The following is a 45,466-nucleotide window of genomic DNA, read 5'->3' as shown; positions in this document are numbered from 1 at the left end:
AAGTCGACTGGCACTTCACCACCGACGACGCCCGCGTGAAACTGCGCCACCTCTACCCAACCACACAGCAAAAATAAGCAACGACAATCTACTAGTGCCGCGACAGGCAACGTTCGCCCCGTTGGGCGCTTCGCTGGGAGGTCCGTGCTGTGTCCGCGGGTGCGTCGGGGCTGGTCGCGCAGTTCTGCGCGCCCCTGAAAGACGGGGCTGCGCCCCGGTCTTTCGCTTTCAGGGGGCGCGACCAGCCCCCGCCGGCCCGCGGATTCAGAACGCGTCCGTGTGCTCCAGCGCCCACTCCAGGAACGTGCGCGGCGGCCGGCCGGTGACCTCCTCGACCGTCGGCAGGACCTGGGACTCGTCCAGGATCCCGTCGCCGAAGAAGCGCAGGAAGGCGTCGGCGTACGGAGCCGGGAAAGCGGCTCCCAGCGCCTCGCGGGTCTCCTCGTCCGTGAGCCCGACGGTACGCAGGTCCCGGCCCAGCGCCTCGGCGAGGACGGCGACACGGTCGGACGGCAGCAGGGACTGAGGCCCCGTCAGGGTGTAGGCATGACCCGCGTGTTCGGGCGACAGCAGGGCCCGGGCGGCCACCTGGGCGATGTCGTACGGGTCGATGTCCGCCGTACGGACACCGGGAAACGGCACCCGCACCTCGTCACCCTTGCTGATCTGGTCCGCGAGCGACAGCGCGTTGGACATGAAGCTCACCGGCCGCAGCAAGGTCCAGGCGAGCCCGGACGCGCGCACCTCGTCCTCCGCCGCCCGCAGATAGCGGGTGACCGCGTTGTCGTCCGCGACCTTCGCCGACTTGCCCGACAGCATCACCACCCGCTCCACACCCGCGGCCCGCGCGTCGGCGAGAACGGCGCGCTGCCCCTCGTACCCCGGCATGAGGAACAGGGCGCGCACACCGTCGAGCGCTTCCCGCACCGTCTCCGGGCGGTTCAGGTCACCCGCCACGGCCTCGGCGCCCCGCGGCAGTCCGGCGCCCTCGCCCGAGCGGCTCAGCGCGCGCACCGGCTCACCCTCGGCGGCCACCGCGCGCACGACCGAGGCCCCCACGTTCCCCGTGGCACCCGTCACCAAGATCACGTGTTCCCCCTCTCCCGCCCCGGGCCACGGCGGCCCGGGCCGCGTGTGTCCATCCTGCAGCGCGGGGCCGCTGAGGGCTACCACCCCAACTCTCTTTGTCCTCTGAGTGGAAGAAGTCGTAGGTAATTCGTGCGTAACTTCTTCCCAGGTTCGGCAACCACTGCTACGTTCCCCTCGAAAGACAACGACGGCGGTGCCGATGAGGCGGGGAGGGGCTCGTGAGACGTATGACAGCGCGACCCGGGAACGCCCACCAGGCCCGGCTGCTCAGACTGCTGCGCGACGACGGCCCCAACTCACGGGCTCAGCTGGGAGACCAGGTCGATCTCTCCCGGTCCAAGCTGGCCGTGGAGGTCGAACGGCTCCTGGAGACGGGCCTCGTGGTGGCCGACGGACTCGCCGCCTCCCGCGGTGGCCGCCGGTCCCACAACATCCGGCTCGCTCCCGCGCTGCGCTTCCTGGGCGTCGACATCGGGGCCACCTCGATCGACGTCGCCGTCACCAACGCGGAGCTGGAGGTGCTGGGGCACATCAACCAGCCCATGGACGTGCGCGAGGGCCCGGTCGCGGTCTTCGAGCAAGTCCTGTCCATGGCAGCCAAGTTGAAGGCATCAGGGCTCGCGGAGGGGTTCGACGGCGCCGGTATCGGCGTACCCGGTCCTGTCCGCTTCCCCGAGGGTGTCCCGGTCGCCCCGCCGATCATGCCGGGCTGGGACGGGTTCCCGGTGCGCGAGGCGCTGAGCCAGGACCTCGGCTGCCCCGTCATGGTCGACAACGACGTGAACCTGATGGCGATGGGGGAGCAGCACGCGGGCGTGGCCCGCTCCGTGGGCGACTTCCTCTGCGTCAAGATCGGTACCGGTATCGGCTGCGGGATCGTCGTCGGCGGTGAGGTCTACCGCGGTACGACGGGCAGCGCGGGCGACATCGGTCATATCCAGGCCGTGCCGGACGGCCGCCCGTGCGCGTGCGGCAACCGGGGCTGCCTGGAAGCCCACTTCAGCGGGGCCGCCCTGGCCCGCGACGCCACGGACGCAGCCCACCAGGGGCATTCCCAGGAACTCGCGGCACGACTGGAGGCGGCGGGCGTACTGAGCGCCGTCGACGTCGCCGCCGCCGCTGCCGCGGGTGACGCCACCGCGCTCGATCTGATCCGCGAGGGCGGCACCCGCACCGGCCAGGTCATCGCCGGACTCGTCAGCTTCTTCAATCCGGGCCTGGTGGTGATCGGCGGCGGGGTGACCGGCCTCGGCCACACCCTGCTCGCCGCGATCCGCACCCAGGTCTACCGTCAGTCGCTGCCTCTCGCCACCGGCAACCTGCCCATCGTGCTGGGGGAGTTGGGACCCACCGCCGGAGTCATCGGCGCGGCCCGGCTCATCAGCGACCACCTGTTCTCACCCGCGTAACACCTGCTTCCTGAGCCGCATCGACGCCACTCCTCCCAGAGCCGACACAGCAGACACCTCTTCCAGAGCCGCTACAGCGAACACCCTTTCCAGAGCCGCCACAGCACCACACCTCATACCTCACCTCACGCCACACCCAGCACCTCACGTCACACCCGGCTTCGCCCTGCCTCACTCCGCCCTGCCCTGAAACCGGCCTGCATGCCGAGGGGAACCGTCATGGCACCTGAACCACCCCTTCTCACGATGTCCGGCATCACCAAGTCGTTCCCCGGTGTCCGGGCCCTCGACGGCGTCGACCTCGACGTCCGGACCGGTGAAGTGCACTGCCTGCTCGGCCAGAACGGCGCCGGAAAGTCGACGCTCATCAAGGTCCTGGCCGGCGCCCACCAGCCCGACGACGGCACGATCGGCTGGCGCGGCCAGCAGGTCACGCTCCGCTCGCCCATCGCCGCCATGCGCCTCGGCATCGCCACCATCTACCAGGAACTCGACCTGGTGGAAGGCCTGTCGGTGGCCGAGAACGTCTACCTCGGCCATGAACCGACGTCCGCCGGATTCGTCGTACGCGGCAAGGAGGCGCGGGCGTCGACCGCCGCGCTGCTCAAGCGACTCGGGCACCCCGAGATCGACCCCGCCCGCCTGGTGGGCGAGCTGTCCGCCGCCCACCAGCAGATCGTCTCCATGGCACGGGCCCTCTCCCACGACGTACGCCTCATCGTCATGGACGAACCCTCCGCGGCCCTCGACCCGGACGAGGTCGCCAACCTCTTCCGCATCGTCACGGACCTCACCACCGAAGGCGTCGCCGTCGTCTACATCTCGCACCGCCTGGAGGAGATCCGCCGCATCGGCGACCGGGTCACGGTGCTGAAGGACGGCCGGGCGGTGGCCGGCGGGCTGCCCGCGAAGTCGACGCCGACCCGTGAGGTCGTCGCGCTGATGACGGGACGGAACGTCGAGTACGTCTTCCCGGACCGGCCCACGCACCAGTCGCTCCCCGAGCCGGTGCTCGAAGTGCGAGGCCTGACCCGCGAGGGTGAGTTCGAACCGCTCGACCTCACTCTGCGCCCCGGCGAGATCGTCGGACTCGCGGGACTCGTCGGCTCCGGCCGCTCCGAGATCCTGGAGACCATCTACGGCGCCCGCAAGCCGAGCGCGGGACAAGTACTCGTCGGCGGCCGGGAGTTGCGGCCGGGCAGTGTCCGGGCGGCCGTCGCCGCCGGACTCGGCCTCGCCCCCGAGGAGCGCAAGGCGCAGGCCCTGCTGATGCTGCAGTCCGTCACCCGGAACGTGTCCGTGTCCTCCATGTCCCGCTTCTCGTACGGAGGCTGGCTGGACAGGACCGCCGAACGGGAGGCGGCGCGCAAGGCGACGCGAGAACTGTCGCTGCGCCCCGACAACCCCGCCGCCCTCATCCGAACGCTGTCCGGCGGCAACCAGCAGAAGGCGGTCCTCGCCCGCTGGCTGCTGCGCGGCTGCCGGGTGCTGCTGCTCGACGAACCGACCCGCGGCGTCGACGTCGGCGCCCGTGCCGAGCTGTACGCCGTCGTCCGCCGCCTCGCCGACGAAGGCCTGGCCGTGCTGATGGTCTCCAGCGAAGTACCCGAGGTCCTCGGCCTCGCCGACCGCGTCCTGGTGCTCCGAGAAGGCCGGGTCGTGCATACGGCGCCCGCCCAGGAGCTCGACGAACACCGCGTACTCGACCTCGTCATGGAAGGAAGTCCGGCGTCATGACGCAGCCCGTGTCCCCGCCGAGGGACAACACCCCGAAGCTGTCACCGCAGGTGGAACCCGGCCCGTGGTGGGCGGTCGTGGCCCGCGCCGACGTCCGCACCCTGTCACTGCTCGGTGTGCTCGCCGTCCTGATCCTCATCGGAGGCATCACCAAGCCCGACGCGTTCCTCGACACCCGCAACCTCCAACTCGTCCTCACCCAGGCCTCGGTGATCGGAGTCGTCACCGTCGGGATGACCTTCGTCATCACCTCCGGCGGCATCGACCTGTCCGTCGGCGCGATCGTGGCGCTCGCCTCTGTGTGGGCGACCACCGTCGCCACCCAGGAGTACGGCTTCGCGGGCATCCTCTTCACGGCGGTGCTCGTCGGCGTCGGCTGCGGCCTGGTGAACGGGCTGCTGATCGCGTACGGCGCCATGGTGCCGTTCATCGCGACCCTCGCCATGCTCGCCTCGGCCCGAGGTCTCGCCCTCCAGATCACCGACGGCAACACCCAGGTCGTCAGCGTCGAGGGCGTCCTCGACCTCGGTGAGCGGGACTCCTACGTCCTGGGCATCCCGCCACTCGTCATGATGTTCGCGGTCGTGACGATCATCGGCTGGCTCGTACTCAACCGCACCACCTTCGGACGGCGCACGGTGGCCGTCGGCGGTAACGCGGAGGCGACCCGGCTCGCCGGCATCGACGTACGCCGCCAGCGTCTCTACCTCTACCTGCTCTCCGGACTGTGCTGCGGCATCGCGGCCTTCATGCTGATCATCCTGTCCGGCTCGGGCCAGAACACCAACGGCAACCTGTACGAACTCGACGCGATCGCCGCCGCGATCATCGGCGGCACCCTGCTCAGCGGGGGGCGCGGCACCATCACCGGTTCGGTGCTCGGGGTTCTGATCTTCATCACGATCCAGAACCTCTTCGCCCTGAACAACCTGCAGAGCGACGTCCAGCAGATAGCCAAGGGCGCGATCATCGTCGCCGCCGTACTCGTCCAGCGCCGCACCGCGAACACCACGTAGCGCGCCACGTAACGCACTGCGTGAAGCACCACGTAGAGCAGCACGTGGAGCAGTGCGCGCGGCACTGGGTGAAGCAGTAGGCGCAGGACCACGCGCAGCACCGTCTTGCACCACCCGAGGGATACGCCTTGAGGAAAGGGACCACCGCCATGCCAGAGCTCACGAGCCGCAGAGGACTTCTCTTCGGTACCGCCGCCGTCTCGGCCGGTGTCCTCCTCACCGGTTGCACCAGCAACGACTCCGGCGACGAGCCGGCCTCCAACGACCAGCCCGCCGCCGACGACAAGAAGGGCAAGCAGGTCACCATCGGCTTCGCCGGCCCGCAGGCCGACCACGGCTGGCTCAACGCGATCAACGACAACGCCAAGAACCGCGCCAAGAAGTACGAGGACGTGACGCTGGAGATCACCGAGGGCTCCAACGACACCGCGGCCCAGATCGGCCAGATAGAGACGCTGATCAACAAGAAGGTCGACGTCCTGGTGATCCTGCCCGCGGACGGCAAGGCCCTCACCCAGGTCGGCCTCAAGGCCATGCGGGCCGGCATCCCGGTGGTGAACCTCGACCGGATCTTCAACTCCCCGCAGGCGTACCGCTGCTGGATCGGCGGCGACAACTTCGGCATGGGCCTCAACGCCGGCAACTACATCGGCGAGAAGCTCAAGGGCAAGAAGAACGCCAAGGTCATCGAACTGGCCGGACTCGACAACCTGGAACTCACCAAGCAGCGCTCCGCGGGCTTCGACGCCGCCCTCAAGAACTACCCGAACATCAAGAAGGTGGCCCGCCAGGCCGCCGACTTCACCGTCGAGTCGGGACAGGCCAAGATGTCCCAGCTCCTGCAGGCCCAGTCGAAGTTCGACGCGCTGTGGAACCACGACGACGACCAGGGAGTCGGCGCGCTGCGCGCCATCGAGCAGGCCGGGCGCGACGACTTCCTGATGGTCGGCGGCGCGGGCGCGCTGTCCGCCATGCAGGCCATCCAGTCGGACAACAGCGTCCTCAAGGCCACCGTTCTCTACCCGCCCACGATGGCCGCGTCCGCGATCGACCTCGCCCGCGCGCTCGGCCAGAGCAAGGGAGTCGGCGGCCTCGCCGAGTTCGAGATCCCCTCGTCCCTGACGCTCTACTCGGCCGTCGTCGACAAGGAGAACGTCAAGACGTACCTGCCGACGGGCTTCAAGTAGGCCGTGCCCTTGTCAGGGGCGCCCGCCGGGGGCGCCCTTCTGGGGCGCGGGGAACTGCGCGACCGGCCACAACGAACCCGCAGCTTCCGAACCACCGCAAGCCGGCGGAGCGCCCCGTACACCCCCCACAGCGCCACGACGAAGAGGAGGACCTCCGCATGGCACAGCCGCAGCAGCCCGACGAGGCACAAGCCGGGGCACAGGCCGGGGTACAGGCCGGCAAGCCCCCGTTGGGCGTGGGCATGATCGGATACGCGTTCATGGGCGCCGCCCACTCCCAGGGCTGGCGCACCGTGGGCCACGTGTTCGATCTGCCGCGCCGGCCCGTCCTCGCCGCCGTCTGCGGCCGTGACGCGGCGGCTGTACGAGTGGCGGCCGGCCGGCTCGGCTGGGCGGCCGCCGAGACCGACTGGCGGGCCCTGATCGCCCGCGACGACGTCGACCTCGTGGACATCTGCACCCCCGGCGACAGCCACGCCGAGATCGCCGTCGCCGCCCTCGCCGCGGGCAAGCACGTGTTGTGCGAGAAGCCCCTCGCCAACACGGTCGAGGAGGCCGAGGCGATGGTCGAGGCCGCCGAGGCCGCCGCCGCACGCGGCCAGGTGGCGATGGTCGGCTTCAACTACCGCCGGGTGCCCGCGACGTCACTCGCCAGGAAGATGGTCGCCGAGGGCCGGCTCGGCGCCCTGCGGCACGTACGGGTGACATACCTTCAGGACTGGCTGGTGGACCGTGAGTTCCCGCTGACCTGGCGGCTGCGCAAGGAGACGGCCGGCTCGGGCGCGCTCGGCGACCTGGGCGCCCACATCGTCGACCTCGCGCAGTACCTCGCGGGAGAACCGGTGACCGGGGTGTCCGCCATCACCGAGACGTTCGTACGGGAGCGGCCGCTGCTCTCCGGAGCGTCCAGCGGCCTCTCGGCGGCCGGCGGCGGTGAACTGGGGGCCGTCACGGTCGACGACGCCGCCCTGTTCACCGGACGGTTCGCCTCGGGCGCCCTCGCCTCCTTCGAGGCCACCCGGTTCGCGACCGGGCGCAAGAACTCCCTGCGCATCGAACTCAACGGGGAGAAGGGCTCGTTGTTCTTCGATCTGGAACGCCTCAACGAGCTCCACTACCACGACGGCACGGAGCCCGGCACCCACGCCGGCTTCCGCCGCATCCTCGTCACCGAGCCCGACCACCCCTACCTGGACGCCTGGTGGCCACCGGGCCACGGGCTGGGCTACGAGCACACCTTCGTGCACCAGGCCCGCGACCTGGTCCACGCCATCGCGGACGGCGAGCGGCCGCTGCCCTCCTTCGCGGACGGGCTGCAGGTGCAGCGCGTGCTAGCGGCGGTCGAGGAGAGCGCCGAGAAGAACTCCGTCTTCACCCCCATAGCGAGCTGAGGAGGGCCAGTCCCATGCCGCGCGCCTTCACGCTGTTCACCGGCCAGTGGGCCGACCTGCCGCTCGAAGAGGTCTGCCGCCTCGCCCGCGACTTCGGCTACGAGGGCCTCGAACTCGCCTGCTGGGGCGACCACTTCGAGGTCGACAAGGCCCTCGCCGACCCCGCGTACCTGGACTCCAGGCGAGAACTGCTCGACAAGTACGGCCTCAAGTGCTGGGCCATCTCCAACCACCTGGTCGGCCAGGCCGTCTGCGACGCCATCATCGACGAACGCCACCAGGCGATCCTCCCCGCCCGCATCTGGGGCGACGGCGAGGCGGAGGGCGTACGGCAGCGGGCGGCGGCCGAGATCGCCGACACCGCGCGCGCCGCGGCGGCCTTCGGCGTCGACACGGTCATCGGCTTCACCGGCTCCGCGATCTGGCACCTGGTCGCGATGTTCCCACCCGCCCCCGAGTCGATGATCGAGCGCGGCTACGAGGACTTCGCCATGCGCTGGAACCCGATCCTCGATGTCTTCGACGCCGAGGGTGTGCGGTTCGCGCACGAGGTCCACCCCAGCGAGATCGCGTACGACTACTGGACAACCCAGCGTGCGCTGCAGGCGGTCGACCACCGGCCGGCCTTCGGGCTGAACTTCGACCCGTCGCACTTCGTGTGGCAGGACCTCGACCCGGTCGGCTTCCTGTGGGACTTCCGCGACCGGATCTACCACGTCGACTGCAAGGAAGCGCGCAAGCGGCTCGACGGCCGCAACGGACGCCTCGGCTCGCATCTGCCGTGGGGCGACCCCCGCCGCGGCTGGGACTTCGTGTCCGCGGGCCATGGCGACGTCCCCTGGGAGGACGTGTTCCGGATGCTGCGCTCCATCGACTACAAGGGACCGATCTCGGTCGAGTGGGAGGACGCGGGCATGGACCGTCTCCAGGGTGCACCCGAGGCACTCACCCGGCTGAAGGCCTTCGACTTCGAACCGCCGACGGCCTCCTTCGACGCGGCGTTCGGCGGCAACGACTGACGCCGGACGACGGCAACGACCGACACCGTACGGAAAAGGGCAACGACCGACACCGTACGGAAGAGGGCAACGACTGACACCGTACGGAAAAGGGCAACGACTGACACCGTACGGAAGAAGGCAACGACTGAGCCCTCTTCCAAGGGTTTCCACCACCTCCGGGGTGACGGCGCACCCCGGCGTATCGCACCCGCATGAACCACCAGCTCCATCCTGGAGGCACCCGTGCACGCGAACGACCCCACCAGCACCACCAGAACCGAGAGCCACAGAGACCGCCCGAAAATACGATTCCGCAAAGCGCTCGCCCTGCTCACCGGAGCGCTCCTCGCCGGTGCCTCGCTCACCCTCGCCACGCCCCCGGCGGGCGCGGCCGTGGCCGACCCGGGCGCCGCCCCCGCCGCGCCGGCCGCCGCGGAGGACTTCCAGCAGGTCACCCTCGCCAAGGGCGAACCCGAGACCGGCGAGCCCATGTCGCTGGCCGTCCTCCCGGACCGCTCGGTACTCCACACCTCGCGCGACGGTGAGCTGCGGATCACCGACAGCGCCGGCAACACCAGGCTGGCGGGCAAGCTCGACGTCTACTCGCACGACGAGGAAGGCCTGCAGGGCGTCGGTATCGACCCCGGCTTCGCCGACAACCGCTTCATCTACCTCTACTACGCCCCGCCGCTCGACACCCCGGCGGGCGACGCCCCCGAGACGGGCACCGCGGCCGACTTCGCGCCCTTCGACGGCGTCAACCGCCTCTCCCGCTTTGTCCTGAAGGCCGACGGCACCCTCGACAACGCCAGCGAGAAGAAGGTCCTCGACGTCCCGGCGACCCGCGGCATCTGCTGCCACGTCGGCGGCGACATCGACTTCGACGCGGCCGGCAACCTCTACCTGTCGACCGGTGACGACTCCAACCCGTTCCAGTCGGACGGCTACGCGCCCCTCGACGAGCGCGCGAACCGCAACCCCGTCTTCGACGCGCAGCGCACCTCCGGCAACACCAACGACCTGCGCGGCAAGATCCTGCGCGTCAAGGTGAACGCCGACGGCTCGTACGGGATCCCCGACGGCAACCTCTTCGCGCCGGGCACGGACAAGACACGCCCCGAGATCTACGCGATGGGCTTCCGCAACCCGTTCCGCTTCAGCGTCGACAAGAAGACCGGCATCCTCTACGTCGGCGACTACGGCCCGGACGCCGGCGCCGCCAACCCCACGCGCGGCCCCGCCGGACAGGTCGAGTTCGCCCGGGTGACCAAGCCGGGCAACTTCGGCTGGCCGTACTGCACAGGCGACAACGACGCCTACGTGGACTACGACTTCGAGACGAAGACCTCGGGTGCCTCCTTCGACTGTTCCGCACCCAAGAACACCTCGCCGAACAACACCGGCCTGACGGACCTGCCCCCGGCCCAGGCCGCCTGGATCCCCTACGACGGTGACTCCGTACCCGAGTTCGGCACCGGCTCCGAGTCCCCGATGGGCGGCCCGGTCTACGACTACGACGCCTCGCTCGACTCGCCGGTCAAGTTCCCGGAGGCGTACGACGGGGACTTCTTCGCCGGGGAGTTCGGCCGCCAGTGGATCAAGCGGATCTCGTCGGACGACAGCGGGACCGTGCAGTCCATCAACGACGTGCCGTGGACGGGCACCCAGATCATGGACATGGCCTTCGGTCCGGACGGCGCGCTCTACGTCCTCGACTACGGGCTGTCGTGGTTCGGCGGTGACGAGAACTCCGGCCTCTACCGGATCGAGAACGCGACCGACGGCCACTCGCCCGTGGCTCAGTCCGCGGCCGACCGTACCTCCGGACAGGCGCCGCTGAAGGTGAAGTTCTCCTCCGCGGGCTCCACGGACGCCGACGGCGACACCCTCACGTACAGCTGGGACTTCGGTGACGGGGGCAAGTCGACCTCGGCCAACCCGACGTACACGTACAAGAAGAACGGCACATACACCGCGACGCTGACGGCGAAGGACCCGAGCGGCCGCACCGGCAGCTCCAGTGTGCAGATCGTCGTCGGCAACACCGCGCCCAAGGTGACCCTCCAACTTCCCGAGGACGGCCAGCTGTTCGCCTTCGGTGACGCCGTGCCCTTCAAGGTGAAGGTGACCGACCCGGAGGACCGCACCATCGACTGCGCCAAGGTGAAGGTCACCTTCGTCCTCGGCCACGACAGCCACGGCCACCCGGTGACCTCGGCGAACGGCTGCTCCGGCACCATCCAGACCAGCGCCGACGGCGGCCACGACGAGGACGCGAACATCTTCGGTGTCTTCGACGCGGAGTACACCGACGGCGGAGGCGGCGGCCAGGAGGCGCTCACCACGCACGACCAGTCCGTCGTCCAGCCCAAGCACCGGCAGGCCGAGCACTTCGGCAAGTCCGAGGGCGTCACGGTCACGACCAGGGTCGGCGCACACGGCGGAAAGACCGTCGGTGACATCAGCAACAAGGACTGGATCTCCTTCGATCCGTACGTCCTGAGCAACGCCACCAAGCTCACGGCACGTGTCTCCTCCGCAGGCAAGGGCGGCAAGCTGGAGGTCCGCGCCGGCTCGCCCACCGGCCGTCTGCTGGGCAGCGCGACCGTCCCGGTGACCGGCGGCTGGGAGACCTTCCAGGACGTCAGCGCCTCCCTGTCCAAGGCACCGCGCGGCACGACCACGTTCTACCTCGTCTTCAAGGGGAGCAGCACCGGCGCCCTGTACGACGTGGACGACTTCACCTTCACTACCCGCTGAGGGAGGTCCGTCATGAAGGCAACCGGCCGTACGGTCACCGCTGTTGTCGGCGCCGCCCTGCTCATCGGGTGTGTGTCGGGACCGGCCGCGTCGAAGGGTTCGGAGGGTTCAGGTTCGGAGGGAACGAAAGAGCCGAAGGGATCCGCGGCGGGTGAGCGGGTCCTGGTGTTCTCCAAGACCGCCGGGTTCCGGCACGACTCCATCCCCGAGGGGATCGCCGCGGTGAAGGCCCTCGGCGCCGAGAACGGGTTCGCGGTGGACGCCACCGAGGACGCGGGGGCCTTCTCCACGAAAACCCTCGCCCGGTACGACGCCGTGGTGTTCCTCTCCACCACCGGGGACGTCCTCAACCAGGCCCAACAGAAGGCGTTCGAGCGGTACATCGGACGCGGGGGCGGTTACGTGGGCATCCACGCGGCCGCCGACACCGAGTACGACTGGGAGTTCTACGGCGGCCTGGCCGGCGCCTACTTCCAGTCGCACCCGGCGATCCAGCCCGCCCGGATCGCGGTCGAGGACCGGGCCCACCCGGCCACCTCGCACCTGGAGGAGTCCTGGAACCGCACGGACGAGTGGTACAACTACCGCTCCAATCCACGGGACCGGGCCCATGTCCTGGCCTCGCTCGACGAGTCGTCGTACAGCGGCGGCACGATGAGCGGCGATCACCCGATCGCCTGGTGCCAGGAGTACCGGGGCGGCCGTTCCTTCTACACGGGTACCGGCCACACCAAGGAGTCGTACGCCGATCCCGCCTTCCGGCAGCACCTGCTGGGCGGCATCCGCTGGGCCGTCGGAGCGGCACAGGCCGACTGCCGTCCGGAGAAGGGATACACGCCGCTCTTCGACGGGACTGCCGAGTCACTGGCGGCCTGGAAACAGGCGGGGCCGGGCTCGTTCTCGCTCTCGGAGGACGGAACGCTCACGTCCTCCGGTGGCCTGGGCATGCTCTGGTACGGCGCCTCGGAGTTCAACTCGTACTCGCTGAAGCTCGACTGGAAGATGGCGAGCGCGGGCGGTGACGACAACTCCGGGGTGTTCGTGGGCTTCCCGGCCTCCGACGACCCCTGGTCGGCCGTCGACAACGGGTACGAGATCCAGATCGACGCGTCCGACGCCCCCGACCGCACCACCGGGGCCGTGTACAGCTTCCAGTCCGCCGACATCAAGAAGCGCGACCGTGCGTTGAACCCGCCGGGGGAGTGGAACACGTACGAGATCCGCGTGGAGGGTGAACGACTCCGCGTCTGGCTCAACGGCGTGAAGATCAACGACTACACCAACACCGATCCGGCGCGCAGCCTGCGGGACGGTCATGTCGGCATCCAGAACCACGGGGCCGAGGACCAGGTGTCCTTCCGCGACGTCCGGATCAAGCAACTGCCGGTGCGACCGGTGCGATCCGCCGAGCAGGGCAATTGAGCGGCGGCGGGCGGGGGACGCCGGACCCCCGCCCGCCGTCTTTTCCCCTCCACCCCCCACCCCTCCGGCACCGTCTTTCCTGCATGTGACTCGCGTGTGACCCGCATGTGCCCCGCATCTTTCCCGCAGGTCCCGGACCGCGTACGACCGCGAGTCCGGTTCGCGTATGAGTTCGCGTACGAGTTCGCGTTTGAGAGGGAGGCTGCCCATGTCCGCCGAACCGTCTGTATCCCCTTCTCGGGTCGGAGTGTGGTTGATCGGAGCGCGCGGCTCCGTCGCCACGACCGCCGTCGCGGGCTGCGCGGCCATCACGGCCGGGCTCCATCCGCCGACCGGCATGGTGACCGAGACCGGCGTCTTCCACGAGGCGGGCCTGCCCCCCTTGTCCTCGCTCGTCTTCGGCGGCCACGACGTGCTGGACTGCCCGCTGCCGAAACGGGCCGAGTCGCTCGCCGCCGGCGGTGTCCTGCCGCACGACCTGCCGTCCGCCGTGGCCGCCGAACTGGCCGCCGCCGATCGGGAGATCAGGATCGGCGGCCCGCTGTCCGGCGACACGCGGAGCGAGGAGGAACTGGTCGAGGACCTGGCCCGCGACATCCGCGACTTCGTCCGCCGGACCGGTGTGACCAGGGCCGTCGTGGTGAACGTGGCGTCCACGGAACCCGTCCCCGAGGGCACCGCGCTCCCCGCCAGTTCGCTGTACGCGTCGGCCGCGCTGCGGGCCGGCTGCCCGTACGTCAACTTCACTCCGTCCATGGGCCTGCACCACCCGCGGCTCGCGTCGGCGGCCACCTCGTCCGGACTGCCGTACGCGGGCCGGGACGGCAAGACCGGACAGACCCTGCTGCGGTCGGTCCTCGGCCCGATGTTCGCGCAGCGCGCGCTGACGGTCCGCGCGTGGTCCGGTACGAACCTGCTGGGCGGCGGCGACGGCGCGGCCCTCGCCGACCCGGCCGCCGCTGCCGCGAAGAACGCGGGCAAGGAACGCGTCCTGGCAGACACCCTCGGCACGGTCCCCGAGGGCGAGACCCACATCGACGACGTACCGTCCCTCGGCGACTGGAAGACCGCCTGGGACCACATCGCCTTCGACGGCTTCCTCGGTACCCGGATGGTCCTTCAGACGACCTGGCAGGGCTGCGACTCGTCCCTCGCCGCCCCCTTGATCCTGGACCTGGCCCGTCTGGTGGCCCGGGCCCACGAGGTCGGCCTGTCGGGTCCGGTGGGCGAACTGGGCTTCTACTTCAAGGACCCTGTGGGGGAGGGGCCCGCCGCCCTGGGCGAGCAGTACGCGGAGCTGGTGGACTTCGCCGGCCGCCTGCGGGAACTGGCCCGTTCGCCGGAACTGGCGCAGCCGCCGGGGCCCGGGGGAGCGCAGGCAGGGCCCGGGGACGCGGAAGGTCTCGCCGGGGAGCGGCGATGAGCCGGCTGAGCGGCCTGGCCACCCTGAGCGGGTTGATACGGCCCGAGCGGCGTGGCGTGTCCGGGCGGCGCGGGGTGCCTGGGCGACACCCACACCCACACGCACACCCGCACCCGCAGCCGCAGCCGCAGCCGTCGAGGCCGGAGCCGCGCGAGGCGGGGGCGGGACTGCGTGCATGGGTGGAACTCCTGCGGCTTCCCGCCCTGTTCACGGTCCCCGGCGACGCGCTCGCGGGCGCCGCCGCTGCCGGGGCCCGCCCGAACCCTCGAACCCTGCTGGCCATCGGCTCCTCCCTCTGCCTGTACGAGGCCGGTATGGCCCTCAACGACTGGGCCGACCGCGCGGAGGACGCCGTGGACCGCCCACACCGCCCGCTGCCCTCCGGCCGCGTCAGGCCGGCCGCTGCCCTGGCGGCCGCCGGAGGCCTGACAGTGGCGGGTCTGGCGCTGGCGTCCCGGGCCGGGCGGGGGCCGCTCGCGGTCGCCGGTGCCCTGGCGGCCACGGTCTGGTCGTACGACCTGGTCCTCAAGCGCACGCCCGCAGGACCCCTGGCGATGGCCGCGGCCCGAGGACTGGACCTCCTCCTCGGAGGGGTGGCCTCGGGCGGCGACATCCGCAAGGTCGTGCCGTCCGCCCTGACCCTGGCCACCCACACCCTGGCAGTCACCACGGTCTCCCGCCACGAGACCGAGGGCGGCTCCCCCTGGGCCCCACTGACCGCCCTGGCCACGACAACGGCCCTGACCTGGTCCCTGACACGGGACGGCCGTGGGAGCGACAGCCGTGGGAGCGACGGCGGGACGGGCGACGGCTGGACGGGCGACCGGCCACCGGGGCGCGCGGCGACGACCCCTGTCGGCACGGCCCCAAGGCAACTCCCCTGGAGGCGACCTCCCTCCAGGGGGGTTGCCTTGGGGCAATCCGTCTCCCGAGGGGAGACGTTCAAGTGGGCGACCTTCAGGCATCTTGCCGTCAGGGAAGCCACTCCGGGCGCCGCAGCCCTGAGCGGAGCCCTCGCCGTCCTCTACGCGGTGACCTCCGCCCGCCCTCTCTTCCACGCCGCCCTCAATCCGTCACCCCCACTCACCCAGAGAGCCGTCGGCGGCGGCATCCGAGCCATGATTCCGCTCCAGGCAGCCCTCGCCGCACGCTCCGGAGCCCCTGTAACGGCTCTGCTGACGGCCGCCCTCGCCCCGGCCGCCCGCAGGTTCAGCCGAAAGGTGAGCGTGACATGAACCCTCAGTCGAGCCCCCGCTCCGAAGCCCGGGCGGCCCCCCATCCCCTCCGTTTCTCCTACGGCACCAACGGTCTGACCGACCTGCGCCTGGACGACGCCCTCTCCCTCCTCGCCGACCTCGGCTACGACGGCGTGGGGCTGACCCTCGACCACATGCACCTCGATCCGCTCGCCCCTGACCTCGCTGCCCGCACGCGCAGGCTCGCCCGCAGACTGGACGAACTCGGCCTGGGCGTCACCCTGGAGACCGGCGCCCGCTACGTACTCGACCCGAGGCGCAAGCACGGCCCGTCCCTGCTCGACCCGGACCCGGAACAACGAGCCCGGCGCGTCGACCTCCTTGTCCGTGCCGTCCGAATCGCGGGCGACCTCGGCGCCCATGCCGTGCACTGCTTCAGCGGCACCCTCCCGAAGGAAACGGCCGGACAGTCGAATGCGTCGAGCACCGCCGTCCCGGATGACGGAGTGGATGCCGGGGCGGACGAGGGAGCGAATGCCGGGGCGGGCGACGGAGCGGGTGGCGGGGCAGACGGGAGAGCGGGCGACGGATCGGACGGGGAAGTGGCCGAGGACGTCGCCTGGAAGCGGCTCGCCGAAGCCCTCACCCCCGTCCTCGACGCCGCCACCGGCGCCGGAATCCCGCTCGCCATCGAACCCGAGCCCGGTCACCTCCTCGCCACACTCGACGACTTCCACCGCCTGCGCACCACACTCGGCAGCCCGGACGCCCTCGGACTCACCCTCGACATCGGCCACTGCCAGTGCCTCGAACCGCGGTCACCCGCCGACTGCGTACGCGACGCCGCCCCCTGGCTGCGGCACGTCCAGATCGAGGACATGCGCCGCGGCGTCCACGAACACCTCCCTTTCGGCGACGGGGAGATCGACTTCCCACCCGTACTCGAAGCCCTGGCCACCACGGGCTACCGGGGGCTGGTCTCCGTCGAACTGCCCCGCCACTCCCACGCCGGCCCTCAACTGGCCCAACAGTCCCTCCCGTTCCTCCAGCACGCGGCCTCCGCCTTCGTCCCCCAGGGCCCCGCCCGGCCGAGCCTTCCCGGAGAGGGCCCCACCGCCTCCGAAGGGAGAACCCCGTGAACGACCTCCACGACGCCGCCGGCACCGCTCGCGCCACCCCGACGGAGGCCCCGGCCGCCCTCACCGTCCTGCACTCCCGGCTGAACTCCGTCCTCGGCGGCGCCGCCCGGGCCTGGCTGGACCAGGCCCTCGACGAGGCGGCGGCCCACCCGGGCGCCAACGGGCCCGTCCCCGTCCCCGTCCCCGTGTGGGAGCTGCGCTTCGCCGAGGCGGGCCGCCGCTGCGGACCCGAATACGCCGAGGCGGCCCGCGTCCTCCTCCTGCACGCGGCCCGGGCCGACGCCCCGACCCTCGTCCGCGTCTACCGCCAGGGCACCGCCGACGAACGCCGCGCCGTCCTGGAGGCCCTGCCCCACCTCGTGGCAGGACCCGAGGCGCTGCCAGTCGTCGAGGACGCCCTGCGCACCAACGACACCCGGCTGGTGGCCGCCGCCGTCGGTCCGTACGCCGCCCGCCACCTGGACACCCACAACTGGCGGCACGCCGTCCTGAAGTGCCTGTTCACCGGCGTCCCCGTGGACGCCGTGGCCGACCTTCCCCGCCGCGCCCGCGCCGACGCCGAACTGGCCCGCATGCTCGGCGACTACGCGGACGAACGCAGGGCCGCCGACCGCCCAGTCCCCCACGACCTGCACCGCGTCCTGGCCCTCACCGGGCACCCGGCCACCCCCACCGGAACCGACGCGCCGGACGGCCCGACCGCCCCCGACGGCACGTGCGGCACCGAAGGCAAGGAGTCCTGATGCGCATCTTCGACCCCCACATCCATATGACGTCACGGACCACCGACGACTACGAGGCCATGCACGCCGCCGGCGTCCGCGCCGTCGTCGAACCCGCCTTCTGGCTCGGCCAGCCCCGCACCTCACCCGCCTCCTTCTTCGACTACTTCGACTCCCTCCTCGGGTGGGAACCCTTCCGCGCGGCCCAGTACGGCATCGCCCACCACTGCACCATCGCGCTGAACCCCAAGGAGGCCAACGACCCCCGCTGTGCCCCCGTCCTCGACGAGCTGCCCCGGTATCTCGTCAAGGACCACGTGGTGGCCGTCGGCGAGATCGGCTACGACTCGATGACGCCGGCCGAGGACACCGCCCTGGCCGTACAGCTCCAGCTCGCCGCCGAGTACGCGCTGCCCGCCCTGGTCCACACTCCGCACCGCGACAAGCTGGCGGGCCTGCGCCGCACCCTCGACGTGGTCCGGGAGTCCGCACTGCCCCCGGACCACGTCCTGATCGACCACCTCAACGAGACCACGGTCAAGGAGGCCAAGGACGGCGGCTGCTGGCTCGGCTTCTCCGTCTATCCGGACACCAAGATGGACGAGGAACGGATGGTCGCGGTCCTGCAGGAGTACGGACCGGAGAAGGTACTGGTCAACTCCGCGGCCGACTGGGGCAAGAGCGATCCGCTGAAGACCCGCAAGGTCGCCGACGCCCTGCTGAAGGCAGGCTTCACCGAGGACGACGTCGACCAGGTGCTGTGGCGCAACCCCGTGGCCTTCTACGGCCTCAGCGGTCGCCTCGACCTCGACGTCGCCGGCACGGACGCCACCCACGAGGGCAACTCCATCCTCCGCGGCGTCCCCAAGCCGGTCCCGGAGACCGCGCCGGAGCCCGGGCCCAAGACCGACACCCAGCCCTTCCCGGCAACCACGGAGGCGTGACCGAAGATGCGCTTCCGCCACCCCGACGGCTCCACCGTCCACCTCGCCTACTGCACCAACGTCCACCCCGCCGAGACCCTCGGTGGCGTCCTCGCCCAGCTCCGGGACCACTGCGAGCCCGTACGCAAGCGGCTCGGCCGCGACCGGCTCGGCATCGGTCTGTGGCTCGCCAAGGACGCCGCCCACGCTCTCGTCACCGACCCGTCCGCCCTCCGCGGCCTGCGCGCGGAACTCGACCACCGCGGCCTCGAAGTCGTCACCCTCAACGGCTTCCCGTACGAAGGATTCGGCGCCGAAGAGGTCAAATACCGGGTCTACAAGCCGGATTGGGCCGACCCCGAGCGACTCGACCACACGACCGCCCTCGCCCGCCTCCTCGCCGGACTCCTCCCCGACGACGTCACAGAGGGCACCATCTCCACGCTCCCGCTCGCCTGGCGCACCGCGTACGACGACGACCGAGCCGCCCTGGCCCATGCCGCCCTGCGCACTCTCGCCGAACGCCTCGACGCGCTGGAGGAGCTGACCGGACGCTCCATCCGCGTCGGCCTGGAACCGGAACCCGGCTGCACCGTCGAGACCACGGCCGACGCCATCGCCCCGCTCGCCGCCATCGGCCGCGACCGCATCGGCGTCTGCGTCGACACCTGCCACCTCGCCACCTCCTTCGAGGACCCGCATACCGCCCTGGACCGGCTGGCCGCCGCAGGCGTTCCCGTCGTCAAATCCCAGCTGTCGGCCGCCCTGCACGCCGAACACCCTCACCTCCCCGAAGTCCGCGAGGCCCTCGCCGCGTTCGACGAACCCCGCTTCCTGCACCAGACCCGCACCCTCACCGCTGCCGGACTCCGCGGCACCGACGACCTCGGCCAGGCCATCAAGGAGGACGCACTGCCCGACTCCTCCCCGTGGCGCGCCCACTTCCACGTGCCGCTGCACGCGGCCCCCGCCGCACCCCTCACCTCCACACTGCCCGTGCTCAAGGACGCCCTGGCCCGGATGGTCGGCGGCCCGCACCCGCTCACCCACCATCTCGAGGTCGAGACCTACACCTGGCAGGCACTCCCGCCGGAACTGCGCCCCCGCGCTCGAGCCCAGCTCGCCGACGGCATCGCCGCCGAACTCACCCTCGCCCGCGATCTGTTGGCGGACCTCGGCCTGAAGGAGCTGCCGTGAGCACCCACGAGACCCCGGCCACGTCGACCGCCCCGGCCACGTCGCCCATCCCGGCCGCCGCCGACGCCTCCGCGTCGTCCCCCACCCCACTCCTCGTCCTGGACGTCGTCGGCCTCACCCCCCGCCTCCTCGACCACATGCCACACCTCAAGTCCCTCGCCCAGTCGGGCTCGCAGGCTCACCTCGGAACCGTCCTGCCCGCCGTCACCTGCGCCGCCCAGTCCACCTTCCTGACCGGCACCCACCCTTCCGAGCACGGCATCGTCGGCAACGGCTGGTACTTCCGCGACCTCGGCGACGTCCTCCTGTGGCGTCAGCACAACGGCCTGGTGTCCGGGGACAAACTCTGGGACGCCGCCCGGCGCGCCCACCCCGGCTACACGGTCGCCAACATCTGCTGGTGGTACGCCATGGGAGCCGACACCGACATCACCATCACCCCCCGTCCGGTCTACTACGCCGACGGCCGCAAGGAACCCGACTGCTACACCAGGCCTCCGGCCCTGCACGACGAACTCACCGAGAAATTCGGCACGTTCCCGCTCTTCCACTTCTGGGGCCCCGGCGCCGACCTCGTCTCCAGCCAGTGGATCATCGACGCCACCCGCCACGTCATCGCCACCCGCCGACCGGACCTGACTCTCTGCTACCTCCCTCATCTCGACTACGACCTGCAGCGCTTCGGCCCCGACGACCCGCGCTCCCTGAAGGCGGCCGCCGACCTGGACACGGCCATGGCCCCCCTTCTCGACGACGCGCGCGCGGAAGGCCGTACGGTCGTCGCCCTGTCCGAGTACGGGATCACCCGCGCGGACCGACCCGTCGACATCAACCGCGCGCTGCGCCGCGCCGGACTCCTTGAGGTGCACACACAGGACGGCATGGAGTACCTCGACCCGATGACCTCACGTGCCTTCGCCGTCGCGGACCACCAGATCGCCCATGTCTACGTACGCCGCCCCGAGGACATGGCGGCCACGAAGGCGGCGCTCGCCGACCTGCCCGGCATCGAGCAACTCCTCGACGACGAGGGCAAGAAGACCCACCACCTCGACCATCCGCGCTCGGGCGAACTCGTCGCCGTCGCGGAGCCGGACGCCTGGTTCACGTACTACTACTGGCTCGACGACGCCCGCGCGCCCGACTTCGCGCAGCTCGTCGAGATCCACCGCAAACCCGGCTACGACCCGGTCGAGCTCTTCATGGATCCACTCGACCCGTACGTCAAGGTCAAGGCCGCGGGCGCGCTGGCCCGCAAGAAGCTCGGCATGCGCTACCGCATGGCGGTCGTGCCCCTCGATCCCTCACCTATTCGAGGCAGCCACGGCCGCCTCCCCCTGAGCGACGACGAAGGTCCGCTCATCATCTGCTCCACCCCCCGCGCTGTCGGCGACCGCGTCGCGGCCACCGATGTGAAATCCCTGCTGCTCGACCTGGCCGGCCTCGGGTGACAGAACCCGGGACGGACCGGACGGGCGATCACGAAAAGTGAAACACACGGCACTGACAGTGTGCCCGGCCTGTGGACAACCGCGTTCGCCGCGGCATCCGCCCGGCCGGTTACGTACCGCACACGACTGCACACCTACCCGAAAGAGAGACACCGTGACCGCGTTCAACGATGAATCCGGAACCGGCGACGCCCTGCGTCGCACTCTCGGCGTCAACCGCCGCCGTTTCCTCAGCACCTGCACCGCCGTCGCCGCCGGCGCGATCGCAGCCCCGGTGCTGGGCGCCTCGCCGGCCCTGGCCCAGGACCGGGGCAGAGGCCACGACCAGGAGCACGGCCACGGCCATGGCCACGGCCGACCCGGCGACGCTCTCGTCCCGCGGGGCAAGCGCGGCATCATCCTCTACACCGTCCGCGACGCCACGGCCCGCGACCCGCTCGCCTCGGACCTGCCCTCCGGCTTCCGCGAGGTGTTCAAGCAGCTGGCCCGCCACGGATACCGCCAGGTGGAGTTCGCCGGCTACAACCAGCACGCCAACGCGCCCGGCGGCGCCAGTCTGGAATCCGTCACGGGTGCCCGGCTGCTGCGCTCCTGGCTCGACGACTACGGCCTGCGCGCCCAGGGCAACCACGGTTTCATACCGCCCTCCTGGCCGCTGACCAGCGCCGACGTGGACACCTTCAAGAAGCACCTGGAGATCGCCAACATCCTGGGCATGGACCACATGGGCACCGGTGGCGACCCCACCGGCAGCTCCTACCGGGCCGACTGGGACGTGGCGGCCGACAAGTGGAACGCGCTGGGCGCGATCGCCCGCCGCGAGGGCATCAAGCTCTACACCCACAACCACGACGCGGCCTACGGTTTCCTCCTCGACGGAGGCCCGACGGACGACCAGGGCCGGCCCACCCGCAGCTCCGGCATGCGCAAGCTGGAGTACTTCCTGAAGGCCACCGACCCGAAGCTGGTCTGGCTGGAGATGGACGTCTTCTGGGCGCACGTCGCCCAGTACAAGTTCCACACCTACACCGCCCTCGACGGCTCCACCCGTGAGAAGGTCTTCGACCCGGCCGGCCTGGTCGTCCGCCACAACAAGCGCTACCCGCTGTTCCACGCCAAGGACGGTGTCGTGAGCACCACCAACGGCATGGGCTACGACATGGTGCCCTTCGGAACAGGCGTCATCGACTACGCCACGTTCTTCTCGCGGGTCGGGGAGCGGAACTACCACAATCCGATGATTGAGGACGACAACTCGCCCAGTGCCACCGACCCCGCGCAGTCGCTGCGCGAGGCCAAGATCAGTTACGACAACCTGGCGGCCCTCCGCTCGAAGCGCCACTGACCCCGAACGCGCAGCGGGCGGCCCTTCCCACATGGTGTCGTGGGGAGGGCCGCCGGCGTCCTCAAGGACCGGAAGCGGATCGGGGTGGTTCTAGGACGTCGGGGACAAGTGCGTCGGGGACGGGTGCGGCGGACACGGCACGGGATTGCTCCGCTCCGAAAGGCTCATGACGGGGTGTCCACGTGGCTACCTATCGGTTCGAGTCGTCTGCTCACCGGTTCAGGCCATCTCCTCGCCGATCGGGTGCGGGTTGGCAACGACGTGCTTGGCGCTCGGACGGCCGGGAGCGCGGAGGAAGAGCGCCAGGACCGCTGAACCGAGGCCGATGCTGCCGGCCAGCGCGAAGGCGCCTCCGTAGCCCCAGGCGCTCACGACGAGGGCTCCCACGCCGGAGCCGACAAGACCCGAGATGAGCTTCGAGCTGTAGACCATGCCGTAGTTGGAGGCGTTGTTGTTCTCGCCGAAGTAGTCCGCCGTCATGGCCGCGAACAGCGGGAAGATCGCGCCGCCGCCGAAGCCGGAGACCATCGAGCAGACCAGGAAGAACGGCATCGAGCCCATGTTCCCGGAGAAGAACACACCGAACTGCGAGCAGCCGAGGACGATACAGACGATGACGAGGGTGTTCCGGCGGCCGTAGCGGTCCGAGATCCAGCCGATGACACCGCGGCCGGTGCCGTTCACGATCGCCTTGAGCGACATGGCGGTGGCCACGATGCCGCCCGCGAACCCCATCTCCTTTCCGAAGGGGACCTGCATGGCGATGCCGAAGATGTTGATGCCGGCCGTGCACAGCAGGCAGAACCACATCATCCACAGCACGGGCGTCCTGGCCGCCTCGCGCGGCGTGTACTGCTTGACCGCCGGCGGGTTCTTGGCCAGTGCCCGCACGATCCGCGGGTCGGTCGAGGTCTTCAGCGGGTCGACGTGCGCGGGCCACCAGTTCTTCGGCGGGTCCTTGAAGAACCAGCCCGCGACGGCGACGATCGTGCAGCAGACCACGCCGACGAAGACCAGCACCGTCTCGTAGTTGGACAGGTCCATGTACGAGGTGAACAGGAACACGAAGGGCACGGAGCCGTAGGCGAAACCGCCGTTGACCATGCCGGTCTTGCCGCCCTTGCGCTCCGGATACCACTTGCCGACCATGTTCACGCAGGTCGCGTAGACGAGGCCGGCGCCTATGCCGCTGAACATGCCGAAGCCTATGTACGCGACGATCACATGCGGTGCGAACGCCAGCGAGACATAGCCCAGGACCGTGCCGAGCGCGCCGAGCATCATGGCGTACCGCGCGGGCAGCCTTCCGCTCTCGCGCAGCTGGCCGGCCGGGAAGGCCACGGCCGCCTGGAAGAACACCCAGACGCCCATCAGCCAGAAGATGTGCCCACTGTCCCAGAGGTGGGCCTGATGCAGGGTGTCCTCGGCGGAGGTGAACGCGTACTCCGAGGAGCTGATGCCCATCATGCCCATCCAGGGGAAGAGCACCATGGTCCAGCGTGGTCGCCCCATGATGTCCCGGTCGGATTCGCCGAGCCGGTACAGGCGGCCGTTGCGGTCCGTCACCTCCCTGTAGGGGACGGATGTCGTGAAGTCGGTGGTTGTCATGTCGCGTAGCACCCCTCGCGTCGAAAGCTCTGGCCAGCGCCCCCTGTCCAATGCCTTTCGTGTGCGCACGGGTCCTGGGGCGGGCCGACGCGCACCGTCGGCCCGCCCCTTCACCGGGTCAAGTCATGAACTGCCCCCAAACAACCCCGCCGCCCGTGCCCAGCGGGCTGCGGCCGGCCCGGGGAGCGATCCCCGGACCCCCGGTCGCTCCGCAGCCGGGCCGCCGCGTCACAGCTGCCCCGCCGCCCGTGCCCAGCGGTACTTCGCGCCGAGCACCGCCACCGGCTTCTCGGTTGTGTACGGGTAGGCCACGACCCCGTGCTCGAAGAGGTACTGGCAGGCCTCCTCGACCTCGACGTCGCCCGCGAGCGACGCCACGACGGGCTTCTCGATCCCGCGCTCCCTGAATTCGGCCACCACGCGCGCGGTGAGCTCGGCGAAGACCATGGGAGGGGTCACGATGGTGTGCCAGTAGCCGAGCACCAGCGAGTGGATCCGAGGGTCCTCAAGACCCAGCCGGATCGTCGCCTCGTACGTCGACGGGGGTTCGCCGCCCGTGATGTCCACCGGGTTGCCGGCGGCCCCGAAGGGCGGGATGAACTTCCGGAAGGACGCGTCCAGGTCCGGCGGGATCTCCATCAGGGAGAGGCCGTTGTCGGTCACCGCGTCGGACAGCAGTACGCCGCTGCCGCCGGCGCCCGTGATGATCACGATGTTGTCGCCCCGCGGCGTCGGCAGCACCGGCAACGCGCGCGCGTACTCCAGCATTTCGTTCAGGCCGGGCGCCCGGATGACACCGGCCTGCTTGAGGATGTCCTCGTACACGGCGTCGTCGCCCGCGAGAGCGCCCGTGTGAGAGCCCGCCGCCCTGGCACCGGCCGCCGTACGGCCGGCCTTCAGGACGATCACCGGCTTCTTGGGGACGGTCGCCCGCGCGGCCTCCACGAAGGCGCGCCCGTCCTTGAGGTCCTCCAGGTGCATGGCGATGCACTTGGTATTGGGGTCCTCGCCGAACCAGGTCAGCAGGTCGTCCTCGTCGAGGTCCGACTTGTTGCCGAGCCCCACGATCGCGGAAACACCCGTCTTCGTGGTGCGCGCGAAACCCAGGATGGCCATCCCGATGCCACCGGACTGCGAGGTGAGCGCGACACCGCCCTTCACGTCGTACGGCGTGCAGAACGTGGCGCACAGGTCGTGCCACGTCGAGTAGTAGCCGTAGATGTTCGGACCGAGCAGCCGGACGCCGTACCGCTCGCCGATGGCCACGATCTCGTCCTGGAGTTCCTGCTCACCGGTCTCTGCGAACCCGGAGGGGATCAGGACCGCGTTGGAGATCCCCTTGCGTCCCACCTCCTCCAGGGCCGAGGCCACGAACTTGGCGGGGATGGCGAAGACCGCCACATCCACCTCACCGGGAACGTCGGTGACACTCTTGTACGCCTTGCGGCCGAGAATGTCATCGGCCTTGGGGTTCACCGGATGGATCTCTCCGGAGAAGCCGCCGTCGATGAGGTTGCGCATGACCGAATTGCCTATCTTGCCCTGCTCGTTGGAGGCACCGATCACAGCCACCGACGAGGGCTGCATCAGCCGGCGCATCGAGGCGAGGATCTCGTCGCGGCCGTACTTGCGGCGGGGCTTGGCCACCGACTCGGCGAGGATGACCCGGATGTCCGCGGCCATCGCGCCCTCCGGGGTGGCGATCACCGGGTTGAGGTCGACCTCGGCGATCTCCGGGAAGTCCGACACCAGTTCGGAGACCCGGCGGATCTGCTCGGCGATCGCCCACCGGTCCACCGCCGGCGCGCCCCGCACACCGCGCAGGATCTCCGCCGCCCGGATCGAGTCCAGCATCGACAGCGCCTCGTCCGGGTCGACGGGCGCCAGCCGGAACGTGACGTCCTTCAGGACCTCGACCAGCACACCGCCGAGCCCGAACGCCACGACCTTCCCGAACGTCGGATCGGTCACCGCGCCGACGATGACCTCCTGCCCCTGGGGGAGCAGTTCCTGCACCTGTACGCCCTCGATGCGGGCCTTCGCGTCGTAGGCCCGGGCGTTGTCGATGATCTTGTGGAAAGCTGCGCGTACGTCCGCAGCCCCCTCCACACCGACGACCACGCCGCCCGCGTCGGTCTTGTGGAGGATGTCCGGAGAGACGATCTTCATCACGACGGGGCCGTCGAAGCGTGCCGCGTACGCGACCGCCTCGTCGACGTCGGTCGCCAGTTCCTCACCGGGGACAGCGATCGCGTACGCGTCGGCGACCACCTTGCCCTCGGGCGCGGTCAGCGCCATCCGTCCTTCGGCCCGCACGGCGTCGAGAAGCGCACGCACCCTCAGCACCCGGTCTTCGGCCATCAATCAGATCACTCCGTTCGACTTGAGCAGGCGCAGTTCCTCGTCACCGAGACCGAGCTCGCCGACGTACACCTCTTCGTTGTGCTCGCCGAGCAGCGGCGAACTGGTCACGTCCACGGGGGAGTCGGAGAGCTTCAGCGGGCTGCCCACCGTCACGAAGTCGCCCCGCTCGGGGTGCGGCACTGTCACGACCATCTCGTTGGCGACCAGCGACCGGTCCTCGATGATCTCCTTGGTGGAGAGGATCGGGCCGCACGGGATGTTGTGGGCGTTGAGCTTCTCCAGCACCTGCCACTTGGGGAGCGTGGCGGACCACTCCTCGATCAGCTGGAACATCTTGGTGAGCTGGGGCAGGCGAGCCTCCGGGGTCGCCCACTCCGGGGCGTCCGCCAGCTCGGGCCGGCCGATGAGTTCGGTGAGCGGCTTCCAGCCGACGGGCTGCACGATGACGTACACGTAGTCGTTGGGGCCGCCCGGCGCGCACTTGACGGCCCAGCCGGGCTGGCCGCCGCCGGACGCGTTGCCGGACCTGGGAACTTCGTCGCCGAAGTCGTCGTTGGGATATTCAGCCAGCGGCCCATGCCCGAGGCGCTGCTGGTCCCGCAGTTTCACCCGGCACAGATTCAGCACGGCGTGCTGCATCGCCACGTTCACGCGCTGCCCGCGCCCCGTGCTCTCCCGCTGGAACAGAGCGGCGAGGATAGCTGCCACCGCGTGGATACCCGTGCCCGAGTCACCGATCTGGGCCCCCGTCGCCAGCGGCGGCCCGTCCTCGAAGCCGGTGGTCGACATCGACCCACCCATGGCCTGAGCGACGACCTCGTACGCCTTGAAGTTGGTGTACGGGCCGTCCCCGAACCCCTTGATGGAGGCATAGACGATCCGCGGATTGATCTCCTGGATGCGGTCCCAGGTGAAGCCCATGCGGTCGACCGCGCCCGGCCCGAAGTTCTCGACCATGACGTCGGAGCGCCGGATCAGCTCGGTGAGGATCTCCTTGCCGCGCTCGGTCTTGGTGTTGAGGGTGATGCTCCGCTTGTTGCAGTTGAGCATCGTGAAGTAGAGGGAGTCGACGTCCGGGAGGTCACGGAGCTGCTTGCGCGTGATGTCTCCGGTCGGCGCCTCCAGCTTGACGACGTCCGCGCCGAGCCAGGCGAGCAGCTGGGTGGCGGAAGGACCGGACTGGACGTGCGTCATGTCGAGGACGCGGACGCCTTCGAGAGCCTTGGGCGACGTTCCTGCCGTGGAAGCCGTGGAAGCCGTGGAAGCCGTGGAAGCCGTGGAAGTCATGGGGGTCATCGGGGACACCTCACTTGTACATCGTCTGGTTCATGGTTCCGGGGGCGTACGCGTCCGGGTCGACCCAGACGTTGATGAGCGAGGGCTTGCCCGACTCACGGGCGCGCTGGAGCGCCGGGCCGATGTCGGCGGGGTCGCGGACCTCTTCTCCGTAGCCGCCCAGCATCTGCGCGAACTTGTCGTAGTGGACGTCACCGAGGGTGTTGCCGACCCGCTCGCGCTCCAGGCCGTACTTGGCGGCCTGGCCGTAGCGGATCTGGTTCATGGAGGAGTTGTTGCCGACGATGCCGACGAAGGGGAGGTCGTAGCGGACGAGGGTCTCGAAGTCCCAGCCGGTGAGAGAGAAGGCGCCGTCCCCGAAGAGGGCGACGACCTCCTTGTCGGGCCGCGCCTTCTTGGCGGCGAGCACGAAGGGGACGCCGACGCCGAGGGTGCCGAGCGGTCCCGGGTCCATCCAGTGCCCGGGCGACTTGGGCTGCACGACCTGCCCGGAGAAGGTGACGATGTCGCCGCCGTCGCCGATGTAGATGGAGTCCTCGGTCAGGAAGTCGTTGATCTCGCTGACCAGCCGGTACGGGTGAATGGGCGAGGCGTCCGACTTCAGGCTCGGCAGCCGCTTCTCGATGGCGGTCTGCTCGGCGGCGCGCAGTTCGTCGAGCCACTCCTTGCGCTTCGACGCGCCCCCGTTGATGCGTCCGGAGACGGCCTCGGTGACCGACTTGAGGACGAGCCCCGCGTCTCCGACGATGCCGAGGTCGACGTCCCGGTTCTTGCCGACGGTCCGGTAGTCGAGGTCGATCTGAACGACGGTCGCCTCCTGCGACAGCCGCTTGCCGTAGCCCATGCGGAAGTCGAAGGGCGTACCGACGATGACGATGACGTCGGCGTTGGAGAAGGCGTACCGGCGCGAGAGCTGGAAGTGGTGCGGGTCGCCGGGCGGCAGCGTGCCGCGTCCGGCGCCGTTCATGTAGGCGGGGATGTTGAGGGCGCGTACGAGGTCGACGGCGGATTCGGTGCCGCGGGTCGTCCACACCTGGCTGCCCAGCAGGATCGCCGGCTTCTCCGCGTGTACGAGAAGGTCGGCGAGCCTCTCGATGGCCTCGGGGTCACCGGCCGAGCGGGTCGAGGCCCGGTACTGGCCGGCGGCGGGGATCCGGGCCTTCTCCACCGGCACCTTGGCGTCCAGAACATCGCGCGGGATCTCCAGGAAGGACGGCCCCGGCGCCCCGTGGTAGCACTCGCGGAACGCCATGGACACCATGTCGGCGACCCGCGCGGTGTCCGGCACGGTCGCCGCGAACTTGGTGATCGGCGTCATCATGTCGACGTGCGGCAGGTCCTGCAGGGACCCCATCTTGTGCTGGGTATGGGCTCCCTGGCCGCCGATCAGCAGCATCGGGGACTCCGCGCGGAAGGCGTTGGCGACACCGGTCACGGCGTCGGTCGTGCCGGGGCCCGCCGTGACGACGGCGCAGCCGGGCTTGCCGGTGATGCGTGCGTAACCGTCGGCGGCGTGGGCGGCGACCTGCTCGTGGCGTACGTCGACGACCTCGATGCCCTCGTCGACGCAGCCGTCGTAGATGTCGATGATGTGGCCGCCGCAGAGCGTGTAGATGACCTCCACGCCCTCCGCTTTGAGTGCCTTGGCGACCAGGTGACCACCGGAGATGAGGTTCTGGCTGTTGTCGTCGGGCATGGCGAAGTCCTGTCCCTTCGTAGGGGATTGGGTGCGCGGAAGTGCAGCTCGTACGTGGTGCGCGCACTGTTCCTTGATGCCGTCGCGGTACATTGCATACAGTCGACGAATACTGTATGAAGCTTGTTATCCCGCATCCGGTGGGTGGTGTCCAGGGGGCGTGCGGACTTTTCAGAGGGAGCCGAGATGGACCTGTTCGAGTACCAGGCAAGGGAACTCTTCGACGAACACGGCATTTTGGTACCGAGGGCAGAGGTCACCGCCTCACCCAAGGAGGCGCGTGAGATCGCCCGCAGGCTCGGTGGCCGCGTCGTCGTCAAGGCGCAGGTGAAGACCGGTGGGCGAGGCAAGGCGGGCGGCGTGAAACTTGCCGCCGACCCGGCCGCCGCCGAACTGACAGCACGCCAGATCCTCGGTATGGACATCAAGGGACATACGGTCGGCAAGGTCATGCTGGCCCAACCGGTCGACATCGACAGCGAGTTCTACGTCAGTTACGTACTCGACCGTGCGGCCGGCCGGTTCCTCGCGATCGCCTCGGCCGAGGGCGGTATGGACATCGAGGAGGTCGCCGCCACCCGCCCGGACGCGGTGGCGCGGATCCACATCGACCCGGCCGAGGGCGTCACCTCGGCGAAGGCCGCCGAGGTCGCAGAGGCCGCCGGCCTGCCCCCGCAGACCGTCGACGTCCTGGTCAGGCTCTGGGACGTACTCATCCGCGAGGACGCCGTCCTCGTCGAGGTCAACCCCCTCGTCCGTACGGCGCAGGGGCAGATCCTCGCCCTCGACGGCAAGGTCACCCTCGACGACAACGCCCGCTTCCGACAGGCACGTTGGGGCGACCAGGGCTCGACGCACGACGACCCGCTGGAGGCGGCCGCCGCGGCAAAGGGGCTCAACTACGTGAAGCTGGACGGCGAGGTCGGCATCATCGGCAACGGCGCGGGCCTCGTCATGTCGACCCTCGACGTGGTCGCCGGCTGCGGCGCGCGCCCCGCCAACTTCCTCGACATCGGCGGCGGCGCCTCCGCACAGATCATGTCCGACGGCCTCTCCGTCATCCTCTCCGATCCGGCCGTCAAGTCTGTCTTCGTCAACGTCTTCGGCGGCATCACCGCCTGCGACGCGGTCGCCGACGGCATCGTGCAGGCGCTGGACAGCGTCCAGTTGACCAAACCACTGGTCGTCCGCCTCGACGGCAACAACGCCGTACGCGGCCGGGCGATCCTCGACGACCGCGCGCATCCGCTGGTCCAGCAGTCCACCACCATGGACGGCGCCGCGCGCCGCGCCGCCCAACTCGCCAACGCAGGCTGAAGGAGCGGGACATGGCCATCTACCTCACCAAAGAGAGCAAGGTCCTCGTCCAGGGCATGACCGGCGGCGAGGGCATGAAGCACACCCGGCGCATGCTCGCCGCCGGCACCGACGTCGTCGGTGGCGTCAACCCGCGCAAGGCGGGGCAGAGCGTCGACTTCGACGACCGCGTCGTCCCCGTCTTCGGCTCCGTGGGCGAAGGCATCGAGGCGACCGGCGCCGACGTCAGTGTCGTCTTCGTCCCACCTGCCTTCGCCAAGGCGGCAGTCGTGGAAGCCGCCGACGCCGGTATCGAACTCGCCGTCGTCATCACGGAGGGCATCCCGGTCCACGACTCGGTCGCCTTCACCACGTACGCGAGGGCCAAGGGCACCCGGATCGTCGGACCCAACTGCCCCGGCCTGATCACCCCGGGCCAGGCCAACGTCGGCATCATCCCCGCCGACATCACCAAGCCCGGCCGCATCGGCCTGGTCTCCAAGTCCGGCACACTCACCTACCAACTCATGTACGAGCTGCGGGACATCGGCTTCTCGACCTGTGTCGGCATCGGCGGCGACCCCGTCGTCGGCACCACCCACATCGACTGCCTGGCCGCCTTCCAGGACGACCCCGACACCGAACTCATCGTCCTGATCGGGGAGATCGGCGGCGACGCCGAGGAACGCGCGGCCGCGTACGTCCGCGACCACGTCACCAAGCCCGTCATCGGCTACATCGCCGGGTTCACCGCGCCCGAGGGCAAGACGATGGGCCACGCCGGCGCCATCGTGTCCGGCTCGTCCGGCACGGCCCGGGCGAAGAAGGAAGCCCTGGAAGCGGCGGGCGTACAGGTGGGCGGCACCCCGACCGAGACGGCCCGGCTGGTGCTGGCCCGCCTCGAAGCGGAATGTGCTGCCACTCATGGTTGACATGGCATCACTTCCGGACGCCACCCAGCTCCGCTAGCGCCCCCGCACAACCTTTCCCCGTACGACCTCACTTCGCGCCGTACGACCCCACCTCTCGCCATACAACCTCACCTCGCGCCGTACGACGCCTCGCCGTACGACGCCTTCTTGTACGACGTCTCCGTCTGGGAGTACGCAACCTCGGTGCTCCCGTGCATACGTGAGTGCGACTCCGGCGCTCCTGTACTGCCGTACTCCCGTAACGCGAGACGAGCCATGCACAACCGCCCCCGACTGTGCACCGAGAGCGGAGCAACCGAATGGCACCGACCCTCACCCTCAAGTCCCACACTTCCTGGACCGACGCCTGGCAGCGCTGTCTGGCCGCGGCACCCGAGGCCTTCAGGGACGACCGCGTCCTCAACCTCTGGGGCGCCGCCTGGCGGGCGGACGGCAGGGCACTGCCCGCCATGAGCCCCGTCGACGGCAGTCCCATCGCTGGGCCGCCTCGACTGGACGGCGGCACGGCCCACAGGGCCGTCCGCGCGGCCCTCGACCACCACCGCGCCTGGCGGCACGTACCTCTCGACGAACGCCGGGCCCGCGTCGCGGCCACCCTCGACGCACTCACCCAACACCGCGAACTGCTCGCCCTCCTCCTCGTCTGGGAGATCGGCAAACCCTGGCGCCTCGCGCAGGCCGACGTCGACCGGGCCATCGACGGAGTGCGCTGGTACGTGGACGGAATCGAGCCCATGATCGAGGACCGGACCCCGCTGGACGGACCCGTGTCCAACATCGCGAGCTGGAACTACCCGATGAGCGTGCTCGTTCACGCAATGCTGGTACAGGCACTGGCAGGGAACGCGGTCATCGCCAAGACCCCGACCGACGGCGGCGTCGCGTGCCTCACCCTGGCCTGTGCGCTCGCCGCCCGAGAGGGAATACCCGTCACCCTCGTCAGCGGCAGCGGAGGCGAACTGTCGGAGGCGCTCGTGCGCGCGCCCGAGATCGGCTGCGTCTCCTTCGTCGGCGGCCGCGACACGGGCGCCGCGGTGGCGACCGCCGTCGCCGACCTCGGCAAACGACACGTACTGGAACAGGAGGGCCTGAACACCTGGGGAATCTGGAACCACACCGACTGGGACGCGCTGACGGCAGTCGTCCCCAAGCTCTTCGACTACGGCAAACAGCGCTGCACGGCCTACCCGCGCTTCGTCGTCCAGCGTGAGCTGTTCGACGAGTTCCTGACCGCGTACCTCCCGGCGGTCCGCACCCTCCGCGTCGGCCACCCCCTGGCCGTCGAGCAGTCCGAGGATCCGTACCCGCAGCTGGACTTCGGGCCGGTGATCAACGCGGCCAAGGCGAAGGAGTTGCACGACCAGGTCGCCGAGGCGATCAACCGCGGCGCCGTCCCGCTGCACCGCAGCAAGCTCGCCGACGCCCGTTTTCTGCCGGGCCAGGACACCTCGGCGTACGTCCAGCCGGTCACGATCCTGAACCCGCCCCCGTCCTCCCCGCTCCACCACGCGGAACCCTTCGGCCCGGTCGACACCATCGTCCTGGTCGACACGGAGGCGGAACTGCTCGCCGCCATGAACGCGTCGAACGGCGCGCTGGTCGCCACCCTGTCCACGGACGACGAGGCCACGTACAACCGCCTGGCCCCGCAGATCCGAGCCTTCAAGATCGGACACGGAAAGCCCCGCTCCCGCGGCGACCGCGACGAACTGTTCGGCGGCTTCGGCGCGTCCTGGCGCGGCGCGTTCGTGGGCGGAGAGCTCCTGGTGCGCGCGGTCACGCACGGCCCGGCGGGAGAGCGGCTGCCGGGCAATTTCCCGGAGTACCACTTGATGCCGTGACGGTTGCCGTGTCGGTCGTTGTGACCGACGCCGTGACGGCGAGACGGTGACCGCGGGTGGGTGGCGCCGCAGACGCGACACCACCCACTCCGTAGCAGTTCGGTAACCCATGGTGAAGCCCGAGGCGCGCCCCTCGCGCCTCGCCGGGCGCCCCGCCTGGCGAGGAAACGCAGGTGAAAGCCACTCCGAAAGCTTGGTATTGTTGTCCATGTCGCCGCGGGGAACACCCCCGTCCAGGCGGCAGACACCTAGTCCGGGTGGCGGAATGGCAGACGCGCTAGCTTGAGGTGCTAGTGCCCTTTATCGGGCGTGGGGGTTCAAGTCCCCCCTCGGACACACCTTCTGTACACGCGGCCTGTTTTCAGGGCAGCGTCGATCGGCACCCGATCTCGGCCTGAGGCCGGGGCGGGTGCTTTTCGCTGTCTGTCTCCGTACTCGCGTGGAGCTCTGCCTGGTCAGTCGAGGTGTATGCGCTCCTTTCCGGAGGTTTGGGCGGTGATGGTCCGGGCCGCCGGGTCGAAGAGGAGCCCGATCTGGTGCCCGCGCAGATATGTGGCTGCCGCTTCGGCGGGCGGTGCTGTCGGGGCTCCGGTGGTGCGCACGTGCAGGGCGGGCAGGGCCGCCCAGCCCCGATCTTCGCGGACGTAGGCGTTGCGTGGCCGGGCGGGGTCCGGTGGGGTGGTGCTGGAGTGGCCGTGGCGGCACCGGTAGGCGGGGTGCTGGTGGGGCCAGCAGGACTCCATCCGCCGTCCGCAGATCCCGCAGGTGAGCAGGCCGGCCAGCCGGTAGGTGTGCCCGGGCTTCTGGGCGGTGGCGCGGATGGACTGGGCCCGGACGAACTCCGTCTCGTTCACCAGCGCCGGGTGGGCGAGTTGGCGGGAGATGACCCACTCGTCGCGGGGGTTCCAGCGCATCACGTCACGGTCCCCGAGGGTGTTGTTGTCCGGGTCGAGGAGGATGTGGTCGGTGCGCTGGCGGTTCCAGACCTGGCGGCCGGTGTAGCAGGGGTTGCTCAAGATCGCGCGCACGGTGGTGAGGGACCACTGGCGGTGGGTACGGTGCGGGTTGCGCTGAGGGTCGGCGGCGGACGGGCAGGGGATGCCCACGTCGTTCAGGGCGCGGGCGATACGGGGCGTGCTGTGTCCGGCCAGACGCTGGGCGAAGATCCATTTCACAATGGGGGCGTACTCGGGGTGGGGGTCGAGGCACTGGAGGCGGACACCGCGGCGGGCCAGGGCCCGGTTGGGATGCGGGCCGGCGTCCACCTGCCGATATCCGTACGGTGGGCGCCCGCCGAGATAGCGGCCCTGGTCGCGGGCTTGGATGGTCATGGCAGTGCGTACCCGGATGCGGATGCGGGCGATCTCGCGTTTGGGGAGGATGCCCAGCAGGACCATCAGCTCTTCCTGGGCGAGGATGTTGGGGTCGAGGGGTCCGCCCAGCTCTGGGATCCACACCGGTATCCGGTAGTGCTCGAACAAGGGGGCCAGTGCGGCGAATTGGTTGCCGTAGAAGGCGCGCTCGCTGGAGCCGATGACGATGGCATCGAAGCCGCGGTCGGGATCGGCCAGGGCGGCCACGAGCGCGGCGGCCCGCGGGCGGCGGGTCCAGGGCAGGACGCGGCTGTGCCCGACGTCGAAGAACTCGGCCGTCACCCGCCCGTACCCGGAGGTGATCGCCTGTGCGCGGAGCAGCTGCCAACCCAGGGATGTCTCCGGATCCTGATGGTCCTCGGTGGACACCCGGCCGTAGAACGCGAAGCGCAGCCCGTCAGGCGCAGCGGGTTCGGAGCCGGGTGAGGGCCGGGCGGTCTCACTCGCCCAGGTGGCCAGCATGCCGGATCGCCCGACGCTTTGATCGGTGTCGAGAGCGAGAGTTCGCCCCGCCATTCGTCTCACCTCCCGCGTACGAGGCCGCCGGTCCGGCTCGGTCGGCCCTGGACGGAGAGCGGGTGCGGCCGCGCGTCTTGTCCGGGATGGCTTCGCCTGTGGCTGAGATGCCTGTTGGAGTGCGGGAGCACAACCAGCGCACTGGCGCATCCGAGGTGTTCGCTTCAGTTGAGGAGCGGGGCCGGGGAGGCATCAGGGAGCCGGAGGCCGGCCGGTTCGGCTTCCTGAGGCAGTTGTGGGCAGTAGCCCTGGTCGGCCAGCCAGGCACGGGCCGGCCGCGCTGCCGCTCGTCACTCAGCCGGTGATAGTCGCGCCATGCCTGGTCGCCTGACGTCAAGACAACCGGGCCGGGCGGCGGACTCCCGCCGTGCGGGAACGGTCGGCTCAGCGGCGCTTCTTCCGCTTCTTGCCCTTGGCGTTGCCGGCGGCCTTCCGTTTTCGCGCCGCGTCCGCCCGCAGCCGTCCCCACGAGGCGGCTCTGCTGCGCAGCCCGGTCACGTCGATCCGGGCGAGACGCTCAAGGCCGGCCCGGTCCGGGTGGCCGGAGGCGCATGCCAGCCGGAGCATGGTGGTGAACATCTCGGCGTCGCCCCTGGAGTGGCCCAATTCCGCCAACAGGCCGTCCTCGCCGCCGAGTTCCCGCATAAGGAGCAGGCTCTCGGCGACGGCCAGGGCGGACTCGCGCTCGTCCATGTCCTTGATGGCGGGCAGGGTGGCGGATCCGGTGGTGTCACCCGGGTCCGCGGTGTGCTGTCCTGCCACCCGCTCCTGTGCGATCAGGAGGGCGTTGGGGGCCAGTTCCGCGTCGTCCCGCAGCGTGCGCAGCAGCTGTGGGCCGAGTCCGTCGGGCAGGTCCATGGTGAGGAGGCGCAGCATCGCGTTGCGCCGGGTGTGCAGGCGGACCCGGGTGAGCGCCCCGGCGAGAGCGGGTCTGGCAGCGTCCCAGCCGCCCTGCGCCGCGATCCACCCGGCGAGCTCCGCACGGGTCTCGTCGGGCCCGTACTCGTCGAGCAGTGAGGCGAGCAGGGCCGTGGCGTCGGCCTTGCGCAGATCACCCAGGGCGGGGGCGCGGCGGCCGAGGGAGGTGAGCAGCGCGCGGACAGCGTAGGTGCCGAGCGGGGTGAGCCGGACAAGTTCGACGTCGTCGCCCTCGCAAGCGCTCAGGAGGTCCCGGCCGGGAGCGGCGTCTTCGGGGCGACCGGCGCCCGGTCCGCCCGCCGTAGCGAGGGCGCGCAGGGGTTCGGTGATCGTGGTGTCGACGGGGCCGCGCGTGAGATCGACCATCCCCGCTGCCGCGAGGAGGCGGAATACGGCGTGCAGTTCGGCGGCGGAGTGCCGGTCGGAGGCGTCCGCGGCATCCTCCGTCACGAACCAGTCGTCGTCCTCCAGGTAGCTGGTGCGCACCGTGTGCCAAAGCAGTGGCCACGGCGTGGCGGCCGGCATTCCGTACAGCGCGGCGAGGACGTCGGGCAGCAGCAGGTCGAAGCGTGGGTAGAGCCGGGACGGGACATCCCATACAGGGCCGGTGAGGAGCGGATCGCGCAGCCCGGGCAGCGCGGTGAGCGCACGGGCCGCGAGAGCGAGAGGGTCCTCCCGTACGGCCCTGGCGCCCGCGACCGCCACAAGGCGGCCCCCGTACACCCGCACCAGACGGGCCTCGCGCGCCCACTCCACAAGGAGCCGCAGGTAGGGGAGCTGGTCGGCGCGGCGAATACCGTCGAGCACGTCGCCGGCGAGATGTCCGAGCGGGCCCGCCGCCGCACCCAGGCCACGCTCCGTGCCGAGCAGGCGGGCGAGCTCGATCGCGTCGGCGGTCTTCAGGCGGCCGGTCTTCGTCACCGGACGCCCGTCCTTGCCGAGCCATCGGGCGATCTCCGCGAGTTGCCCGAGCACACCCGCGTCCGCGGCGGCCCGGCGCAGCGACGAGTCATCGTGCAATGCCACCGCGGGCAGCGCCGGTTCCCGTTCCTGGAGCAGGCTGCGGCCGCCGGGACCGGCCCCGGTGGCCATGACCCCGCCGGACAGCCGGTTCAGCATGACCTTCTCGAGTTGCTCCTCGTCGTAGGCGACGCGGCCCGCGCGGGCATCGGAAAGGAAGCGGTCCAGGGAGCGCTCGCTGTGGATATCGACGCCTGAGCGGGCTGCCGTGAGCATCCAGAACTTGGCTGGGCCCATGAACCGCGGGTCCTGCATCGCCTCGGCATGGGCGGCCCGCAGCTCCTCGGCGGTCTCGCGCAGGCGGCCGGGGTTCTCGGAGCGCGGGTCGAGGATGCCGGCGGCGGCCAGGAACTCCACCAGAGCGGCGACGGCGCCCGGAGCGTCGTTGTCGTCGGCCTCCTGCGGAGGGACGGTGACGTGCCGGGGCAGCCATTCCAGGAGCAGCGCCCGCACATGCTCCTCGCGCCAGAGAGCCAGGCGCCCGTCCGCCGTGCCGCGATGCCGGTACTCCAGGGCGTGGGCGAGGAAGAACTCGTCGAGTGCGCTGCGGCTCTCGTCCGGGCCGGCGGTGGCCAACTGCTCGTGCCGGTGCTCGATGACGAGGCGGACCAGGCTGTCGCACGCCGACTCGAAGTCGTCCTCCCGGTCGTCACCCTCCGCGTCCGTGGTCCGAACCGGAGAGATGAGCGCAGGGCCGGTGAAACGGGGGTCGGCGTCAAACAGCAGCCTCACGCTGAACCATCACTTTCTGATGAACTGGATGTCGACTGCCAGCTGCGGGACGTGTTACGGACACGGACTTTGCCCACGCCCCGCGCCGTCCTGGGTAGTGGACGCGGCGTGACACGAACGTCAGCTGTCGACAATACGCCGATCGGAACCAGGCGCGGCATGGGGCTTGACAGATCTCTGCGCAGGCCTTTGGCCGTGGCCTTGTGCTGATCGAGCCTGAGCCGGGCGATCTGATCGCGGCGTACACATGGCCACTGTTGTTGCAGGCCGGGGGCTTGCCAGAGCTGTCCGTCCTGCTGTGAGCGAGCCGTCGTCGGACCTGGCCCCTGGCCGGAAACCGGCCCACGCCATACGCTTGAATACCTGGATGGCAGCCGTAGTGACCGCAGAGACCGTGCAGCAGACCGCGAGCAAGGCCGCCTTCCGTGCCGGGGAGCAATTCCACGGTCAGGGGGCCGTCCGGGAGTGCGCCGCGGCTGATGGCGGTGCCGCCGGAGGAGTCGTCGTCCAAGGGGCGCGGAACAGCGTCTGGGTCGGAGTGGTCGGCCGACGGCTGACCGGCACCTGCGACTGCGGCTCCCGCAGTACTTTCTGCGCACACGCCGTGGCGCTCGCTCTCGCCGCCGTGCACGATGGCATCGGCTGGTCTCCCGCGCCGCAGCGGGACGTGGACCGGGCCGATGCCGCGGCGGCCTTCCGTTCCCTTTCGGCCGCCGAGCGCGGCGGTGTGCTCGACGCGTTGCTCGCCGAGCGGCCTGAACTGCGCGCGGACGCACAGCGCCTTGCGCTCACCCTGCTCAGTCCGGCGGGCACTTCGCGGAGCGCTCCCGACGCCTTGGCCGCGCTGTCGGACCTGCGTGAGGACACCGCGGCAGGCGTCGAAACGGTCCTGGGCGACCTCGACATCGAGGATATGCGTGCCGGACGCCAGCCGGGCCGCGGCTATGTCGATGAGTACGAGGCGGCCGGGGAGTTGGTCGAGGTCGCTCTGCAGCCGTACAAGGACGACGTGACCCGCAGGCTCCGTCTCGGCCTCTCCGACGCCGCCCGGGCCGTCGCCCTGGGGATCATCGACGGCCTGCGCGCCTGTGAGGGCTCCTACGACGGCGACCAGGTGCTCTGCTACGCGGGGGAGGACCTCGCCGAGTCCTACGGCTGGGGACTGCGCGAGCAGTTCCGTAAGGCTGGAGCGCCGCTGTCCGACATTCGCCCCGCGTAGTCGCCTCCCGTCCCACCCCGGCCCGAAGTCCCGAAAGGGCACCTCATGGCCTCCAGGCCGCACCCTGGTGCCGGCACTGACCGAGGAACTCGCCGCGGAGTACCGCGCGGCCCGGATGCCCACCAGGCCGCAACCCTCTCCCGGCTCGGTGCCCAGGCCCTGGTCGAGGGCTGAACGGACCCGTCAGAAGGCCAGCTCCTCCCAAGAGATATGAATCTTGAACGGTTCGGGGAAAACGACCCCCGCGTCGCCTGGCTCCCACTCGCCCACGGGGACGTATACCGCAGGGCGCAGCGGCTTGACCTTGAGTCCGTCTGCTTGGATCGGGGCGAGCTCATAGGCCCGTACCCAGGTGATGTCCCAGGTCTTGGCGGAGTCGAGCTCAACCTCCCAGTACCAGGGGATGCCCGCCTCCGCGTACCGGTCCATCTTCCAGTTCCGACGCTTTGGCGTGTCCGAGCCGGAGAGCACCTCGCCGACCAGGGCCACATCAGCGGCGAAAGTGTCGGACCCGCGCTCGAGGCAGTGGCGGACCAGGAAATCCGGCGTGAGGAAGCTGCTCTTGTCCGGGGCGAAAAACACGTTGGTCTCCACGCCGACCTGCCAGCACTGTCCGTTGCCGCCGGTCGCCGGGCCGGACATCGCGCGCCTGGCGCAGGTCTCCAGCGCATTGCGCATACGCACGCTGAACTGCTGATGCTCGAACGGGCCACGCCGCGCCCGCACGACCCGCCCGTCCCACAGCTCTATCCCGCCGGCGACCTCATCAGGCAGCCGCTGCAACTCGTCCCAGGTCAATCGCTCGGGAATCGCATGTTCCGGACCCTCGACCGCGTCTGTCGGCATGCTGTCCTCCACCCGACGATTCCTGCGTTTCACTCTAGCGGGCCGGTGCGACAGCACACGCACTGACCGGCGCTGTCTCGCCGTCTGTGCCGCCTCACCAGCCCCCCAGCACTCTCGGCCGCGCAGAGAGGAGACCGCCTGCGAATCGAAAGTTGTTGGCGGGCTGTTTGTCGGTTGGTTCGTCGCTCGTCAACGTCACGTCGGCCGTGAGTCCGACCGGTGGCGGCCGCGGCAGGATCGACCGGCTTCGGCGCCGCGTCCGCAGGGACGGGGTCGCCGCCGTTCCTGCCGACGGGACCCCGTCACTGCCCGGCCGTCCGGGTGTGGGAGTGGCGGCTACCAGGCGTCCTGGGTGGCGAAGTAACGGCGCCAGAGGTCGAGCTTCTGGTCCGATGCCACGCGCATCGGACCGTAGTTCTCGCCGATTCGAGAGCGTCGAAGCCCTCGTCGATCAGTCGGGCGGCCATGCGTGGGGCCTTGAGGCGGATCAGTTCCATGAGTCTGCGGCGGTCCACCTACCTGTCGGGCAGGGAATGGGCCAGGGGCGCCGACAAGCCGGTCTACACCTACTTCTGGACGCACCGTCCGCCCGGCTCCGACCACGGCCTACGGGGCGCCTACCACGGCTCCGAGATCGTCGCCTGAACCGCCCAGGACCGCAGGATCGCCGACACCCTCTCCTCCTACAGCGGCCTTCGACGGGATCGTGCTGCGCTGGGTACGCGAGGACTTCGCCGCGGTACGCACCCGCTGGCCCGAGTCGACCGACTCCTACGGGGACGACTACACCGCCTACACGCAGCGGCTGCAGACCGACGCGCGCACCTACGCGGAGGCCGGCGCGGCCCGGGTGCACATCGTCAGCGCCACCCTGGCCGCGTACGACGTGTTCGCCGTCCGTGAAGGGCACGATGCCGAGACCCCGGACACCCGCCGCACGTTCAGCAGGCATGTGGTGCGCGCCCACCCGGACGAGTCGCTGGCCTGGCACCCGCCGCGGAACGGGCCATGCTGGTGCGACTCGGGCCGAAAATACAAGAAGTGCTGCGGCGCCCCGGCCGATAACTGATCACGCAGGGAAGGACCCCACAGTGGAGGGTCTGTCGGACCAGGACCTCGACGCCATGATCGCCGAGGCGCTCGTTGATGCCTACGGCGAGGACGAAGAGCTGGTCGGCTTCCATATCTTGCTCAGCGACCGCGTTACCGCGCCCTTCACCACCGAAGTGTTGGGAGTTGACGTCATCGTCGAGGAGATCGACCTGCGACCAGGCAGCGGAGTGGTAGCGATCTGCCGCCGCGGACGGATCCTCCAACCCATAGGGCTGCGAGACCTGCCGCTGCCCGACCCTCCGCCCGAGGGCACCGAATGGATCGAAGCTTTCCGCCACTGGGCCCTGTGAAGCCCTTCGGTGAAAGTGTCCCGAAGAGGGAGGGATCCATGCTCCGGAATCGACGGGGCCCTTGCCCCTGCCCCTCGATAAGGCCGGGACCAGAGAGCGCCACCCCTGTGAGGGATGTCGACCGGCGTCCAAGTTCAATACGCTGAGTGGTATCTGCCCTACACCGATAGCTCAAGTACCGCGGTGAGACACGCATTCCGTGGGCTCCCGGTATCGATCCCCCTCGGACACAACCACTGACGATACGCAATTGAGGGCCTCGACCTTAGGGTCGCGGTCCTCGTTGTGTGTTCGTAGAGCCGTTCGGTTCGAGTCTGACGTTATGCTTGATCCGCTCGGTGGGGAAGCGCAACAGCTATCGCAACCAGATCATCAGCGTGGCCCGGTCGGGTCACCTGTACGGGTGATGGCAGTCAAATCCCTGTAGTGGGAAGCTCCGAGGGCTCCGTTGAAGGTTCTGGGGCCCGAGCGCGTGGCGCGGCGGGTTTCGTCACGGGAGAGCTCCGACAAGGGACGGACGGTGACCGGTGGGCGGGGAAAGACTGTACGACGCCCTGCTGACGGCCGCGATCCGGCTTGCGTCGACTCGGATGTCGCTGGCCGTGCCGTCGCTGCGGGCGGTGGCCCGAGCCTGTGAGGTCTCGGCCACCGCGGTCTACCGGCACTTCGCCTCGCAGAGTGACCTCAATCGGGCGGTGCTGCTGGCCATCGACGCGTCCTTCGTGGACAGCGTGGCCGGCAACGACGACCCCGGGCGGCCGCCGCGGGAACGGCTGCGTGGGCTCGCGCACGGGTATCTGCAGTGGGGTCTGGCCAATCCGGGCCTCTATCAGCTGCGCTTCGAGAGCGCAGACCAGCTCGGCACCGACTACGTGCACAGCAACGCGGCCGACGCTCTGCTGGCCCACATCGATGAGCTGGTGGATGCCTCGGGCGGCGCGGCGGGGCTGACCGCCGCCGACCTCTGGAGCTGCCTGCACGGTGTGGTGTCGCTGCGCATCCACAAGCCCGACCACCTCTGGCCCGAGGAGCCGGCGGCGCAGCTGGAGCGGCTCCTGACGGCCTGGGGGTTCGCCGCCTAACCACGGATCGGCCGTAGTCGTACGCCGACGTTGGTGGGGAACACCGCGAGCGTGACCCGTTCGCCGACCGGGCCGCCGGAGGTGTCCGGCTCGATGGTGAAGTTATGGCAGGTCATGGCGATCAGCAGCATGCTCTCGATGAGGGCCAGGTTGCGGCCGGGGCACAACCGCGGGCCGCCGCCGAAAGGGTGGGACGCCGGCGCGGCGGGCGGGTCCGACAGCCACTGCTCGGGCCGGAACGGGCCAGGGTCGGCGCCGTCGTCGGTCAGCAGGATGAGGACCGTGCCGGGGTCGACGCGCAGCCCGTCGCCGCCGTCCGGGATGGTGGTACCGGTCACGGCCTCCATGATCAGGTACGGGGACGGCGGGTTGACCCGGGCCGTCTCCTTGACCACGGCCTCGACGTAGCCGAGCCGGGACAGCGACGCCGCGTCGTCGGGGAGCTGCCGGTCGCCCAGCACCTCCGCGGTCTCGGCCCGGACCTTGGCCTGCGCCTCCGGGTGGTTGGCCAGGTGGTGCATGGCCCAGGTGACCTGGGCGGCGGTGTTGTCCTCGCCGGCGACCAGCATGCTAACGATGGAGCCGGCCGCGTCCTTCGCGGTCAGCGGCTCGTCGTGGTCGAGGCTGTGCTTGACCAGGGTGTCGAGATAGCAGGTGGGCTGCTCGCCAGCGCTCATCCGCCGGTGGGCGTCGGCGTAGCGGTCGGCCACCAGCGCGCTCGCCTCGGCCACGACGGCGTCGGTGCGCCGGTCGGCCGGCAGGCGGAACCATCGCCAGTACGGCACCGGGCTGTACATCCGGCGGACCAGCGTCGAGGCGATCAGCGGCAGCCGCTGGTGCACGCCGTCGGCGTGCGGCCGCCGGACCGCGTCGAAGTCGTAGCCGAGGGTCAGGCTGCCGATGACCTCGAGCGTGTACCGCGTCATCTCGTCGAGGACGTCGACCCGCCGGTCCGGTCCGGCCGCCGCCCAGTGGTCGCGCAGGCGGCCGGTCGACCGGACCATGGTGCCGAAGGCGTTGCGCAGCGAGGTGACGCTCAGCCCGGGCACGGCGCTGCGCCGCAGTCGGCGCCAGTCGTCGCCCTCGGCGTTGAACAGGCCGTGGCCGCCGATTTCATCGATCACGTCGGACAGGTAACTGGCGCGACGGAACGTCTGCGGCCGTTCCCGCAGGACGGCGCCGACGATCTCCGGTGCCGAGGAAACGACCGCGGTGATCGGGCCCAGCCGGACCCGGTAGGTCGGGCCGAGCCGGTCGCGCCAGCGAAAGAGCGTGCGGTGCATGGTGCCGCCGCGGGCCAGGGCCGGGCCGTGCCCGACGACGGGCAGGCCGGGCGGCTCGGGGAGATCGGCAATGGTCGGCATGGGGCACAATTCCTTCGAGGTTGACACCTGTTAACTTTTGGCGGGAGCGTACCAGAGCTGCCAGAGGCGGACCGATCATCGTGTGCGCGGCCGCGGTGACCAGGCCGCAGTCGTAGCTGACGGCGAACTCGAAGCGGCGCTCGCCGCCCGGCCCGGTGTCGCCCAGGTCGCGGACCATGAGGGCGCAGCCGTGTGTGCGCCCAGGATCACGACCGTCCACTTCTGGGCGAGCGGGTCGAGTGAGGGGCCTCGCGGTTTCACGGCAGGCGTCTGACCGTCTATTTCACGCGGCGATTCGCAACTTCTCGTACTGGTAGTTCGTTAGATCCGGTGGTGCTGTGAGTTGACGGTAGGTCGGGTTGGTCGTAGGCCGGTGGTAGGAGTCAACTGCTCTGCTGGAGGCCGGAGATGACCGCTCGCCGTCCGTGTCGGCCCGCGCCGGGGCCATTGGAGGAGCGGAGGAGTTCGCGGCCCAGTTCGACGACCTCTTCTTCAGCCTGGCGCAGTGGCGAGGTTTTCGCGAGTACCTGACCGGGCTGCTGGCGCCGCGGGAGCGGAACAAGACGATCACCTGCCTGGCCGGTGCGGAGCCGGTGACCGGTGCCGGGAGGCCGGGGGTGCAGCGGCTGCACTTCTTCCTGTCCGAGTCCCCCTGGGAGGCCGAGCGGGTCAACGACCGGCGCCTTGAGCTGCTGCGCGAGCAGGATGCGACGGCTCCGCACGACGGCGGGGTCATCGTGATCGACGACTCCGGGGACCGCAAGGACGGCACGGCGACCGCGAACGTGGGCCGGCAGTGGCTGGGCCGGCTGGGCAAGACGGACAACGGCATCGTCACGGTGACCACGGTGTGGACCGACGGCCGTGTGTACTACCCGCTGCACGCACACCCTTATACCCCCGCTCATCACTTCGCCCGCGGACGTTCCGATCCGGCCTTCTGCACGAAACCGCAACTGTCCGCTGCTCTGCTCTGCTCTCGCAGTCCGCGGGAAGGAAGCCGGCTTCGGCTGCCGGGCGGTGGTCGCCGACTGTGCTTACTGAAGTCAGCGACGACTGGTACCTCGCACTGCGCGAGGCCGGCCTGGCCTACGTGGTCGCGCTCAAGCCGCACCGCGGCACCCGGGCCCCGGCCGATCAGCCGCACACTCCCATTGAGGCTGCCCAGTCTCTGACCTGGAAGGATGCCAGGCGTCCCGGTGACTGGACACCCGTGGAGCGTCGCTTCCGCGACGGGCACACCGAGACCTGGTGGGCAGCTGATCCAAGTCTGGGCGGATACCGGCCCCGACTTGCCCTGCCGACTGGTCGTGGCCACCACCGACCCGGCCCGGCTGCCGGCGAAGGCCACCTGGTACCTGGCCACCAACCTGCCCCGCCCTGACGCACCCCACGCCTTCACCGGCCCGCACCCGCCGGCCGACCTTGCCGAGATCATCCGCCTCTACGGCCTGCGGCCGTGGATCGAGTGAAGTAGGCCGCCGACGAGGTGCCCCTGGTTGGGGTCCTTTTTCGACGGCCCCTTCCCGAACCGGACGGACCCGTTTTCGGG

Annotated in this window: 36 protein-coding genes and 1 tRNA gene; 28 read left to right on the top strand and 9 right to left on the bottom strand. The window is 70.1% G+C overall.

The features are described 5' to 3' along the window. Positions 1 to 264: 264 nt before the first annotated feature. Entirely contained in the window at positions 265 to 1,089 is an 825-nt protein-coding gene (locus AB0D14_RS39415; RefSeq protein ID WP_362788609.1) for an NAD(P)H-binding protein, read from the bottom strand. A gap of 227 nt (positions 1,090 to 1,316) precedes the next feature. On the opposite strand from AB0D14_RS39415, the gene AB0D14_RS39410 reads away from it, so the two are divergent. The 16 genes from AB0D14_RS39410 (at position 1,317) to AB0D14_RS39335 (ending at position 22,408) form a co-directional block, all read left to right on the top strand. Continuing rightward, positions 1,317 to 2,498 carry an ROK family transcriptional regulator gene (locus AB0D14_RS39410; RefSeq protein ID WP_362788618.1) on the top strand — a complete coding sequence of 394 codons (1,182 nt, stop codon included), beginning with the start codon at positions 1,317 to 1,319 and terminating at the stop codon, positions 2,496 to 2,498. Positions 2,499 to 2,717: 219 nt separating this feature from the next. After that, the gene (locus AB0D14_RS39405) at positions 2,718 to 4,235 is read left to right on the top strand and encodes a sugar ABC transporter ATP-binding protein (protein ID WP_362788606.1); all 1,518 of its coding nucleotides are present in this window, start codon (positions 2,718 to 2,720) and stop codon (positions 4,233 to 4,235) included. After that, positions 4,232 to 5,251: an ABC transporter permease gene (locus AB0D14_RS39400; RefSeq protein WP_362788603.1), complete on the top strand. Its 1,020-nt coding sequence runs from the start codon at positions 4,232 to 4,234 to the stop codon at positions 5,249 to 5,251. Before AB0D14_RS39405 ends, AB0D14_RS39400 begins: the two co-directional genes overlap by 4 nt. 149 nt (positions 5,252 to 5,400) lie before the next feature. Next, on the top strand, positions 5,401 to 6,438 hold the full coding sequence (locus AB0D14_RS39395; protein WP_362788600.1) for a substrate-binding domain-containing protein: 1,038 nt from the start codon (positions 5,401 to 5,403) through the stop codon (positions 6,436 to 6,438). Positions 6,439 to 6,596: 158 nt separating this feature from the next. Next, the gene (locus tag AB0D14_RS39390) at positions 6,597 to 7,829 is read left to right on the top strand and encodes a Gfo/Idh/MocA family oxidoreductase (RefSeq protein WP_362788597.1); all 1,233 of its coding nucleotides are present in this window, start codon (positions 6,597 to 6,599) and stop codon (positions 7,827 to 7,829) included. A 14-nt stretch (positions 7,830 to 7,843) separates the two neighbouring features. Continuing rightward, positions 7,844 to 8,848, top strand: a complete 1,005-nt coding sequence (locus AB0D14_RS39385; protein WP_362788594.1) for a sugar phosphate isomerase/epimerase family protein — start codon at positions 7,844 to 7,846, stop codon at positions 8,846 to 8,848. A 225-nt stretch (positions 8,849 to 9,073) separates the two neighbouring features. Further along, on the top strand, positions 9,074 to 11,590 hold the full coding sequence (locus tag AB0D14_RS39380; RefSeq protein ID WP_362788592.1) for a PQQ-dependent sugar dehydrogenase: 2,517 nt from the start codon (positions 9,074 to 9,076) through the stop codon (positions 11,588 to 11,590). A 12-nt stretch (positions 11,591 to 11,602) separates the two neighbouring features. Then, entirely contained in the window at positions 11,603 to 13,012 is a 1,410-nt protein-coding gene (locus tag AB0D14_RS39375) for a ThuA domain-containing protein (RefSeq protein ID WP_362788589.1), read from the top strand. Positions 13,013 to 13,220: 208 nt separating this feature from the next. Beyond that, the gene (locus AB0D14_RS39370; protein WP_362788587.1) at positions 13,221 to 14,435 is read left to right on the top strand and encodes an inositol-3-phosphate synthase; all 1,215 of its coding nucleotides are present in this window, start codon (positions 13,221 to 13,223) and stop codon (positions 14,433 to 14,435) included. Next, on the top strand, positions 14,432 to 15,670 hold the full coding sequence (locus AB0D14_RS39365; RefSeq protein ID WP_362788584.1) for an SCO3242 family prenyltransferase: 1,239 nt from the start codon (positions 14,432 to 14,434) through the stop codon (positions 15,668 to 15,670). The genes AB0D14_RS39370 and AB0D14_RS39365 overlap by 4 nt, the downstream gene beginning before the upstream one ends. Then, entirely contained in the window at positions 15,667 to 16,770 is a 1,104-nt protein-coding gene (locus tag AB0D14_RS39360) for a sugar phosphate isomerase/epimerase family protein (RefSeq protein WP_362788581.1), read from the top strand. The genes AB0D14_RS39365 and AB0D14_RS39360 overlap by 4 nt, the downstream gene beginning before the upstream one ends. Further along, the gene (locus tag AB0D14_RS39355; RefSeq protein ID WP_362788578.1) at positions 16,767 to 17,513 is read left to right on the top strand and encodes an EboA domain-containing protein; all 747 of its coding nucleotides are present in this window, start codon (positions 16,767 to 16,769) and stop codon (positions 17,511 to 17,513) included. Before AB0D14_RS39360 ends, AB0D14_RS39355 begins: the two co-directional genes overlap by 4 nt. Then, positions 17,513 to 18,436, top strand: coding sequence for a TatD family hydrolase (locus AB0D14_RS39350; protein WP_362788575.1), 924 nt, complete (start codon positions 17,513 to 17,515; stop codon positions 18,434 to 18,436). The genes AB0D14_RS39355 and AB0D14_RS39350 overlap by 1 nt, the downstream gene beginning before the upstream one ends. A 6-nt stretch (positions 18,437 to 18,442) precedes the next feature. Continuing rightward, on the top strand, positions 18,443 to 19,612 hold the full coding sequence (gene eboE / locus AB0D14_RS39345; RefSeq protein WP_362788573.1) for a metabolite traffic protein EboE: 1,170 nt from the start codon (positions 18,443 to 18,445) through the stop codon (positions 19,610 to 19,612). A 47-nt stretch (positions 19,613 to 19,659) separates the two neighbouring features. After that, the gene (locus AB0D14_RS39340; protein WP_362788615.1) at positions 19,660 to 21,063 is read left to right on the top strand and encodes a nucleotide pyrophosphatase/phosphodiesterase family protein; all 1,404 of its coding nucleotides are present in this window, start codon (positions 19,660 to 19,662) and stop codon (positions 21,061 to 21,063) included. A 154-nt stretch (positions 21,064 to 21,217) separates the two neighbouring features. Beyond that, positions 21,218 to 22,408 (top strand): sugar phosphate isomerase/epimerase family protein, encoded by a 1,191-nt coding sequence (locus AB0D14_RS39335; protein WP_362788569.1) that lies wholly within the window; start codon positions 21,218 to 21,220, stop codon positions 22,406 to 22,408. A gap of 219 nt (positions 22,409 to 22,627) precedes the next feature. Here the strand turns inward: AB0D14_RS39335 and AB0D14_RS39330 are convergent, their stop codons facing one another. From AB0D14_RS39330 to AB0D14_RS39315, 4 genes are all read right to left on the bottom strand, one after another. After that, positions 22,628 to 24,016 carry an OFA family MFS transporter gene (locus tag AB0D14_RS39330; RefSeq protein ID WP_362788566.1) on the bottom strand — a complete coding sequence of 463 codons (1,389 nt, stop codon included), beginning with the start codon at positions 24,014 to 24,016 and terminating at the stop codon, positions 22,628 to 22,630. Positions 24,017 to 24,244: 228 nt separating this feature from the next. Then, positions 24,245 to 26,377 carry an acetate--CoA ligase family protein gene (locus AB0D14_RS39325; RefSeq protein ID WP_362788564.1) on the bottom strand — a complete coding sequence of 711 codons (2,133 nt, stop codon included), beginning with the start codon at positions 26,375 to 26,377 and terminating at the stop codon, positions 24,245 to 24,247. 3 nt (positions 26,378 to 26,380) lie between these two features. Beyond that, positions 26,381 to 27,667 carry a formyl-CoA transferase gene (frc, locus tag AB0D14_RS39320; RefSeq protein WP_362788612.1) on the bottom strand — a complete coding sequence of 429 codons (1,287 nt, stop codon included), beginning with the start codon at positions 27,665 to 27,667 and terminating at the stop codon, positions 26,381 to 26,383. A gap of 19 nt (positions 27,668 to 27,686) precedes the next feature. Beyond that, on the bottom strand, positions 27,687 to 29,372 hold the full coding sequence (locus AB0D14_RS39315; RefSeq protein WP_362788561.1) for a thiamine pyrophosphate-binding protein: 1,686 nt from the start codon (positions 29,370 to 29,372) through the stop codon (positions 27,687 to 27,689). 186 nt (positions 29,373 to 29,558) lie between these two features. Between AB0D14_RS39315 and sucC the strand changes: the two genes are divergently transcribed. The 4 genes from sucC to AB0D14_RS39295 all read left to right on the top strand — a co-directional run bounded on the left by sucC (position 29,559) and on the right by AB0D14_RS39295 (position 33,777). Continuing rightward, positions 29,559 to 30,689 carry an ADP-forming succinate--CoA ligase subunit beta gene (sucC, locus tag AB0D14_RS39310; protein WP_362788559.1) on the top strand — a complete coding sequence of 377 codons (1,131 nt, stop codon included), beginning with the start codon at positions 29,559 to 29,561 and terminating at the stop codon, positions 30,687 to 30,689. A gap of 11 nt (positions 30,690 to 30,700) precedes the next feature. Further along, entirely contained in the window at positions 30,701 to 31,600 is a 900-nt protein-coding gene (gene sucD, locus AB0D14_RS39305; RefSeq protein ID WP_362788556.1) for a succinate--CoA ligase subunit alpha, read from the top strand. A 299-nt stretch (positions 31,601 to 31,899) separates the two neighbouring features. Then, entirely contained in the window at positions 31,900 to 33,441 is a 1,542-nt protein-coding gene (locus tag AB0D14_RS39300) for an aldehyde dehydrogenase family protein (protein ID WP_362788553.1), read from the top strand. 251 nt (positions 33,442 to 33,692) lie between these two features. Next, a tRNA-Leu gene (locus AB0D14_RS39295) sits at positions 33,693 to 33,777 on the top strand. A gap of 119 nt (positions 33,778 to 33,896) precedes the next feature. Here AB0D14_RS39295 and AB0D14_RS39290 read toward each other — a convergent pair. After that, on the bottom strand, positions 33,897 to 35,330 hold the full coding sequence (locus tag AB0D14_RS39290) for a recombinase family protein (RefSeq protein WP_362788550.1): 1,434 nt from the start codon (positions 35,328 to 35,330) through the stop codon (positions 33,897 to 33,899). A 384-nt stretch (positions 35,331 to 35,714) separates the two neighbouring features. Next, complete coding sequence (locus AB0D14_RS39285; RefSeq protein ID WP_362788547.1) at positions 35,715 to 38,000, bottom strand: hypothetical protein; 2,286 nt, start codon at positions 37,998 to 38,000, stop codon at positions 35,715 to 35,717. 367 nt (positions 38,001 to 38,367) lie between these two features. Here AB0D14_RS39285 and AB0D14_RS39280 point away from each other — a divergent pair, with 367 nt between their 5' ends. Further along, a complete protein-coding gene (locus tag AB0D14_RS39280) occupies positions 38,368 to 39,219 on the top strand; it encodes a hypothetical protein (RefSeq protein WP_362788543.1) in 852 nt (283 codons plus the stop codon). Between the two features lie 183 nt (positions 39,220 to 39,402). Here AB0D14_RS39280 and AB0D14_RS39275 read toward each other — a convergent pair whose 3' ends face one another. Next, on the bottom strand, positions 39,403 to 40,077 hold the full coding sequence (locus AB0D14_RS39275) for a Uma2 family endonuclease (RefSeq protein ID WP_362788540.1): 675 nt from the start codon (positions 40,075 to 40,077) through the stop codon (positions 39,403 to 39,405). Positions 40,078 to 40,560: 483 nt separating this feature from the next. Between AB0D14_RS39275 and AB0D14_RS39270 the strand changes: the two genes are divergently transcribed. The 4 genes from AB0D14_RS39270 (at position 40,561) to AB0D14_RS39255 (ending at position 42,550) form a co-directional block, all read left to right on the top strand. Then, entirely contained in the window at positions 40,561 to 40,710 is a 150-nt protein-coding gene (locus AB0D14_RS39270) for a hypothetical protein (protein ID WP_362788537.1), read from the top strand. 61 nt (positions 40,711 to 40,771) lie between these two features. Then, positions 40,772 to 41,134: an SEC-C domain-containing protein gene (locus AB0D14_RS39265; RefSeq protein ID WP_362788534.1), complete on the top strand. Its 363-nt coding sequence runs from the start codon at positions 40,772 to 40,774 to the stop codon at positions 41,132 to 41,134. A 22-nt stretch (positions 41,135 to 41,156) separates the two neighbouring features. After that, the gene (locus AB0D14_RS39260; RefSeq protein ID WP_362788530.1) at positions 41,157 to 41,468 is read left to right on the top strand and encodes a hypothetical protein; all 312 of its coding nucleotides are present in this window, start codon (positions 41,157 to 41,159) and stop codon (positions 41,466 to 41,468) included. Between the two features lie 527 nt (positions 41,469 to 41,995). Then, positions 41,996 to 42,550, top strand: a complete 555-nt coding sequence (locus AB0D14_RS39255) for a TetR/AcrR family transcriptional regulator (protein ID WP_362788527.1) — start codon at positions 41,996 to 41,998, stop codon at positions 42,548 to 42,550. Here AB0D14_RS39255 and AB0D14_RS39250 read toward each other — a convergent pair. After that, the gene (locus AB0D14_RS39250; RefSeq protein ID WP_362788524.1) at positions 42,547 to 43,914 is read right to left on the bottom strand and encodes a cytochrome P450; all 1,368 of its coding nucleotides are present in this window, start codon (positions 43,912 to 43,914) and stop codon (positions 42,547 to 42,549) included. The genes AB0D14_RS39255 and AB0D14_RS39250 overlap by 4 nt on opposite strands. Positions 43,915 to 43,996: 82 nt before the next feature. Here AB0D14_RS39250 and AB0D14_RS39245 point away from each other — a divergent pair, with 82 nt between their 5' ends. The 3 genes from AB0D14_RS39245 to AB0D14_RS39235 all read left to right on the top strand — a co-directional run bounded on the left by AB0D14_RS39245 (position 43,997) and on the right by AB0D14_RS39235 (position 45,386). Continuing rightward, on the top strand, positions 43,997 to 44,188 hold the full coding sequence (locus AB0D14_RS39245) for a hypothetical protein (RefSeq protein WP_362788521.1): 192 nt from the start codon (positions 43,997 to 43,999) through the stop codon (positions 44,186 to 44,188). A 151-nt stretch (positions 44,189 to 44,339) separates the two neighbouring features. After that, positions 44,340 to 45,089 carry a transposase gene (locus tag AB0D14_RS39240; protein ID WP_362788519.1) on the top strand — a complete coding sequence of 250 codons (750 nt, stop codon included), beginning with the start codon at positions 44,340 to 44,342 and terminating at the stop codon, positions 45,087 to 45,089. Between the two features lie 135 nt (positions 45,090 to 45,224). Next, positions 45,225 to 45,386: a hypothetical protein gene (locus tag AB0D14_RS39235; protein WP_362788516.1), complete on the top strand. Its 162-nt coding sequence runs from the start codon at positions 45,225 to 45,227 to the stop codon at positions 45,384 to 45,386. Positions 45,387 to 45,466 lie beyond the last annotated feature (80 nt).

Source organism: Streptomyces sp. NPDC048484, from assembly GCF_040651415.1.
Classification (GTDB): Bacteria; Actinomycetota; Actinomycetes; order Streptomycetales; family Streptomycetaceae; genus Streptomyces.
This window is presented reverse-complemented; position numbering and strand designations above follow the sequence as displayed.

Excerpts from the sequence above, each read along its gene's own strand:
- AB0D14_RS39410 (WP_362788618.1), top strand. The coding sequence starts at position 1,317 with ATGACAGCGCGACCCGGGAACGCCCACCAGGCCCGGCTGCTCAGACTG.
- AB0D14_RS39405 (WP_362788606.1), top strand. The coding sequence starts at position 2,718 with ATGGCACCTGAACCACCCCTTCTCACGATGTCCGGCATCACCAAGTCG.
- AB0D14_RS39400 (WP_362788603.1), top strand. The coding sequence starts at position 4,232 with ATGACGCAGCCCGTGTCCCCGCCGAGGGACAACACCCCGAAGCTGTCA.
- AB0D14_RS39395 (WP_362788600.1), top strand. The coding sequence starts at position 5,401 with ATGCCAGAGCTCACGAGCCGCAGAGGACTTCTCTTCGGTACCGCCGCC.
- AB0D14_RS39390 (WP_362788597.1), top strand. The coding sequence starts at position 6,597 with ATGGCACAGCCGCAGCAGCCCGACGAGGCACAAGCCGGGGCACAGGCC.
- AB0D14_RS39385 (WP_362788594.1), top strand. The coding sequence starts at position 7,844 with ATGCCGCGCGCCTTCACGCTGTTCACCGGCCAGTGGGCCGACCTGCCG.
- AB0D14_RS39375 (WP_362788589.1), top strand. The coding sequence starts at position 11,603 with ATGAAGGCAACCGGCCGTACGGTCACCGCTGTTGTCGGCGCCGCCCTG.
- AB0D14_RS39370 (WP_362788587.1), top strand. The coding sequence starts at position 13,221 with ATGTCCGCCGAACCGTCTGTATCCCCTTCTCGGGTCGGAGTGTGGTTG.
- AB0D14_RS39365 (WP_362788584.1), top strand. The coding sequence starts at position 14,432 with ATGAGCCGGCTGAGCGGCCTGGCCACCCTGAGCGGGTTGATACGGCCC.
- AB0D14_RS39360 (WP_362788581.1), top strand. The coding sequence starts at position 15,667 with ATGAACCCTCAGTCGAGCCCCCGCTCCGAAGCCCGGGCGGCCCCCCAT.
- AB0D14_RS39350 (WP_362788575.1), top strand. The coding sequence starts at position 17,513 with ATGCGCATCTTCGACCCCCACATCCATATGACGTCACGGACCACCGAC.
- eboE (WP_362788573.1), top strand. The coding sequence starts at position 18,443 with ATGCGCTTCCGCCACCCCGACGGCTCCACCGTCCACCTCGCCTACTGC.
- AB0D14_RS39330 (WP_362788566.1), bottom strand. The coding sequence starts at position 24,016 with ATGACAACCACCGACTTCACGACATCCGTCCCCTACAGGGAGGTGACG.
- AB0D14_RS39325 (WP_362788564.1), bottom strand. The coding sequence starts at position 26,377 with ATGGCCGAAGACCGGGTGCTGAGGGTGCGTGCGCTTCTCGACGCCGTG.
- frc (WP_362788612.1), bottom strand. The coding sequence starts at position 27,667 with ATGACTTCCACGGCTTCCACGGCTTCCACGGCTTCCACGGCTTCCACG.
- AB0D14_RS39315 (WP_362788561.1), bottom strand. The coding sequence starts at position 29,372 with ATGCCCGACGACAACAGCCAGAACCTCATCTCCGGTGGTCACCTGGTC.
- sucC (WP_362788559.1), top strand. The coding sequence starts at position 29,559 with ATGGACCTGTTCGAGTACCAGGCAAGGGAACTCTTCGACGAACACGGC.
- sucD (WP_362788556.1), top strand. The coding sequence starts at position 30,701 with ATGGCCATCTACCTCACCAAAGAGAGCAAGGTCCTCGTCCAGGGCATG.
- AB0D14_RS39300 (WP_362788553.1), top strand. The coding sequence starts at position 31,900 with ATGGCACCGACCCTCACCCTCAAGTCCCACACTTCCTGGACCGACGCC.
- AB0D14_RS39290 (WP_362788550.1), bottom strand. The coding sequence starts at position 35,330 with ATGGCGGGGCGAACTCTCGCTCTCGACACCGATCAAAGCGTCGGGCGA.
- AB0D14_RS39280 (WP_362788543.1), top strand. The coding sequence starts at position 38,368 with ATGGCAGCCGTAGTGACCGCAGAGACCGTGCAGCAGACCGCGAGCAAG.
- AB0D14_RS39270 (WP_362788537.1), top strand. The coding sequence starts at position 40,561 with ATGAGTCTGCGGCGGTCCACCTACCTGTCGGGCAGGGAATGGGCCAGG.
- AB0D14_RS39250 (WP_362788524.1), bottom strand. The coding sequence starts at position 43,914 with ATGCCGACCATTGCCGATCTCCCCGAGCCGCCCGGCCTGCCCGTCGTC.